This window comes from Allobosea sp., from assembly GCF_036675845.1.
In the GTDB taxonomy this organism is placed as follows: Bacteria; Pseudomonadota; Alphaproteobacteria; order Rhizobiales; family Beijerinckiaceae; genus Allobosea.
This window is the reverse complement of sequence record NZ_JAKFED010000110.1, coordinates 1-53531: the sequence shown is the minus strand read 5'-3', so window position 1 is coordinate 53531 and position 53531 is coordinate 1. Positions and strand designations below refer to the sequence as shown.

Annotated in this window: 51 protein-coding genes, 1 tRNA gene and 1 pseudogene; 22 read left to right on the top strand and 31 right to left on the bottom strand. The window is 68.6% G+C overall.

All coding sequences use genetic code 11. The features are described 5' to 3' along the window. Positions 1 to 74: 74 nt before the first annotated feature. Positions 75 to 2210, top strand: a complete 2136-nt coding sequence (locus V6M56_RS12095) for a S9 family peptidase (RefSeq protein ID WP_332684002.1) — start codon at positions 75 to 77, stop codon at positions 2208 to 2210. A gap of 211 nt (positions 2211 to 2421) precedes the next feature. Here the strand turns inward: V6M56_RS12095 and V6M56_RS12090 are convergent, their stop codons facing one another. Further along, positions 2422 to 3711, bottom strand: a complete 1290-nt coding sequence (locus V6M56_RS12090) for a hypothetical protein (RefSeq protein ID WP_332684001.1) — start codon at positions 3709 to 3711, stop codon at positions 2422 to 2424. Positions 3712 to 4205: 494 nt separating this feature from the next. Between V6M56_RS12090 and V6M56_RS12085 the strand changes: the two genes are divergently transcribed. Beyond that, complete coding sequence (locus tag V6M56_RS12085) at positions 4206 to 4805, top strand: superoxide dismutase (protein WP_332684000.1); 600 nt, start codon at positions 4206 to 4208, stop codon at positions 4803 to 4805. Between the two features lie 71 nt (positions 4806 to 4876). On the opposite strand, the gene V6M56_RS12080 is transcribed toward V6M56_RS12085, so the two are convergent. Then, on the bottom strand, positions 4877 to 6574 hold the full coding sequence (locus tag V6M56_RS12080; protein WP_332683997.1) for a methyl-accepting chemotaxis protein: 1698 nt from the start codon (positions 6572 to 6574) through the stop codon (positions 4877 to 4879). 151 nt (positions 6575 to 6725) lie between these two features. Further along, the gene (locus V6M56_RS12075) at positions 6726 to 7556 is read right to left on the bottom strand and encodes a ChbG/HpnK family deacetylase (RefSeq protein WP_332683995.1); all 831 of its coding nucleotides are present in this window, start codon (positions 7554 to 7556) and stop codon (positions 6726 to 6728) included. 129 nt (positions 7557 to 7685) lie between these two features. On the opposite strand from V6M56_RS12075, the gene V6M56_RS12070 reads away from it, so the two are divergent. Both V6M56_RS12070 and murJ read left to right on the top strand, forming a co-directional pair. After that, positions 7686 to 8720, top strand: coding sequence for a glycosyltransferase family 2 protein (locus V6M56_RS12070; RefSeq protein ID WP_332683994.1), 1035 nt, complete (start codon positions 7686 to 7688; stop codon positions 8718 to 8720). A gap of 187 nt (positions 8721 to 8907) precedes the next feature. Then, positions 8908 to 10434, top strand: coding sequence for a murein biosynthesis integral membrane protein MurJ (murJ, locus tag V6M56_RS12065; protein WP_332683993.1), 1527 nt, complete (start codon positions 8908 to 8910; stop codon positions 10432 to 10434). Between the two features lie 165 nt (positions 10435 to 10599). Here murJ and V6M56_RS12060 read toward each other — a convergent pair whose 3' ends face one another. The 4 genes from V6M56_RS12060 to V6M56_RS12045 all read right to left on the bottom strand — a co-directional run bounded on the left by V6M56_RS12060 (position 10600) and on the right by V6M56_RS12045 (position 13673). Further along, positions 10600 to 11580, bottom strand: a complete 981-nt coding sequence (locus V6M56_RS12060; RefSeq protein WP_332683991.1) for an NAD(P)H-dependent flavin oxidoreductase — start codon at positions 11578 to 11580, stop codon at positions 10600 to 10602. A gap of 9 nt (positions 11581 to 11589) precedes the next feature. Next, complete coding sequence (locus V6M56_RS12055) at positions 11590 to 12456, bottom strand: branched-chain amino acid aminotransferase (RefSeq protein WP_332683990.1); 867 nt, start codon at positions 12454 to 12456, stop codon at positions 11590 to 11592. A gap of 181 nt (positions 12457 to 12637) precedes the next feature. Then, positions 12638 to 12955, bottom strand: coding sequence for an AzlD family protein (locus tag V6M56_RS12050; protein WP_332683988.1), 318 nt, complete (start codon positions 12953 to 12955; stop codon positions 12638 to 12640). Next, a complete protein-coding gene (locus V6M56_RS12045) occupies positions 12942 to 13673 on the bottom strand; it encodes an AzlC family ABC transporter permease (protein ID WP_332683987.1) in 732 nt (243 codons plus the stop codon). Before V6M56_RS12045 ends, V6M56_RS12050 begins: the two co-directional genes overlap by 14 nt. Positions 13674 to 13802: 129 nt before the next feature. Between V6M56_RS12045 and V6M56_RS12040 the strand changes: the two genes are divergently transcribed. Continuing rightward, a complete protein-coding gene (locus tag V6M56_RS12040) occupies positions 13803 to 14414 on the top strand; it encodes a 4'-phosphopantetheinyl transferase family protein (protein WP_332683985.1) in 612 nt (203 codons plus the stop codon). 7 nt (positions 14415 to 14421) lie between these two features. Here the strand turns inward: V6M56_RS12040 and V6M56_RS12035 are convergent, their stop codons facing one another. The 6 genes from V6M56_RS12035 to pheS all read right to left on the bottom strand — a co-directional run bounded on the left by V6M56_RS12035 (position 14422) and on the right by pheS (position 22202). Continuing rightward, entirely contained in the window at positions 14422 to 15162 is a 741-nt protein-coding gene (locus tag V6M56_RS12035) for a TerC family protein (RefSeq protein ID WP_332683983.1), read from the bottom strand. A gap of 115 nt (positions 15163 to 15277) precedes the next feature. After that, positions 15278 to 16357: a tartrate dehydrogenase gene (locus V6M56_RS12030; RefSeq protein WP_332683980.1), complete on the bottom strand. Its 1080-nt coding sequence runs from the start codon at positions 16355 to 16357 to the stop codon at positions 15278 to 15280. After that, positions 16354 to 17265 (bottom strand): alpha/beta fold hydrolase, encoded by a 912-nt coding sequence (locus V6M56_RS12025; protein ID WP_332683979.1) that lies wholly within the window; start codon positions 17263 to 17265, stop codon positions 16354 to 16356. Before V6M56_RS12025 ends, V6M56_RS12030 begins: the two co-directional genes overlap by 4 nt. A 218-nt stretch (positions 17266 to 17483) precedes the next feature. After that, positions 17484 to 19907, bottom strand: coding sequence for a phenylalanine--tRNA ligase subunit beta (gene pheT, locus V6M56_RS12020; RefSeq protein WP_332683976.1), 2424 nt, complete (start codon positions 19905 to 19907; stop codon positions 17484 to 17486). Continuing rightward, complete coding sequence (locus V6M56_RS12015) at positions 19904 to 21091, bottom strand: glycosyltransferase (RefSeq protein WP_332683975.1); 1188 nt, start codon at positions 21089 to 21091, stop codon at positions 19904 to 19906. Before V6M56_RS12015 ends, pheT begins: the two co-directional genes overlap by 4 nt. Before the next feature lie 28 nt (positions 21092 to 21119). Beyond that, positions 21120 to 22202: a phenylalanine--tRNA ligase subunit alpha gene (pheS, locus tag V6M56_RS12010; protein WP_332683973.1), complete on the bottom strand. Its 1083-nt coding sequence runs from the start codon at positions 22200 to 22202 to the stop codon at positions 21120 to 21122. 292 nt (positions 22203 to 22494) lie between these two features. Here pheS and V6M56_RS12005 point away from each other — a divergent pair, with 292 nt between their 5' ends. Then, the gene (locus V6M56_RS12005; RefSeq protein ID WP_332683972.1) at positions 22495 to 23256 is read left to right on the top strand and encodes an LOG family protein; all 762 of its coding nucleotides are present in this window, start codon (positions 22495 to 22497) and stop codon (positions 23254 to 23256) included. A 177-nt stretch (positions 23257 to 23433) separates the two neighbouring features. Here the strand turns inward: V6M56_RS12005 and rplT are convergent, their stop codons facing one another. The 3 genes from rplT to V6M56_RS11990 all read right to left on the bottom strand — a co-directional run bounded on the left by rplT (position 23434) and on the right by V6M56_RS11990 (position 25412). Continuing rightward, a complete protein-coding gene (rplT, locus tag V6M56_RS12000) occupies positions 23434 to 23817 on the bottom strand; it encodes a 50S ribosomal protein L20 (protein ID WP_332683970.1) in 384 nt (127 codons plus the stop codon). A 28-nt stretch (positions 23818 to 23845) separates the two neighbouring features. Beyond that, a complete protein-coding gene (gene rpmI, locus V6M56_RS11995) occupies positions 23846 to 24046 on the bottom strand; it encodes a 50S ribosomal protein L35 (protein WP_332683968.1) in 201 nt (66 codons plus the stop codon). A 160-nt stretch (positions 24047 to 24206) separates the two neighbouring features. Then, positions 24207 to 25412: an MFS transporter gene (locus tag V6M56_RS11990; protein WP_332683967.1), complete on the bottom strand. Its 1206-nt coding sequence runs from the start codon at positions 25410 to 25412 to the stop codon at positions 24207 to 24209. 113 nt (positions 25413 to 25525) lie between these two features. Between V6M56_RS11990 and V6M56_RS11985 the strand changes: the two genes are divergently transcribed. The 5 genes from V6M56_RS11985 (at position 25526) to V6M56_RS11965 (ending at position 30192) form a co-directional block, all read left to right on the top strand. Then, positions 25526 to 26119: a TetR/AcrR family transcriptional regulator gene (locus tag V6M56_RS11985; protein WP_332683966.1), complete on the top strand. Its 594-nt coding sequence runs from the start codon at positions 25526 to 25528 to the stop codon at positions 26117 to 26119. Positions 26120 to 26206: 87 nt separating this feature from the next. After that, positions 26207 to 27100 carry a MurR/RpiR family transcriptional regulator gene (locus tag V6M56_RS11980; protein WP_332683963.1) on the top strand — a complete coding sequence of 298 codons (894 nt, stop codon included), beginning with the start codon at positions 26207 to 26209 and terminating at the stop codon, positions 27098 to 27100. Next, complete coding sequence (locus V6M56_RS11975) at positions 27097 to 28434, top strand: aspartate aminotransferase family protein (protein ID WP_332683962.1); 1338 nt, start codon at positions 27097 to 27099, stop codon at positions 28432 to 28434. The genes V6M56_RS11980 and V6M56_RS11975 overlap by 4 nt, the downstream gene beginning before the upstream one ends. 53 nt (positions 28435 to 28487) lie before the next feature. Further along, complete coding sequence (locus V6M56_RS11970; protein ID WP_332683960.1) at positions 28488 to 29510, top strand: amino acid ABC transporter substrate-binding protein; 1023 nt, start codon at positions 28488 to 28490, stop codon at positions 29508 to 29510. Between the two features lie 52 nt (positions 29511 to 29562). Continuing rightward, positions 29563 to 30192, top strand: a complete 630-nt coding sequence (locus tag V6M56_RS11965; protein ID WP_332683957.1) for an aspartate/glutamate racemase family protein — start codon at positions 29563 to 29565, stop codon at positions 30190 to 30192. A gap of 7 nt (positions 30193 to 30199) precedes the next feature. Here the strand turns inward: V6M56_RS11965 and V6M56_RS11960 are convergent, their stop codons facing one another. The 3 genes from V6M56_RS11960 to V6M56_RS11950 form a co-directional block, all read right to left on the bottom strand. Next, positions 30200 to 30940 carry an aldolase gene (locus V6M56_RS11960; RefSeq protein WP_332684007.1) on the bottom strand — a complete coding sequence of 247 codons (741 nt, stop codon included), beginning with the start codon at positions 30938 to 30940 and terminating at the stop codon, positions 30200 to 30202. Between the two features lie 137 nt (positions 30941 to 31077). Next, positions 31078 to 31620, bottom strand: coding sequence for a translation initiation factor IF-3 (gene infC, locus V6M56_RS11955; protein WP_332684005.1), 543 nt, complete (start codon positions 31618 to 31620; stop codon positions 31078 to 31080). 166 nt (positions 31621 to 31786) lie between these two features. Then, complete coding sequence (locus V6M56_RS11950; protein WP_332683955.1) at positions 31787 to 33010, bottom strand: glycosyltransferase family 4 protein; 1224 nt, start codon at positions 33008 to 33010, stop codon at positions 31787 to 31789. A gap of 127 nt (positions 33011 to 33137) precedes the next feature. Here V6M56_RS11950 and V6M56_RS11945 point away from each other — a divergent pair, with 127 nt between their 5' ends. Further along, positions 33138 to 33917: an alpha/beta hydrolase gene (locus V6M56_RS11945; protein ID WP_332684003.1), complete on the top strand. Its 780-nt coding sequence runs from the start codon at positions 33138 to 33140 to the stop codon at positions 33915 to 33917. 115 nt (positions 33918 to 34032) lie between these two features. On the opposite strand, the gene V6M56_RS11940 is transcribed toward V6M56_RS11945, so the two are convergent. From V6M56_RS11940 to V6M56_RS11915, 6 genes are all read right to left on the bottom strand, one after another. After that, the gene (locus V6M56_RS11940; protein ID WP_332683953.1) at positions 34033 to 34287 is read right to left on the bottom strand and encodes a BQ00720 family protein; all 255 of its coding nucleotides are present in this window, start codon (positions 34285 to 34287) and stop codon (positions 34033 to 34035) included. Positions 34288 to 34381: 94 nt separating this feature from the next. Beyond that, positions 34382 to 34810, bottom strand: coding sequence for an Hsp20 family protein (locus V6M56_RS11935; protein ID WP_332683951.1), 429 nt, complete (start codon positions 34808 to 34810; stop codon positions 34382 to 34384). A 139-nt stretch (positions 34811 to 34949) separates the two neighbouring features. Then, positions 34950 to 35354 (bottom strand): RidA family protein, encoded by a 405-nt coding sequence (locus V6M56_RS11930; RefSeq protein ID WP_332683949.1) that lies wholly within the window; start codon positions 35352 to 35354, stop codon positions 34950 to 34952. Positions 35355 to 35494: 140 nt separating this feature from the next. Then, a tRNA-His gene (locus V6M56_RS11925) sits at positions 35495 to 35571 on the bottom strand. Between the two features lie 160 nt (positions 35572 to 35731). Then, positions 35732 to 36715, bottom strand: coding sequence for a hypothetical protein (locus V6M56_RS11920; protein ID WP_332683947.1), 984 nt, complete (start codon positions 36713 to 36715; stop codon positions 35732 to 35734). A gap of 150 nt (positions 36716 to 36865) precedes the next feature. Continuing rightward, on the bottom strand, positions 36866 to 37261 hold the full coding sequence (locus V6M56_RS11915; RefSeq protein WP_332683946.1) for a phasin: 396 nt from the start codon (positions 37259 to 37261) through the stop codon (positions 36866 to 36868). Positions 37262 to 37544: 283 nt separating this feature from the next. On the opposite strand from V6M56_RS11915, the gene V6M56_RS11910 reads away from it, so the two are divergent. Next, entirely contained in the window at positions 37545 to 40445 is a 2901-nt protein-coding gene (locus V6M56_RS11910; RefSeq protein ID WP_332683945.1) for a PAS domain-containing sensor histidine kinase, read from the top strand. A 2-nt stretch (positions 40446 to 40447) separates the two neighbouring features. Here V6M56_RS11910 and V6M56_RS11905 read toward each other — a convergent pair whose 3' ends face one another. After that, complete coding sequence (locus V6M56_RS11905) at positions 40448 to 40945, bottom strand: GNAT family N-acetyltransferase (protein WP_332683944.1); 498 nt, start codon at positions 40943 to 40945, stop codon at positions 40448 to 40450. A 215-nt stretch (positions 40946 to 41160) separates the two neighbouring features. Between V6M56_RS11905 and V6M56_RS11900 the strand changes: the two genes are divergently transcribed. The 9 genes from V6M56_RS11900 to V6M56_RS11860 all read left to right on the top strand — a co-directional run bounded on the left by V6M56_RS11900 (position 41161) and on the right by V6M56_RS11860 (position 49736). Beyond that, positions 41161 to 42318 (top strand): acyl-CoA dehydrogenase family protein, encoded by a 1158-nt coding sequence (locus V6M56_RS11900; protein WP_332683943.1) that lies wholly within the window; start codon positions 41161 to 41163, stop codon positions 42316 to 42318. Between the two features lie 126 nt (positions 42319 to 42444). Beyond that, complete coding sequence (locus V6M56_RS11895; protein ID WP_332683942.1) at positions 42445 to 43107, top strand: glutathione S-transferase family protein; 663 nt, start codon at positions 42445 to 42447, stop codon at positions 43105 to 43107. Between the two features lie 84 nt (positions 43108 to 43191). Beyond that, positions 43192 to 44133, top strand: coding sequence for a DMT family transporter (locus V6M56_RS11890; protein ID WP_332683940.1), 942 nt, complete (start codon positions 43192 to 43194; stop codon positions 44131 to 44133). Positions 44134 to 44367: 234 nt separating this feature from the next. Next, positions 44368 to 45357: a LysR family transcriptional regulator gene (locus V6M56_RS11885; RefSeq protein WP_332683938.1), complete on the top strand. Its 990-nt coding sequence runs from the start codon at positions 44368 to 44370 to the stop codon at positions 45355 to 45357. Beyond that, on the top strand, positions 45357 to 45875 hold the full coding sequence (locus tag V6M56_RS11880) for a tripartite tricarboxylate transporter TctB family protein (protein WP_332683935.1): 519 nt from the start codon (positions 45357 to 45359) through the stop codon (positions 45873 to 45875). Before V6M56_RS11885 ends, V6M56_RS11880 begins: the two co-directional genes overlap by 1 nt. Positions 45876 to 45879: 4 nt before the next feature. Then, positions 45880 to 47391, top strand: coding sequence for a tripartite tricarboxylate transporter permease (locus V6M56_RS11875; protein WP_332683933.1), 1512 nt, complete (start codon positions 45880 to 45882; stop codon positions 47389 to 47391). Positions 47392 to 47455: 64 nt separating this feature from the next. Next, complete coding sequence (locus tag V6M56_RS11870) at positions 47456 to 48424, top strand: tripartite tricarboxylate transporter substrate-binding protein (RefSeq protein ID WP_332683932.1); 969 nt, start codon at positions 47456 to 47458, stop codon at positions 48422 to 48424. Positions 48425 to 48666: 242 nt separating this feature from the next. Then, on the top strand, positions 48667 to 49215 hold the full coding sequence (locus tag V6M56_RS11865; RefSeq protein ID WP_332683931.1) for an ureidoglycolate lyase: 549 nt from the start codon (positions 48667 to 48669) through the stop codon (positions 49213 to 49215). A gap of 101 nt (positions 49216 to 49316) precedes the next feature. Next, positions 49317 to 49736 carry a DUF1236 domain-containing protein gene (locus tag V6M56_RS11860; RefSeq protein ID WP_332683930.1) on the top strand — a complete coding sequence of 140 codons (420 nt, stop codon included), beginning with the start codon at positions 49317 to 49319 and terminating at the stop codon, positions 49734 to 49736. A gap of 114 nt (positions 49737 to 49850) precedes the next feature. Here V6M56_RS11860 and V6M56_RS11855 read toward each other — a convergent pair whose 3' ends face one another. From V6M56_RS11855 to V6M56_RS11835, 5 genes and pseudogenes are all read right to left on the bottom strand, one after another. Further along, positions 49851 to 50297: an RES family NAD+ phosphorylase gene (locus V6M56_RS11855; protein WP_332683929.1), complete on the bottom strand. Its 447-nt coding sequence runs from the start codon at positions 50295 to 50297 to the stop codon at positions 49851 to 49853. Beyond that, positions 50297 to 50725: a type II RES/Xre toxin-antitoxin system antitoxin gene (gene parS, locus V6M56_RS11850; RefSeq protein WP_332683927.1), complete on the bottom strand. Its 429-nt coding sequence runs from the start codon at positions 50723 to 50725 to the stop codon at positions 50297 to 50299. Before parS ends, V6M56_RS11855 begins: the two co-directional genes overlap by 1 nt. A 167-nt stretch (positions 50726 to 50892) precedes the next feature. Beyond that, positions 50893 to 51534 (bottom strand): uracil phosphoribosyltransferase, encoded by a 642-nt coding sequence (upp, locus tag V6M56_RS11845; protein WP_332683925.1) that lies wholly within the window; start codon positions 51532 to 51534, stop codon positions 50893 to 50895. A gap of 184 nt (positions 51535 to 51718) precedes the next feature. After that, entirely contained in the window at positions 51719 to 52936 is a 1218-nt protein-coding gene (locus tag V6M56_RS11840; RefSeq protein ID WP_332683923.1) for a URC4/urg3 family protein, read from the bottom strand. A gap of 163 nt (positions 52937 to 53099) precedes the next feature. Then, a pseudogene (locus tag V6M56_RS11835) lies at positions 53100 to 53531 on the bottom strand (GTP cyclohydrolase II); the annotation flags it as partial.

Below are 53531 nucleotides of genomic sequence, written 5' to 3'. Positions count from 1 at the left end.
GCGCCTGCGGCAACGTCGTGAAGTCGAGAAGAGACGCGACTAATGATCGCGGCGCCGCGAACCCGAGTCGAGACATGCCTCAGAAGACCTCCGCCGCGCCGCCCCTCGCCGAGGCCCGTCCGCAGCGCCGCACCATCCATGGCGTGCCCCTGGTCGACGACTACGCCTGGCTGCGGGCGGAGAACTGGAAGGAGGTGCTGCGCGAACCGGCAGCCCTGCCGGCCGACATCCGCGCCTATATCGAGGCCGAGAACGCCTGGTGCGAGCGGCTGATGAAACCGACCCGGGCGCTGCAGCGCGAGCTCGTCAAGGAGATGCGCGGGCGCATCAAGGAGGACGACAGCGAGTTGCCCCAGCCCGACGGCCCCTTCCTCTATTATCAGCGCTACCGGCGCGGCGGCGAACACCCGCTGATCTGCCGCAAGCCCCGCCAGAGCAAGGCCACAGGCAAGTCTGCAGGCAAGCCCGGCCGCGAGCAGGTCATGCTCGACGCCGACGCGCTCTCCGACGGCAAGGAGTTCTTCGATCTCGGCGATGCCACGCACAGCCCCGACCACCGGCTGCTTGCCTGGAGCGCCGACGAGGCCGGCTCGGAACTCTATTTGATCCGCGTGCGCGACCTCGCGGCCCGCAAGGAACTGGCCGACGAGATCCGCGACACCAGCGGCGAGATGATCTGGACGCAGGATGCCGGTGCCTTCGTCTATGTGGCGCTCGATGCCGATCACCGACCTTCGCGCGTGCTGCGCCATCGGCTCGGCACGCCGCAGAGCGAGGACGAATTGCTCTACGAGGAAACCGATCCCGGCCTTTTCGTCGACATCGACGAGACGCAGTCGCACCGCTTCCTGCTGATCTCGAGCAGCGACCACGAGACCACGGAGGTCCGCATCGTCGACCTTTCCCTTCCCGCGGACCGGCCGCGCATCATCGCGGCGCGCCAGGCCGGGCGGCAATATGCCGTCGAGCACCATGGCGACGAGCTCCTGATCCTGACCAATGCCGACGACGCCGAGGACTTCAAGATCGTGCGCGCGCCGCTGGACGACCCCTCGCCGGAGCGCTGGGTCGATCTCGTACCCCACAAGCCGGGCCGGCTGATCCTCAACCATCTTTGCCTGCGCGGCCGCCTGATCCGCCTGGAGCGCGAGGACGGCCTGCCGCGCCTGGTGATCCGCGACCTCGCGAGCGGGGCGGAAAGCAGCATCGCCTTCGCCGAGGAGGCGTATGGGCTCGGCATCGATGCCGGCTACGAGTTCGACACCGACCATGTCCGCTTCATCTATGCTTCGATGGCGCGCCCGGCCGAGACCTTCGACTACGACATGACAAGCGGCGAGCGGACCCTGCTGAAGCGGCAGGAGGTGCCGTCCGGCCACGATCCGGAGGCCTATGTCGTGCGCCGCATCTTCGCGACGGCTCCGGACGGCGCGAAGGTACCGGTCTCGCTGCTGCATCGGCGCGATCTTGTGCTCGACGGTTCGGCGCCCTGCCTGCTCTATGGCTACGGCTCCTATGGCGCGGCGATGTCGGCCTCGTTCCGCACCCGCCCCTTAAGCCTGGTCGACCGTGGCTTCGTCTACGCGATCGCCCATATCCGCGGCGGCACCGACAAGGGCTGGCGCTGGTATCTCGACGGCAAGCGCGAGAACAAGCCGAACAGCTTCACCGATTTCATCGCGGCCGGCGAGATGCTGGCCGCCGAAGGCTATACCGCGCGCGGCCGCATCGTCGCCGAGGGCGGCAGCGCCGGCGGCATGCTGATGGGCGCCGTCGCCAATCTCGCGCCGGAGCTGTTCGCCGGCATCGTCGCCGAGGTGCCCTTCGTCGACGTGCTCAACACCATCCTCGACGAGAGCCTGCCGCTGACGCCGATGGAATGGCCGGAATGGGGCGACCCCATCCGCGACGAAGCCGCCTTCCATTCGATCCGCGCCTATTCGCCCTATGACAATGTCCGCGCCCAGGCCTATCCGCCGATCCTGGCGATGGGCGGCCTGACCGATCCGCGCGTGACCTATTGGGAGCCGGCGAAATGGGTGGCGCGCCTGCGCGCGACCATGACCGGCGGCGGCCCGGTGCTGCTGCACACCAATATGGAGGCCGGGCATGCCGGCTCGGCCGGCCGCTTCGATTCGCTGAAGGAGACGGCGCTGGCCTACGCCTTCGCCATCACCGCGGTCGGCGGCGGCTGGGGCCGGCAGGCTTAAAGTCTGTTGTTTTCACTCGGAACCACCGCCGTCATCCTAGGCGAGCGAAGCTCGGCCCGGGATCCATCATAAGGCTCCGGCGCCCTACGATGGATCCCGGATCTACGCCGCTTCGCGGCTTGTCCAGGATGACGGCGGGGGTTCCGCCGAAAGAGCGGCACGCCCTAACTCTTCAATGAGAATCCGGCGATGGTTTCGCCGGAGAACAGGTTCAACCCGAACCCGACTCCAGCCGGCTCTTCTCGCTGGCGAGATAGGCCTTGAGCTCGTCCATCGAGGCGAAGACATAGTCGCCATCGGGGGTGCGCGCCTGGATCGAGCCGTCGGCGTAGATGGTGAAATGCGTCTCGCCGACCTGATAGGCGCCGACGATGCCTTCGTCGGAGGCCGGCGGGAGGTCCGCCCCGCGGGCAGTGGTCGCAGCCGGTTCTTCTTCCGGTTCTTGCGCCTCTTCCTCCGCCTGCGGCGGCGCTTCCGGCACGATCTCGCCCGTTGCGGACTCCGGGGGCGGGGCAGGCTCGCCCTCCTCCGACCGGCTCGACGCCGGCGCTTCCAGCGTCTCCTCCGCCATCTCCTCGGGCACGGCTTCGGCAGGCACGGCTCCGGCAGGCTCCTCTGCGACCTCGGGCACCGCGCCTGAAGCGGCAGCCGGCTCTTCGAGATCGTCGAGCGCATCGCTGCTGCGCGGCTGCGTCACCGGAGGCCAGGGGCGCGGTGCCATCCAATCGCCGGCCACGTCGAGGGAGCGCCGCGGCGGCTCGACGTCCGGAGCGGCGCCGGGTTTCCCCAGGGCATCGGTCAACTGCTCGCGCAGGGCGCTGAAATCATCGGGATCGGAGGCGGGCTTTTCGGCACGCCCCCCCCCCTCCTCCTCGCCGATGCGATCGAGCCGCGGCCACCAGCTCCGCTCGGCCTCGGTCGATGCTTCCTCGGGCCCGGCCTCGGCTTCCGGCTCGAATTCGAGTTCCGACTGGTTTTCGGAAACCGGTTCGGCTTCGGGCGCGCCCTCGCTCTCCGGCGCCTGAGTGCCGTCCGCCGGCCCGGGGGCAATGTCCCGCGCCTGCTCCACCGCGGGCGTCGGCAGCAGCGCAGCCTCGAAGAAATCCGGCTCGATCCTGTCGGCACGCTCGGCCTGCATCGCCGGATCGGAGCCCAGCCGGGCGGCAGGCGGCAACAGCCAGTCGTCATGATCGAGATCGGCTTCGGGTTTCGCCGGATCGTCGGCCAACGGCGCGGCCGCTTCGACGTCCTCGACCGGCGCAGTCGGTGGCGCCGCGACCGGGGCCGGCGCGTCGGCCGCCTCCTCGCCGCGATCGGCGGGCTGACCGGGCTGCGCCAAGCCGGCCAGTCCGCCGCCAAGCGCGATCGCACCGGCACCGGCCGCCACCGCGGCAGTACCAAAATCCGGTTCCGGCGCAGGGGTTTCATTGCGCGGTACGACCGGCCCCCGCGCCAGGGCGGGCTCGTCATACCGCTCGGCGCCCAGCGACACCGCCGCCATGGCACCGGCAACCATCGTCTTCAGCCGGCGAATTTCGGCCAGGATCGCCGCAGCAGCCAGCAGCAGCAGCCCGGCCGCCGCCGAAAGCGCGCCGAGAATGACCTCTGTGAAGCCCCGCTCCAGAACCCGATAGGGCCAGCCATCGAAGATGGCGTAGGCGCCGCCTGCCAGCAGGGCGAGCCCGAGAACCACGAATACCTTGACCAAACGCTCGCTCCTTGGAGGCGGTACAGTCCTGCGACAGCTTGCCGCCTCAAGGTTAAACTACCGATACGCCCGGGTGTTGCCAACCAAGTGCCCGGCACGAACCTCGTGAACCGAAGTCGAGCCGAGCCGGTGCCGTTGCGATCTCTTCGCTTGGCGGTTGCCGCTGCCGCCTTCGCGGCTTAACTAACGGAAGGATGGCGGGACGTTCCGCCGGGCCTCGCGGCCCACGCGATTCATCATTGCAGCCATTCTCACGTCGCGATTTCGACAGCCCAAGGAGAGGCCCTATGTCCTTTACCCTGCCCGATCTGCCCTATCCCCATGATGCACTGCAGCCCTTCATGTCGAAGGAGACGCTCGAATATCATCATGACAAGCACCACCAGGCCTATGTGACCAACGGCAACAACGCGATCAAGGGCACCGAGTTCGAGGGCAAGTCGCTCGAGGAGATCGTCAAGAGCTCGCACGGCAAGAACCCGGCCGTGTTCAACAATGCCGGCCAGCACTACAACCACCTGCACTTCTGGAAGTGGATGAAGCCCAATGGCGGCGGCAAGCTGCCGGGCGCGCTGGAGAAGGCGGTGGTCGACTCCTTCGGCTCGGTCGACAAGTTCAAGGAAGATTTCGTCGCCGCCGGCGTCGGCCAGTTCGGCTCGGGCTGGGCCTGGCTCGAGGTCAAGGGCGGCAAGCTCGCCGTCAGCAAGACGCCGAACGGCGAGAGCCCGCTGATCCATGGCGCGACCCCGATCCTCGGCGTCGACGTCTGGGAGCACTCCTACTATATCGACTACCGCAACCGCCGGCCCGACTATCTCAAGGCCTTCCTCGAGAGCCTGGTGAACTGGGACTACGTCGCCGAGCTCTATGACGGCGCCAAGGCCTGAACCGGCCAGCGGCAATCAAGACGAAGCGGGGCCCTCACGGGCCCCGTTTTCGTTTCGGGAGTTTGCCTGGCTCAGGCCGAGACGCGCTTGAGGAACTGGTCCACGGTCGAATCGAGCCGCATCGCCTGGGCGGAGACCTCGCCGGCGGCATGACGGACCTGCTCGGCCGAGCGCCCGGTCTCCTCGACGCTGTCGGCGAGCACGCTGAGATCGCTCGACACCGACAGGGCCGAGGAGCTCGCCATGGCGACGCCGCTGGCGATCTCGCCGGTGGCGATGGCCTGCTGCTCGATCGAGGTCGCGACCGAATTGGCGAAGCTCTCGATCGCGCCCATGCGGCTGGCGATGTTCTGGATGGCGCCGACGACCTCGCCGGTCGCGCCCTGGATGGCGCTCACCTGCGAGACGATACGGTCGGTCGCATCGGCGGTCTGGGAGGCGAGGCTCTTGACCTCGGCGGCGACGACGGCGAAGCCGCGCCCGGCCTCGCCGGCGCGGGCCGCCTCGATCGTGGCGTTGAGCGCGAGCAGATTGGTCTGGGCGGCGATGTCGCGGATCAGGTTGACCACCTCGCCGATGGCGCGGGCGGTCTCGTCGAGCGCGTGCACGGAGCTCGCCGTGTCGCGCGAGGCCGAGGCCGCCTCGACGATCTCGGTGCGGACGCGCCGGACCTGGAACTCGACCTCGCGAATGGCGGCGCCCATTTCCTCGGCGGCCTGGGCGGCGCTCTCGACATTGGCGGAAGCGCCGTGCGAGTTCTGCGCCGCGCGGGCGGCGCGCTGCGAGGATTCGGCGGCGACCCGGGCGAGCCCGTCGGAGGCCTCGCCCATCCGGTCGGCATTGCTCTTGAACGCCTCGAGCGCGACGCCGACCTCGGCGCGGAACATGGCGATGGCCTCGTCGACGCGCTGCTGCTGCCGGCGGCGCTCGGCCTCGGTCGAGAACTGCTGCTCCTGCAGGGTGGCGCGCTCGCCGAGACGGAGCTTGAGGATGCCGAGCGCGCGGGCGATGGAGCCGATCTCGTCGCGGCGCCCGGTGGCGTCGATCGGCGTGTCGAGCTTGCCGTCGGAGATGCTGACGATCGCCCTGGTCATGCTCTTCAGCGGCTTCATCGTGCGCGACAGCGAGAACCAGAGCAGCGGCCCGAGCACGATCAGCACGCCGAGCCCGAGGCCGATCGTCACGAACTGCTCCCAGGCCGCCCGGGCGATGAGGCGGGTCTTGTCGAAGCGGATGGCGACATAGCCGATCTGCTTCTGATGGCCGCCGACCCGCACGACGAGAAGCTGCGTGATAAAGGTTTTGTCCTCGAGCTGCAGCGGGCTCTGCTTCGCGAGCGCCGCCCAGGGTTCGCGGCCGATCATCTGGGCGAGGTTCTTCGGCGTCAGCGAAAGCCGCGCCTCCTCGGTGCGGCCGGCGCTGGCCAGCGCAGAGACGTCGTCCGCCACGATGCCGGAATCGAAATCCGGGTCGCGCTTCAGCGATTCGAGGATATAGCCGAGCGTGGTGGTGTCGCGCGCCAGGATCAGCGCTGGCGAGGCGTTGACGACCATGGTGGTCAGCGCGGTCATCTTCTGCTCGAGATCGCCGCGCGTCTTGCCGTCATTGTAGCGGGCGGCCGCGATGACGACGAAGATGATGGCGACCGCGACGATCGCGACCGCCGCCCCGGCGATCTGGCTGCTGAGGGAGCCCGAGCCTTCCTCGGTCTGGTCCGCGGCGGGTTGCGTGGCCCGGGGTCGCTTCGCCCACAGCTTGAACCAGGTCATCGTGCTCATTTCCTTGCGGGCGCAGATGGCACGATCAGCTTGGAAATGCCTGGACCGCCCGGAAGCCAAGGTGCCGCAGCAGGGTAAATTTTCGATTGCCGTGCCCATGCGGAATTGCGCAATTTTTTGCGTACCGCCTCAGGCGGGCGCGTCAGGCGAGCTCCGAAAAGCGGGCGAGGCGCAGGCCCGGCGGCGGCGCGAAGGCGAGCAAAGCGGCATGCTCCAGCGGCCGCGTCGCGACCACCGGATCGAGCGCGACCAATTCGGCGTCGACATGCCCGGGATGGCACATCACCAGATGCGCCGGCCCTGGCCTTTCCAGGAAGCAGGCGAGATCGGTGGTGAAATCGCGCGCCGGATCGAAGGGCGACACGCCGGAAAAGCCGCGATTGAGCGGGATGCCGCGCCGCGCTGCGGCCGGGCGCAGGCCGGCGGCGAGGCCGGCGATGACCAGCGCCTTGCCGACGGCGACACCCCGCGCCCGGATCGCCGCAATGGAATCGGCGGGATCGCGCAGATAGACCGAGCCCGGCGGGTAGCGCCTGGCGACGGCCTCGAGCACGGCGCGCCGGATGCCGGGCAGGACATGGACGTGCTGGTGGCCGTCGACGAAATCGGGCGCCCGCCCGAGGCCATCCTCGAAGGCGTCGAGCTGGCGGGCGAGCTCGGCCGCGATCTCGCGCCGTGCTGCGGCCGAGCCCAGCGCCAGCCGCGCCAGCTCGCCCAGCTTCGGCAGCTCGCCTCCCGGCGCCAGCGCCGACATGGCCGAGAGCGGCGCGGCGCAGGTCAGGTTGAAGTGGAGGCCGAGATCGGCCTTGCCGGAGAAGGTCCCGAGCTCGCCGGCGAGCCCGCGCCAATGCGGCCGGCTCGTCATCGCGCCGGTGGCGGAAAGCTTGCCGCGCGCCAGCAATTCGAGGATCGAGCGGCTGACGCCGGCGGTCATGGCGAAATCATCGGCGCAGAGCACGAAACCGCGGGTCATTCCGGCCTGTTGTCCCTCGTTCATCGAGCGTGCTGTATGTAGCCGCCGGCGGAACCGGTGCGCGTCCCGGCCCGCGGGCTGCGCCATCGCGCCGCCACCCCTATCCTACACGCTGAGGTCGTCAAAGCCTTGCCTGCCACGCCAGCCCTCGCCGCTTCGGCCAATCTCGTCTCGCCGCCGCCACGGCCGGAGCTTTCGGTGGTGGTGCCGGTCCATGACGAGGCCGACAACCTGCCGCTCCTGGTCGAAAGGCTCAAGGGCGTGCTCGACGCCTGCGTCTCCTCCTGGGAGATCGTCTGCGTCGACGATGGCAGCCGCGACGGCACGCTTGCGGTGCTGCGCCTGATGCACGCCGCCGACCCGCGCATCAATGCCATCTCGTTCAGCCGGAATTTCGGCAAGGAGATCGCCATCGCCGCCGGCCTCGACCATGCCAGCGGCGACGCCGTGGTGATCATGGATGCCGACCTGCAGCATCCGCCCGAGGTCATCCCGGTCTTCCTGGCGAAATGGCGCGAGGGCTTCCTCAACATCTATGCCCAGCGCACCGACCGCGAAGGCGAGGGCCGGCTGAAGCGCGGCTTCGCCAAGGCCTTCTACAAGCTCTTCGCCAGTTTCGGCGAGACCGAGCTGCCCGAGGGCGCCGGCGATTTCCGGCTTCTCGACCGCAAGGTGGTCGAGGCGCTGCGGGCGCTGCCGGAGCGGGCGCGCTTCTCGAAGGGGCTTTATGCCTGGGTCGGCTTCCCCGCCACCGGCGTGCCCTTCGAGGTCGCCGAACGCGCCCATGGCCAGACCAAGTTCCGCTTCCGCAAGCTGTTCAGCTTCGCCTTCGACGGACTATCCTCGTTCTCGACTGTGCCGCTGAAGATCGCGACCTGGCTCGGCGTCATGATCGCCATCGGGGCGGCACTGACCGGTCTGTTCTTCCTGGTCCGCACCCTGCTCGTCGGCACCGACCTGCCCGGCTTCCCGTCGCTGATCGTCTCGATCATGTTCTTCTCGGGCATCCAGCTGATCTCGCTCGGGCTGATCGGCGAATATGTCGGGCGCATCTTCGCCGAGGTGAAGCGGCGGCCGCTCTATCTGGTCGGCGAGCGCATCGGCTTCGAGAAGCTCGACAGCGTCCACCCGCGCGGCGACGCCCTGCCGCCACTGATCCGGTAGCCGGCGGGCTGGACAATCGCCGCAAGCGACGGCATCGCTTGCCGCATGATCTCGACGTCATTCCGGCCGAAGCGCAGCGAAGTGCCGGAATCCATCGCAGCGCGCTGCGCTCTTCGATGGATTCCGGAGCTGCGCCGCTTCGCGGCTTGTCCGGAATGACGGGGCGGGTGACGCGAGCCGCCACGCGATGCTGAGAAAAATCCTTTCGGTCAGCGGTTTCACGCTGCTCTCGCGGGTCTCCGGCTTCGTCCGCGACATCGTGCTGGCGGCCACGCTCGGCGCCGGGCCGCTGATGGACGCCTTCTCGGTCGCGCTGCGCCTGCCGAACCATTTCCGCGCCATCTTCGGCGAAGGCGCCTTCAACCAGGCCTATATCCCCGCCTTCAGCCGCATCCGGGAGGGCTCGGGCGCTGCCGCCTCGTCGCAATTCTCGAACCGCGTCTTCACGCTGAACCTGATCGTCCAGCTCGCGCTGCTCGGGCTCGCCTTGCCCTTCATGCCGGAGCTGGTGCGCCTGCTGGCGCCGGGCTTCGCCGATGATCCCCTGCGCTTCGACCTCGCCGTGGCGCTGACGCGGATCACCTTCCCCTATCTGATGTTCATCACGCTGGTGACGCTGCTTTCCGGCAATCTCAACGCGGTCGACCGTTTCGCGGCCGCCGCCGCGGCGCCGATCCTGCTCAATCTCAGTCTAATCAGCGCCCTCGCCATCGCCTTCCTGTTCCCGAGCGCGGCGCATGCCGCCGCCTGGGGCGTCGCAGTGGCCGGCGTGCTGGAATGGCTGCTGCTCTGGCTGGCGGCGCGGCAGGCCGGGGTCTCGGCGGCGCTGACCCGGCCGCGCCTCGATGGCGAGGTGAAGCGCTTCCTCAAGGCGCTGGGACCGGCGGTGATCGGCTCGGCCGGCGTCCAGATCGCGATCTTCGCCGACACCATCATCGCCTCGCTGCTGCCGGCCGGCGCCTATGCGGCGCTCTACTATGCCGAGCGGCTCTACCAGTTGCCGCTCGGCGTCATCGCCATCGGCGTCGGCACGGTGCTGCTGCCGACGATGAGCCGCGCCATCGCCGCCGGCGACGAGGCCGGGGCAGACAAGGCGCAGAACCGGGCCGTGGCGCTGACCCTGGTCGCCGCCGCCCCGTTCGCCGCCGCCTTCCTCGCCATTCCCGAGCTCGTCGTCTCAGCCCTGTTCGAGCGCGGCCGCTTCGACGCCGCCGCGAGCCAGGCGGCGGGCGCCGTGCTCTTCGCCTATGCGATCGGCCTGCCGGCGATCGTGCTGCTGCGCTCGCAGGTCTCGGCCTTCCAGGCGCGCGGCGACACGACGACGCCGATGCTGGTCTCGCTTTGCGCCATCGCCGCCAATGTCGCGCTGAAGCTGCTGCTCTGGCGCGATTTCGGCGCGCCGGGCCTGGCGCTCGCCACCGCCGCCGGCGCCTGGATCAATGTCGGAGCGCTGTTCGTGCTGGCGCTGCGGCGCGGCTGGACCAGGCCCGAGCGCGGCCTGTCCTTGCTGATCCTGATCGTCGCGGTCGCGGCCGGCTGCGCCGGGCTCGCCGCACGGCTGCTGGCGCCGCCGCTCTATGCCAGCCTCGCCGGCTTCGCCTTCGAGCCGAGGCTGGTGGCGCTGGCCGTCCTCGGCCTGCTCGCGGCCATGCTCTATGGGGCCCTTGCCGCCGGCGGGCTGAAAGCGGCGGGGCTGCTGCGCCTGCTGCGATAGAGACGGATTCACCGATCAGATTGAATCAATCTGATCGGTGAATCCGTCTCTAAACTTGAGATGAGAGCCCGTCATGCTCGGGCTTGGCCCGAGCATCTCCTGCAAGGGATTCTCGGGTCTACGCTGCGCTTCGCCCGAGAATGACGGCGCCGTCGGCGCCTCGCCTCAGTCCGCTACGAGACTTGCACCGCGGCGCAGATGTTCGGCTGCCTCCGTCGCCATCCGCGCGACGATCTCGCCGGCTGGCGGCACGTCGGCGATCAGCCCGGCCGCCTCGCCATAGATCACCGCCGCCCTGTCCGGATCGCCGGCCATGAAGGCTTCGCGATAGGCCGGAATCTCGACCTCGCTCGCCGCGCGCAGGTCAGCATCGCGGCCGCGCCATCTGGCGATGAAGGCGTTGTCGGCGACGCGGATGTCGAAGGGCTTCGGCCAGTCGAGCCCGCGGGCGATGTCGGGCAGGGAGGAACGCACCGTCCCGTCGCCGGTCGCGGCGATCGCGGCGGCGTGGTGGTTCTGGTGGACCAGCGCCTCGCGGCTCGCCCAGAAACGAGTGCCGACCAGCACGCCGTCGGCGCCCAGCATCAGCGCGGCGGCGAGCCCGCGGCCATCGGCGATGCCGCCGGCCGCCAGCAGCAGGGTATCGGGGCTCTCGCGGGCGAGCAGATCGGCGACCTCGGGGACGAAGGGCAAGGTTGCGCGCGTTTGGCCATGGCCGCCGGCCTCGCTGCCCTGCGCGACGATGACGGAGGCGCCGGCTTCGAGCGCCTGCCTGACATGCGCGACGCTCTGGCACTGGCAGATCAGCGGAATGCCGGCAGCTTCGATCTCGCCGGCGAAGGGCGCCGGATCGCCGAAGGAGAGCATCAGCGCCGCCGGGCGATGCGCCAGCACCTCGCCGAGCAGCTGCGGCTGCTTGGCCAGCGACCAGGTGATGAAGCCGCAGCCGGTGCGGGTATTGCCGGCGGCGGCATATTGCGTCCTGAGCCAGTCGCTATCGCCATAGCCGCCGCCGATCAGGCCGAGGCCGCCGGCCCGGGTCACCGCCGCCGCCAGCGCCCCGCCCGCCGCCAGCGCCATCGGCGCCGAGAGGATCGGGTGCTCGATGCCGAGACGCTCGGTGAGGCGGGTGACGAGGCGGGCCATGCGGAGACCTCAGGCTGGCTTGGAGTGGGCGAAATCCATGTAGAGCTCGCGCGCCTTGCGGAACATCGGGCCGGGCTGGAGCTCGCGGTCGTCGATACGGTAGATCGGCATGACCTTCGAGTAGTTGCCCGAGGAGAAGATCTCGTCGGCCTGCTCGAAATCGGCATAGCTCAGGCTGGTCTCCTCGACCGGGACGCCGGCGCCGCGCAGCAGCGAGATCACGCGCTGGCGGGTGATGCCGTTGAGGAAGGTGCCGTTCGGGGCCGGCGTCTTCACCACGCCGTCCGTGGCGAGGAAGATGTTGGAGGTGCCGGTCTCGGCGACATTGCCGAGCATGTCGAGCACCAGCGCGTTGTCGAAGCCCCGGCCCTTGGCCTCGCGCAGGATGCGGGCATTGTTGGGATAGAGGCAGCCGGCCTTGGCGTCGGTCGGCATGGTCTCCATGGTCGGGCGGCGATAGGCGCCCTTGGTCACCGAGAAACCCTTGCCCGGATCGCCCATCGCGGCCTCGAACAGGCAGAGGCAGAACCGGGTCGAGTCCTCGTCCGGCATGATCGTCGACGGGCCGTCGGCTTCGCCCCAATACATCGGCTTGACGTAGAGCGCCGTGCCCTTGGCGAACTTCCTGGCGCCCTCATGCGTCTTTTCGACGATGAACTCCGGCGTCACGGTCGGCTTCAGGCCGAGCGCCCTGGCCGAGCGGTTGACGCGGGCGGCATGGGCCGCGAGATCGGGCGCCACATCATCGAAATAGCGCGCGCCATCGAACACCGACGAGCTCTGCCAGAGCACGTGGCTGCGCGGGCCGACGAGGCCGGGATTGCCCTCATGCCAGTCCCCCTCGAACCAGCTCCAGGTTTGCGAATACCAGGCCATGAGGCGCTCCCGATCTGTCCATTCTGCGGAGCCGCACCGTCTGCCGCCGCCCCGGCGGCGTCAACTCGCTGCCGGGGGGCCGGCGAACGATTGATGTGATGGCTGCGATCGTAACCGGTGATGGATCGCGGCGCCTCGCGCAAAAGCGCGAAACCGCTTCGGCATCACGCCCGGCGAAGGATCAAAGCCCGAAGGCGCGGGCCAGCGAGACGGTGGCCATGCCGACGAGCAGCGCCAGCAGCTCGCTGCGCCGCAGCACCATGCTGGCGATCGCGGCCAGCAGCGCCAGCCCGGCAGCCAGGCCGAGGCGCTCGATCAGCGGCAGCACGGTGGCGAAGACGATCGAGCCGGGAAGCGCCGCAAGCCCGCGCCGGACCCGCGGCGTCAGCGGCACGAAGCCCATCAGCACGACGCCGGAGATGCGGCACAGATAGGTCGCCAGCGCCATCGCCAGGATGGCGAGATAGGGCCCCCAGGCGCCGGGTTCAGGCAGCGTCATCGAGGAAGGCTCCGACAAGGGCGCCGGAGAGCGCGCCGATGATGATGAAGGCATAGCCGTCGACCAGCTTGGAGACGACGAGGGCGACCACGCCGGCGACGATCCAGGGCAGCGCCGCCCGGCGGCCGCGCCAGAGCGGCACGATCATCGCCGCAAAGAAGATCGGCATCACCAGGTCGATGCCGTATTGGCGCGGATCGGCGACGAGCGAGCCAAGCAGGTAGCCCGGGATGGTGGCGATGAGCCAGACCGTCCACAGGCAGAGGCCGGCCCCGACGACGACGCCGAGATCGCGGCCGCCCTCGGCCCGATAGCGCGTGCCGATCAGCCAGTTGGCATCGGTGAAGACGAAGAGCTGGAGCGCATTGACCAGGCGCGGATAGCGGGCGAACCAGGGCTGCAGCGAGGCGCCCTGCAGGATCGAGCGAGCGTTGACCGTCGCAGTCACGAAGGCGAGCCCGGCAATCGCGCCCCAGGTCCATTCGGGGCGCCAGAGTTCCATGGCGACGAGCTGGGCGACGCCGGCATAGACCAGCGCGCTCATCAGCAGCGCTTCGACCAGGCTCAGCCCCTTGGCGGACGCGGCAGCGCCGAAGGCGACGGCAAAGACGACGATGCCCGGCAGGAGCATGGAAACCCGGCGCAGGCCGAGCGCCATTCCCGCGAGGGTCAGTTGCGGCGGGAGGACGGGCTCGGAATGGCTTTCCGGATGGGGCATGCGCTGTTCGAAGCGGGTCGGCGGGCCGCCGTCAATGGTCGCAGCGCGGCCGGCGCATGAGTGCAGCGCAAAGCGGCGGCGAACCGCGCGCCGGCGCGACAGGCCGGCGGATCGCGGCTAGAACGACTCATGCTCTGGCTTTCCTCCCCGGGCGCGCGCGCCGCGACGCTCCCGGCCATCTGGCTGATAGCGACAGACCGGCGCCCGGCGACGCTGCCGGAACGCTCGGCCCTGCGGCGCGGACTGGCGCGGAGCATCCTCGCCAACCAGTTCAACCTGGATCCGGAGGCCGTGACGCTCGACCATGAGCCTGCGGGGCGCCCCCTGATCGCGAACCCGCATGGCTCGGGGCTGCACCTGTCGCTGGCGACGCGCGCCGGCCTCGTCGCGGTCGCGCTCTCCCACCAGCCCGCAGGCGTCGATGTCGAAGGCGTCGAACTCACTGCGGAGCCGCCTTTGGCCGCCCTGCATCCCGGCGAGCGCGCCATGCTGCAGGCCCTGCCGCCGCCAGCCCGGCCGCTGGCCTTCGCCCAGCTCTGGAGCGCCAAGGAGGCCTATGTGAAAGCGCTGGGAACCGGCTTCCGGCGCGCGCCCGAGAGCTTCCTGGTCCGGCTCGCGGGGCTCGACCTCTTCGAGGTCGACGACCCGGAGCGGCCGGGCGCCGCCCTCGCCGGCGCCAGCCGCATCATGAAAAACGGCGGCCATGGGACCATGGCCGCCGCCTTTATCGAGCTCGCTTGAGAGCCTCTCAGCCCGGCTGGTCGACGGGCTTCTTCTTCAGGGCATAGGCGACGACGCAGACGACGATCGCGCCCAGGGCCGAGCTGACATAATGCGGCATGCTGGCCGGCTTGATGCCGATCGGGCTCTGGTCCAGGGGAACGTTGACGACCCAGCTCGGCCAATTGACCTGGAGCCATTGCAGGACGGCGATATCGCCGATCAGCATTTCCGCAGCGATCCAGCCGAGCAGCGCCGCGCCGAGCCAGATCAGGATCGGGTAGCGGGTGATGATCGAGGTCAGGAACTGCGCGCCCATGATGATCAGCGGGATCGAGAGCAGCAGGCCGAAGATGAAGAGCTCGGGATGTCCGCGCGAGGCGGCCGCGATGGCGATGACGTTGTCCAGGCTCATCACCGCGTCCGCGATGGCGATCGTCCGCACCGCCTTCCACAGGCTGTCGCTGGCGGCGATGTCGCTGTGCTCCTCCTCCTCGCCCATGGCGAGCTTGATCGCGATCCAGAACAGCAGCAGGCCGCCGATGACCTTCAGATAGGGGACGGCCAGCAGATAGGTGACGACCAGCGCGAAGATGATGCGCAGGCCGATCGCGGCGGAGGCGCCGAGCCAGATGCCGACCTTGCGCTGTTTCTCGGGCAGGGAGCGGCAGGCGAGCGCGATCACGACCGCGTTGTCGCCGGAGAGCAGGAGGTCGATCCAGATGATCTGGAGCAGCGACACCCAGAAGGTTGACGTTGAGAAATCCATAACGCGGTCGTTCCCTCACTCTCGGGGCCGTCAGCCCCCCTGTGGCCCCATCGGCCGTTTTAGGCAAGCACCGGCGCCGAGAAAGCGCCGCCGGTGCCTCGATTGCTGCCCGGCCTCAGCCGAGCTGTTGTTCCACCGCCTTGCCGGCGGCCTCCGTGCCGAGCTTGCCGCCGAGATCGCGGGTCCGGGTCCGCTCGTCGCCGAGCGCCCGCTCGATCGCGGCCTCGATCGCCTTCGCCGCTTCGGTCTCGCCGAGATGGTCGAGCATCATCGCGCCCGACCAGATCATGCCGACCGGGTTGGCGATGCCTTGGCCGAAAATGTCCGGCGCCGAGCCGTGCACCGGCTCGAACAGCGAAGGATGGTCGCCGGTCGGGTTGATGTTGCCGGAAGGCGCGATGCCGATCGTGCCGGTGCAGGCCGGGCCGAGATCCGAGAGGATGTCGCCAAACAGGTTGGAGGCGACGACGACGTCGAAGCGGTCCGGATTCAGCACGAAATGCGCGGTCAGGATGTCGATATGGTACTGGTCGACGGCAACGCCCGGATAATTCTTCGCCATCTCCTTCACCCGCTCATCCCAGTAGGGCATGGTGATCGAGATGCCGTTGGATTTGGTGGCGGAAGTCAGCTTCTTGCGCGGCCGGCGCTGCGCCAACTCGAAGGCATATTTCAGCACGCGGTCGACGCCGACGCGGCTCATCACCGTCTCCTGGATGACGATCTCGCGCTCGGTGCCGGCATACATCCGCCCGCCGACCGAGGAATACTCGCCCTCGGTGTTCTCGCGCACCACGAAGAAGTCGATGTCGCCGGGCTTGCGACCGACCAGCGGGCCGGGCACGCCGGGCATCAGCCGCACCGGCCGCAGGTTGACGTACTGGTCGAATTCGCGCCGGAACAGCAGCAGCGAGCCCCAGAGCGAGATATGGTCCGGCACCTGCTCCGGCATGCCGACGGCACCGAAATAGATCGCGTCATGGCCGCCGATCTTCTCCTTCCAGTCGTCCGGCAGCATCTTGCCGTGCTTCGCGTAGTAGTCGCAGGAGGAGAAGTCGAACTGGTCGAGGCGCAGCTCGAAGCCGTATTTCTTCGACGCCGCCTCGAGCACGCGCAGGCCCTCGGGCATGACCTCCTTGCCGATGCCATCGCCGGCAATGACGGCGATGCGGTAGACGCGATTGGTGCGGCTCATGCGGGTTCTCCAAAGAAGGCAGCAAATTCGGCGGCGACGAGATCGGGGATCTCTTCCGCCAGATAATGGCCGCCCGGCAATGCCTTGCCGCGCACATCGGCCGCGCGCAGGCGCCAGAGCGCCAGCGGATCGAAGCAGCGGCCGATGACGCCGTTCTCGCCCCAGAGCGCCAGCAGCGGCTGGGCGAGCTTGCGCCCGCCATCCTCGTCGTCATGGCGGATGTCGATGGTCGCGGCGGCGCGGTAATCCTCGCAGCTGGCGTGGACGGCCGCCGGATCGGCAAAGCAGCGCAGGTAATGCTCCAGCGCCTCCGGCGCGAAGGGCGACAGCCCGGCCGAGCCCGAGCCGCATTTCTTCAGCCAGTAGGCCTTCGGGTCGGCGCCGATCATGCGCTCGGGAAAGGGCGCCGGCTGGATCAGGAAGAACCAGTGCCAATAGGCGCGGGCGAAGGCCTCGCCGGTGCCCGCATACATCTCGCGCGTCGGCGCGATGTCGAGCGTGGCGAGACGGATGACGCGCTCCTCATGGTCGAGCGCGAGCCGATGGGCGACGCGCGCGCCGCGATCATGGGCGCCGACGAAGAAGCGCCGATGGCCGAGCACGGTCATGACCTCAGCCATGTCCTGCGCCATGGCGCGTTTCGAATAGGGAAAATGCTCGGCGTCGGTCGGCGGCTTCGAACTGTCGCCATAGCCGCGCAGATCGGCGCAGACGAGCGTGAACCGGTCCTTCAGCAGGGCTGCGACCCTGTGCCAGAGCGCATGGGTCTGCGGATAGCCGTGCAGGAGCAGGAGCGGCGGCCCCTCCCCGCCGGTGCGGACGCGGATGCGCGCACCGGAAGCCTCGACGTCGAGCAGCCTGAAGCCGGGAAAGAGACTGTCTTCGACGGGGACCTCGGTGACGGACATCCAGCCTCACGATTTGCAACAATGAGCAGGCGATACCCGGATTTCCGGGCGATTTCGCCTGCCGATTATTTCATAATCCTGATCAATAACGGTGGGCAGTGGTCAGCCCGGCCGTCATTGCGAGGAGGCTTCTGCCGACGAAGCAACCCAGGGGCCGCAGTGCGAACCCCGCTGGATTGCTTCGCTTGCGCTCGCAATGACGGCAATCGCCGCCCGGCCTACCCCCGCAGCGCCGCGCCGTAGCGCTTGGCCATCTCGGCGACGATCCTGGCCGCGACGGCCTCGATCTCGGCTTCGGTCAGCGTCTTCTCGACCGGCTGCAGCGTCACCGCCAGCGCCACCGACTTCTTGCCCGGCTCGACGCCGGCGCCCTCGTAGAGGTCGAAGACGCCGACCTCGGCGATCAGCGCCCGGTCGGCATTCTGGGCCGTCCGCGCCATGTCGCCGGCAGCGACGGCCTGGTCGACGATGAAGGCGAAATCGCGGGTCAGCGGCTGGAAATCGGAGAGGGCGAGCTTCGGCTTGACCTTGGTCGGCTTGTATTTCGGCAAAGGCAGCGCATCGAGATGGATCTCGAAGGCGACCAGCGGCCCCTTGACGTCGAGCGCCTTGAGCACCCGCGGATGGACCTCGCCGAAGGCGCCGATGACGCCCTTGGGGCCGAATTGCAGCGTGGCCGAGCGGCCGGGATGGGCCCAGGCCGGACCGCCCGCGACGATCTGCAGGCCGCCGACCGCCACGCCGAGCCCGGCGAGCAGGTTCATGACGTCGGCCTTGGCGTCGAAGGCGTCGACCGCCCTCGCTGCCCCGTCCCAATGACGGCCGGTGCCTTCGAGCCGGGCGGTGCCGCGACGCAGGCCGGCGGCGGCGATCAGTTGCCCCTCCGGCTCGTCGCTCTGGAAGACCTGGCCGACCTCGAACAGCGCGACATCGCCGAGCCCGCGGTCGACATTGGCCTGCGCCGAACGGATCAGCCCCGGCAGCAGCGAGGGCCGCATGTCGGAAAGGTCGGCCGCGATCGGATTGGCGAGGACGAGCTTGCGCGAGCCGCCGCCGAATAGCTTGGCCGCCTCATGCGAGATGAAGGACCAGGTCACGGCCTCGACCAGGCCGCGGCTGGCGAGCAGGCGCTTGGCCTGGCGCGTGCGCTTCTGCAGCACGGTCAGCACCGGCTTGACGACCTCGCCCTTGATCCGCGGCAGCGGCGCGGAAGCGACCCGGTCGAGCCCTGCGATGCGCAGGATCTCCTCGACCAGATCGGCCTTGCCCTCGACATCGCCGCGCCAGGAGGGAGCCGCGACCTTGACCCGGTCGCCGGCGCCCGAAACGTGGAAGCCGAGCGAGGTCAGGGCCAGCTTCATCTCGACCTGCGGCAGGTCGAGCCCGGTCAGGCGCTTGACCTCGGACCAGGGGAAATCGATGGCGCGGGCGCTCTCGGGCAGTTCGCCGGCGAAGACCATCTCGGAGGGTTCGCCGCCGCAGAGCTCGACGATCATCTGCGTCGCGAGATCGAGGCCCGGCCGGCAGAAATCCGGGTCGACGCCGCGCTCGAAACGGTAGCGCGCATCGGAGGTGATGCCCATGGCGCGGCCCGAGCGGGCGATGTTGAGCGGATCCCAGAGGGCGCTTTCGACCAGCACGTCGACGGTGCTCTCATCGCAGCCCGACGCCTCGCCGCCCATGATGCCGGCGAAGGATTCGACGCCCTTCTCGTCGGCGATCACGACCTGCTCGTCGGTCAGCGTATAGGTCTTGCCGTCGAGCGCCAGGATCTGCTCGCCGGCCCTGGCCCGGCGCACCGTCAGGTTGCCATGGACCTTGGCCGCGTCGAAGACGTGCAGCGGCCGGCTGCGGTCATAGGTCATGAAATTGGTGATATCGACCAGCGCGTTGATGGGCCGCAGGCCGATGGCACGCAGGCGCGCCTGCAGCCAGTCCGGCGACGGACCGTTCTTCACGCCGCGCACCAGCCGCAGCGCGAAGGCCGGGCAAAGCCGCTTGTCCTGCGGGGCGAAGTCGAGCTTGACGTCGACCGGGCAAGGGAAGCTGCCACGGACCGGCTGCACCGGCTGCGTCTTCAGCGTGCCGAGCCCGGCGGCGGCGAGGTCACGGGCCACACCGGCGACGCCGAGCGCATCGGCGCGGTTCGGCGTCACCGCGATCTCGATCATCGCATCGTCGAGGCCGGCATAGATGGCGTAGGGCTGGCCGAGCGGCGCATCGTCGGGCAGGTCGATGATGCCGTCATGGTCCTCGGAAAGCTGGAGCTCGGCCTCGGAGACCAGCATGCCGTTCGACTCGACGCCGCGGATCACGCCCTTGCCGAGCGTGATGTCCTTGCCGGGAATGTAGGTACCGGGCGGCGAGAACACGCTCTTCATGCCGGTGCGGGCATTGGGCGCGCCGCAGACGACCTGCACCGGCTCGCCCGAGCCGGTATCGACCAGGCAGACCCGCAGCCGGTCGGCATTGGGATGCGGCTTTGCCTCGACGACATAGGCGATGGTGAAGGCCGACAGCGCCTTGGCCTTGTCCTCGACCGCCTCGACCTCGAGACCGACGCGGGTCAGCGTCTCGGTGATGGTGTCGAGCGAATCCGTGGTGTCGAGATGGTCTTTGAGCCAGGAGAGGGTGAATTTCATGATCTTCCGTCGCTACGCAAATTGGCCGTCGAAAGCGCCGACCCGGTCTCGTTCAGCCGGTCGTCGCCATCGGTTCTGATCTTCATCTCGTTACCGCGCCAGCTGACCTCGCCGGCGAGGAAGGCATAGGCCCAGATGCCGGGGAAAACGAGGTCGCGGGCGAGATAGGCCGCCGGCGTGCGCCAGTTCAGGAACCAGCCGACACCTTTCGCCAGCGCCATCTCGCCGGCATACCAGATCGCGAGCACGAGCAGCCCGGCCTGCCAGCCCGCGAGGCCGAAGGCGGGCGCGGCGAAGCCGGCCAGCAGCGCCGGCACCAGCGGCCCGGAGAGAATCTCCGGCGCGAAGAAGGGCAGGAAGGTGACGCGGCGCAGCCGGGCCCAGCGGAACTGGCGCTGGACCACGTCGCGCAGGCTGCGGCGGCCGAGCGGTTGCTCGAAGGGCTGGCCGACCAGATGGACATGCTTGCCGGCCCGGCGCACCAGCTTGGTCGCCGCCGCATCCTCGGCGATCTCGGCGGCGAGCGCCGCGATGCCGCCATTGGCGTCGAGGAAGGGCTTGTTCCAGAGCATCGACTTACCCTGGGCGAAGCCGAGGCCGAGCGCCTCGGCGGCATATTGCCAGCGCGCCTGGAAGGTGTTGAGGAAGGCGCATTCCACCTCGGCGCCGAAGCATAGCGGGCGCGAGCCGACCGGCGTCGAGCAGACGAGGCCGCTATCGTCGCGCCACGCCGCCATCAGGCGCTGCAGATAATCCTTCGGCATCAGCACGTTGGAATCGGCGAGCACGACCCAGTCATGCCGCGCCGCCTGCCAGCCCTTGACGCAGTTGTTGAGCTTGGGATTGGCGCTGACCGCGACATCGCCGACGATCAGGCGCGCACGGCCCGGGGCATGGCTCGCGATCAGTTCCTCGACCAGCGGCAGGATCGGATCCTCCGCATCGGCGACGCAGAAGATGGTCTCGTAGTCGGGATGGTCGAGGACGAGGCCGGAGGTCAGCGTCTCGTGGCTGAAGGCCTCGAGGCCGCGCAGCGGCCGGATGATCGTCACCGGCGGGCACTGGCGCAAAAGCGCGGATTCGACCGGCTTGCGACGCAGGCGCAGGAAAGCGATGGCCAGGCACACAAGGTTGGCCGCCACCATCAGTGCCGCGATCAGGCCAGCCCAATGCGCCGCGCTCATGCGCCTTTCCTCTCCTAAAGCCCGGAGCTCACGACGACAGCCCGCCCGTCAGGGTCGGCAGATCGAGCGGGCGGAAACCGTAATGCGAGAGCCAGCGGATATCGGCCTCGAAGAAGGGCCGCAGATCCGTCATGCCGTATTTCAGCATGGCGATGCGGTCGATGCCCATGCCCCAGGCGAAGCCCTGATAGACGTCCGGATCGAGCCCGCAATTCTTCAGCACGTTCGGGTGGACCATGCCGCAGCCGAGGATCTCGAGCCAGTCCTCGCCCTCGCCGAAGCGGATCTCGCCGCCCTTGCGCGAGCACTGGATGTCGACCTCGGCCGAAGGCTCGGTGAAGGGGAAGAAGGACGGGCGGAAGCGCATCTTGACGCTCTCGACCTCGAAGAACGCCTTGCAGAACTCCTCCAGCACCCATTTCATGTGGCCGAAATGGGTCTTCTTGTCGATGACGAGGCCCTCGACCTGATGGAACATCGGCGTGTGGGTCTGGTCGGAATCCATGCGGTAGGTCCGGCCCGGGCAGATCACGCGGATCGGCGGCTCCTGCGCCAGCATGGTACGCACCTGCACCGGCGAGGTATGGGTGCGCAGGAGCTTGCGCTCGCCATTGGCGTCGGGCGCGAAGAAGAAGGTGTCGTGCATCTCCCGCGCCGGGTGGCCGACGGGGAAGTTGAGCTTGGTGAAATTGAGGTCGTCGGTCTCGACATCCGGCCCCTCGGCGACCGAAAAGCCCATATCGCCGAAGATCGCGGTGATCTCGTCGATGACCTGGCTGATCGGGTGGATGCGCCCGCGCGCCTCCGGCCCCTCGCGCACCGGCAGCGAGATGTCGAGCCGCTCGGCCGCAAGCCGCGCCCCCAGCGCCGCTTCGCCCAGCGCCTCCTTGCGGGCACCGAGTGCCTGCTGGACGCCGTCGCGCAGGCCGTTGATCAGCGGCCCCTTCTCCTTGCGCTCGTCCGGCGTCATCGCGCCGAGCGTCTTCAGCAGGCCGGAAACCGAGCCGGCCTTGCCGAGCGCCGCGATGCGCAATTGTTCGAGCGCCGCCTCGTCCTGCGCCGCGGCGATCTCGCCGAGAAGGGTATCGCGAAGGGTGTTGATGTCGTTCATGCCTGATCTGGTCCGTTAGCGCGTTGTTCCGCCCGGCCGGAGCCGGCTGGCGGACGGGAACTCGCGCCACATCGAAATGCCGGAGCATGCTCCGGCGAGGCATCTTCTAGGGTGTCGGCCATGCGGATGCCAGCCCGAATTGCGCTGGCAAAGCGAGGAGATCACGCGGTTTTTCGCTCCGGCCGGCGCTGCCCGGCCCGCTTCATGACAGAACCGTCGCAGTCGCGCCCTGCCGGGGGCGACAGGGGCGACCCGGCCCGGCTATGCAAAGGATCAGCACGGAGATGCCGAGATGCCTGACAACACCGCCCAGAAGAATTCGCCGTCCTACCGCCTCGCCGCCCTCGACCGGGACTTCATCCTGGGCGATTCGAACCGCGGCGTGCGCTTCATGCTCGAATACCAGAAGGCGGAGGACAATCTCCGGGCGCGCGGCATCCTCTCGACCATCGTCGTCTTCGGCTCGGCGCGGGTGCGCGAGGGCGAGCGCTGGTACGAAGCCGCAAGGCAATTCGCCCGCATCGCCTCGGAGCGCGGCGGGGCGCTCGAGCCCGGCGCCAGCGGGCGCCACCATGTCATCGCTACCGGCGGCGGCCCCGGCATCATGGAGGCCGCCAACCGCGGCGCCGGCGAAGCCGGCGCGGTCTCGATCGGCTTCAACATCACCCTGCCGCACGAGCAGGAGCCCAACGCCTTCTCGACGCCGGACCTGACCTTCCGCTTCCACTATTTCGCGATTCGCAAGATGCATCTGGCCATGCGGGCGGCGGCGCTGGTCGCCTTCCCCGGCGGCTTCGGCACGCTCGACGAATTGTTCGAGATCATGACGCTGACGCAGACCGGCAAGATGCCGCCGGTGCCGATCGTGCTCTATGACAGCGGCTTCTGGAAAGGGCTGCTCGATCTCAAGCGCATGGCCGAGGCCGGTTTCATCCGGAAGGAGGACCTCGCCCTGTTCTGCTATGCCGACACGCCGGAGGAGGCCTATGCCCGGATCGTCGCGGGAGCCGGCGATGGCTGGACACCGGCGGCGGCGGACAGCGTTCAGACCTGAGCACCAGCGTCATTGCGAGGCGCGAAGCGGCGAAGCAATCCAGGAGGGCTCGCTCGATGCCCCTGGATTGCTTCGCTGCGCTCGCAATGACGGGGAAGCCGCAAGCCGACCGAAAGCAAGCCAAAGAAAAAGGCCGGCATCGCTGCCGGCCTTTTCGCATTCTCGAAACCCGAAGGATCAGGCCGCCTGGCGGGCGCCTTCATCCTTGGCGAGCGTCGCCTTGACCGTCTCGACGACGGCGCCGAAGGCCACTGCGTCGTCGATCGCCAGCGCCGACAGGGTCTTGCGGTCGAGCTCGAGGCCCGACTTGGTGAGCCCGTTGATGAAGGCCGAATAGGTCAGGCCGTGCTCGCGCACCGCAGCGTTGAGGCGCTGGATCCAGAGCGCGCGGAACGAGCGCTTCCGGTTCTTGCGGTCGCGATAGGCATACTGCATCGACCGATCGACGGCCGCCTTGGCGGCGCGGATCGTATTCTTGCGGCGGCCATAGAAACCCTTGGCGGCCTTCAGTGTCTTCTTGTGCTTGGCGTGGGACGTAACGCCCCGTTTCACGCGAGCCATGTTTGATCTCCGGAAAGGTTGTCAGGCGTCAGCCGTTGGGAAGGAAGAATTTCTTCACGTTGGCAGCGTCGCCCTCGAACAGGGTCGTCGTGCCGCGCTGGTTGCGGATCTGCTTGTTGGTCCGCTTGATCATCCCGTGACGCTTGCCGGCCTGGGCAGCGAGCACCTTGCCGGTTCCGGTGATTTTGAAGCGCTTCTTGGCGCTCGCCTTCGTCTTCATCTTGGGCATTTCAGCTCCTCATAGGTCGCGAGCGCGCGAGGTGCGCCGCTTCAATTTTGCTTTGGGAAGCAAAGAACGATCGCCACGGCAGCCCTTATCAGCCGGGCGATCGAAGGCCGCGCGTATGACAGAAAAGCCGCGCCCTGGCAAGCGCGGCCTTCCTTTGCGCTCAGGCGAGCGCCGGTTCGCGCTCTCGCCGCGGCTCGGCGATCAGGCAGAACCCGACCGCGACGATCGCCAGCGCCGAGAAGCCGCCGGCGACCGACATATAGAAACCGCTGCTCGCGCCATAGAGATCGATCAGCCAGCCCGAGGCGGCCGACCCCGCCGCCATGCCGATGCCCATACCGGTCATCACCCAGGTGATACCCTCGGTCAGCTTCGCGGCCGGCGCGTGCCGCTCGACCAGCGCCATGGCGACGATGACGGTCGGCGAGATCGAGGCGCCGGCGATGAAGAGCACGGTGCCGAGCATCCAGAGCGAGGAGACGATCAGCAGCGGCAAGGTCGTTGCCGCGGCAAGCGCGATCGCGAGCAGCAATTGCGTGGCGAGCGGCAGGCGCAGGCGCAGCGTACCGAAGACGAGACCGGTGATGAAGGAACCGGCGGCGTAGGCCGCGAGCGCCAGGCTCGCCGCCGCCTTGTTACCCTGCGCCTCGGCGAAAGCCACCGCCGTGACCTCGGCGGTGCCAAAGACCACGCCGAGCGCGACCATGACCAGGGCGATGATCTGCACCGGGACGAGCCGGATGGCCGAACCGCCCTCGCTGACGCCCTGCGGGTGCACGGGCGGTTCGGTTACGCGCTGGACCACGAACAAGGCCATGCCGACGGCGAGCAGGATCGTCGCCGCGAGCGGCCCGGCCTCCGGGAACCAGATGACGCTGAGGCCGATCGAGATCACAGGGCCGATCATGAAGATGACCTCGTCGACGACCGACTCGAAGGCGAAGGCGGTGCGCAAATGTGGCGTGTCCCTGTAGATCTCGATCCAGCGGGCGCGCACCATCGCCATCATGCTCGGCTCCAGCCCGGCGAGACCGGCAAAGAGGAAGAGCACCCAGATCGGCGCATTGAGGCGGGTGGCCACCATCAAGCCGACCAGCGCGACGATGGTCGCGAGCGTTGCGGGAATCAGCACCTTGCTCTGGCCATGCCGGTCGACCAGCCGCGAGATCTGCGGCGCGATCAGCGCATTGGCGAGCGCGAAGGTCGCGGCAACGCCGCCGGCGAGCCAGTACTCGCCGCGGGCCTGAGACAGCATGGTGACGATGCCGATGGTGAGCATCGAGAAAGGCATGCGGGCAATGAAGCCGGCGGCCGAGAAGCCGATCGAGCCGGGAGCCCGGAAAATCTCGCGATAGGGGTTGGGCATGGACGTCTCCGTCACATCGAAGCGTAATTGACATACGTTGCGTATGTGACATGAGTAATTATATACGCAACGCATGTCAATTCACATACGACGCGTATGCGAAAGGAAAATGGATGAGCCGCAGGCCGCGCCAGCAGATGATCGCCGAGACCCGCGCCAAGCTGATCGAGGCGGCGCGCGCCGCCTTCGGCACGGCCGGCTATGCCGCGACCTCGATGGACGATCTGACCGCCGCGGCCGGGCTGACACGCGGGGCGCTCTACCATCATTTCGGCGACAAGAAGGGCTTGCTCGCCGCGGTGATCGCGCAGATCGACGACGAGATGAACGAACGCCTGCGCGCCGTCACCGAGCGGGCCGAGGATCCCTGGACCGGCTTCCGCGACGAATGCACCGCCTATATCGAGATGGCGCTGGAGCCGGAGATCCAGCGCGTCGTGCTGCGCGACGGCCCCGCCGTCCTCGGCGATCCCTGGACCTGGCCGACGCAGAGCGCCTGCATCCGCTCGATGACGGACAGCCTGTCGAAGCTCGCGGCCGCCGGAACCATCCTCGCCGTCGACGCCGAGGCGGCAGCACGGCTGATCTCCGGCGCGACCCTGCACGCTGCGCAGTGGATCGCCCATGCGCCCGATGCGCCAGCGGCCTCGCGCAAGGCGATCGAGGCTTTCAACGCCCTGCTGGACGGGCTGCGCGCCCGGCGCTGACACAGAGGCGCGGTGAAACAAACGAATTTCTTTCTATGACATGAATTGGATGTTTCATCTCGACCGGTTGCCTGTTAGCCTTCGGCCGTGGACCAATCGCATCTGAGCACAGCCCTTGCCGACCGTTTCGAGCAGCTGCCGCAGCAATTGCAGGCGGCGGCGCGCTGGGTGCTCGACCATCCGGCCGATGTGGCGCTGCTGACGACGCGCGAGCAGGCCAAGCGCGCCGGGCTGTCGCCGGCGACCTTGACGCGCCTCGCCCAGCGCTTCGGCCTCGCCGGCTATGACGAATTGCGGGCGATCCATGCCGCCACGCTGCGGCAGCGTCCGGAGGGTTTTGCCGGCCGCGCCGGCGAATTGATGCAGCGCCATGGCGACGAGGGTGCCGGCGCGATCGCGCAGGACATGTTCGCGGCGCTGGCCGAGCATTTGCGGGCGCTGCGCGAGCCGGAGGCGCTGGCCCGGTTCGAGCACGCGGCCGCCCTGCTTGCAGAGGCGCAGACGGTGTTCTGCTTCGGGCTGCGCTCGTCCTTCCCGGCCGCCTATATGCTCGACTATATCCGCGACCTGATCGGCGCCGACTCGGTGCTGGCCGACGGCGCCGGCGGGCGCGGCATCGACGCACTGCGCCGGATCGGCCCCGGCGATGCGCTGTTCGCCGTCTCGGTGGCGCCCTATACGCGGCTGACGCTGCAGGCGGCAGCGCTGGCGAAAGCGAAGGGCGCGAAGCTGATCGCGCTGACCGACAGCCCGCTCTCGCCGCTCGCCGCCATCGCCGATGCGGCGCTGCTGGTGCGGACCGAGACGCCTTCCTTCTTCCACAGCATGACGCCGGCCTTCGCCGCGGTCGAATGCCTGGCGGCGCTGATGACGGCGCGCAAGGGCAGCGCGGCGCTGGCGGGAATCGCCCGTCACGAGGCGGAGCTCGAAGCCGCCGGCACCTTCCTGCAACCCAGAGCCGCCAAGCGAGGCCGCAAATGAGCCATGTCCTGCATCGCATGCTCGGCAAGACCTATCCCCTCGCCAATGGCGGCGAGGGCGTCGTGCTGCGCGACCGCGACGGCCGCGAGCATATCGACGCCTCGGGCGGCGCGGCGGTCTCCTGCCTCGGCCATGGCCATCCCGACGTGCTGGCGGCGATGCACGCGCAGATCGACAAGCTCGCCTATGCCCATACCAGCTTCTTCACCACCGATGCCGCCGAGGAGCTCGCCGACCATCTGATCGCGCGGGCGCCGGCCGGCATGGAAAGCGTCTATTTCTGCAGCTCGGGCTCGGAGGCGATCGAGGCCTGCCTGAAGATGGCGCGGCATTATTTCGTCGAGAAGGGCGAGCGCAAGCGCGTCAACTTCATCTCGCGGCTGCAGAGCTATCACGGCATCACGCTGGGGGCGCTCTCGGTCGGCGGCCGGATGAAGGACCGCGCCCCCTTCGCCGAGATGCTGATGCAGGGCCATCACATCTCGCCCTGCTTCGAATATCGCGGCCGGCGCGCCGACGAGACCAGCGAGCAATATGGCCTGCGCACCGCCGACGAGCTCGAGGCGAAGATCCTCGAGCTCGGCCCCGAGACGGTCTGCGCCTTCGTCGCCGAGACGGTGGTCGGGGCGACGCTCGGAGCGGCGCCGGCAGCGCCAGGCTATTTCAAGCGCATCCGCGAGATCTGCGACCGCCATGGCGTGCTGCTCATCCTCGACGAGGTGATGTGCGGCATGGGCCGCACCGGCACGCTGCACGCCTGCGAGCAGGAAGGCATCGCGCCGGACCTGATGGCGATCGCCAAGGGGCTGGGCGGCGGCTACGCGCCGATCGGCGCCATGCTGGCCTCGAAACGGATCGTCGAGGCGGTGCGCCAGGGCTCGGGCGCCTTCCCGCACAGCCAGACCTATGTCGGCCATCCGCTCGCCTGCGCTGCCGCGCTGGCGGTGCAGAAGGTAATCGAGCGCGACGACCTGCTCGTCAATGTCCGCCGCCAGGGCGCGCGGCTGGAGCAGCGGCTGCGCGAGCGCTTCGGCAACCACCATCATGTCGGCGACATTCGCGGCCGCGGCCATTTCTGGGGCGTCGAGATCGTCGCCGAGCGCTCGGGCAAGACGCCGTTCGATCCTGGGCTCAAGCTCAACGCCCGGATCAAGCAGGCGGCGCAGGAGCGCGGGCTCCTGGTCTATCCGATGGGCGGCACGGCCGATGGCAGCGCCGGCGACCATGTCCTGCTGGCGCCGCCCTTCATCGTCGACGCCGCCACCATAGACGCCATCGTCGAACGCCTGGGCGATGCGGTCGACGCCGCGCTAGGTTCGGTGCTACCGGCCTGAGAAGACCACCATGCGGGCCGCCAAAGAGCCTGCACCAACATAGGGGAACTGCCATGAAACGACTGAAACAGGCCGGCCTGACCGCGCTCGCACTGGCGGCACTCGCCGCTCCAGCAGCGGCGCAGAACGGGACGCTCGAACGCGTCAAGGCCCGCGGCGAACTGATCTGCGGCAACCATATCGCCCTGCCCGGCTTCGGCCTGCAGGGTTCAGACGGGCGCTGGGCCGGGCTCGACATCGATCTCTGCCGCGCCGTCGCCTCGGCGATCTTCAACGACCCGAACAAGATCAAGTTCGTGCCGACGACGCCGCAGATGCGCTTCCTCGTCGTGCAGAACGGCGAGGTCGACATGCTCGCCCGCAACGCCACCTACACGATGTCGCGCGACACCTCGGCGGGCATGTCCTGGCCGATCATCAACTATTACGATGGCCAGGGCTTCATGGTGAGGAAGGCGCTGGGCGTCACCGAGGCGAAGGGGCTGAGCGGCGCCTCGATCTGCGTGACGCAGGGCACCACCACCGAATTGAACCTCGCCGACTTCTTCCGCGCCAACAACCTGAAATACGAGATCATCGGCTTCGCCACCAATGAGGAGGGCGTCAAGGCGCTGGAAGCCGGCCGCTGCGACGCCTTCACCACCGATTCCTCGGGCCTCGCCGCCGAGCGGCTGAAGTTCTCCAAGCCCGACGAGTTCGTGATCCTGCCGACGCTGATCTCGCGCGAGCCGCTCGGCCCGGCGGTGAAGCGCGGCGACGAAAGCTGGTTCAACCTGGTCAAATGGGTGCACTACGCCATGCTCAATGCCGAGGAGTTCGGCGTGACCACGGCCAATGTCGACGAGATGCTGAAATCGTCGAACCCGGAAGTGAAGCGCCTGCTCGGCGTCGAAGGCAAGTTCGGCGAGGGGCTCGGCCTGACCAATGACTGGGCCTACCGGATCATCAAGCATGTCGGCAATTACGGCGAGAGCTTCGAGCGCAATGTCGGCATGGGCTCGAAGCTGCAGTTGAAGCGCGGGCTGAACGACCTCGCCTCGAGGGGTGGGCTGCAATACCCCTATCCGATCCGCTGAGCATGCTCGTCGACGCGATCATGCTCCCGCCGGCCGAACGGAAAGCGCGCCGGTGCGGATCGCGCTGATCCATGCGCTGCGCCATTCGCCGCCTCCGATCGAGGCGGCGTTTGCGCGCCTGTGGCCGCAGGCCACGCTGATGAACCTGCTCGACGACAGCCTCTCGGCCGACCTCGCCCGCGACGGCAAGATCACCGCGGCGATGACGCGGCGCTTCCTCGAACTCGCCCGCTATGCGAAGGCGACCGGCACCGAGGGCATCCTGTTCACCTGCTCGGCCTTCGGCCCCTGCATCGAGGCGGTGCAGCGCGAGTTTGCGCCGATGCCGGTGCTGAAGCCGAACGAGGCGATGATCGAGGAAGCGCAGGCGGCAGGCGCGCGCATCGGCCTGCTCGCCAGCTTCGCACCGACGCTCGCCTCGATGCCGGCGGAGTTTCCCGCCGCGCTTTCGGTCGTGCCGAGGCTAGCCGAGGGGGCGCTCGCGGCGCTCGATCGCGGCGATGGCGAGGCGCATGACCGGCTGGCGGCGGAGGCGGCACGCGACCTCGCCGATTGCGACGCGATCGCGCTGGCGCAGTTCAGTCTGGCGCGGGCCGCGCCGGCCGTTGCCGCCGCGACCGGCAGGCCGGTGCTGACGACGCCGGAGAGCGCCGTGCGGAAGCTCAGGCGGCTGCTGGCCTGAGCGCCGCTCAGAACCCTTCCATCCGGCGCAGCGCCTCGAAATGCTTGGTCGCCTGGTAGACCAGCACCTGGCGCCATTCGCGCGCCGTCGCCTCGATCTCCTCGGCCGGGATCAGCTTCAAGGGCCGGCCGGTCGACATCGCCAGCACCTGCTGGCGGCAGGCGCGTTCGAGGAAATAGAGATCGTCGAAGGCAACCGCGACCGAAGGCCCGCCGATGGTGACGCCGTGATGGGCGAGGAAGGTGATGTCGGCGTGGCCCTGCTCGCGATTGGCCGCGACGATCGCCTCGCCCTCGCCCTCGTCGAGCGCGAGCCCGCCGAAATGATCCTGGTAGAGCGTGCGGCCATGGAAGCGGCAGGCGGTCTGGTGCGCCATCTCGAGCCGGCCGCCCTCGACCATGGTCAGCGCCGTGGCATAGGGCATGTGGACATGCAGCACCGCGACATGGCGGTGATTGGCCTTGTGGGCGGCGACATGGATGTTGCGGGCGGTGGCCTCGACCTCGCCCTCCCCTTCCAGCACCTGGCCCTGCTCGTCGATCAGCAGCAGGTCGGACGGCCGCATCTCCGACCAGTGCACGCCATAGGGGTTGATCAGGTAGCGCGGCCGCCCGTCCGGGCCGTCGGGCAGCGCCACCGAGAAATGATTGCAGATGCCCTCGTTGAGCTCGAACCTGGCGGCGAGGCGCAAGGCGGCGGCGAGATCGCGGCGCTGCTCGGTGACGGTCGGTCTGGTCATGGCGGCGATGGCCTCACGCTGGCTGGCAATGGCTCAGCCAAGCATCGCACGCCCCGACATGACAAGGCCCGGCGCGAGGGCCGGGCCTGATCGGATTCGCATGGCGCAAGATTCACATGGCGCGAGCCGCGCCTGCCGGTGACGCCTCAGCGAGGCGCGAGAACCATCACCATCTGGCGGCCTTCGAGCTGCCAGTCGCTCTCGACCTTGGCGATCTCGGCGAGATCGGCCTTGACGCGCTCGAGCACCTTCACGCCGAGATCCTGGTGCGCCATCTCGCGGCCACGGAAGCGCAGGGTCACCTTGACCTTGTCGCCCTCGTCGAAGAAGCCGTGCATGGCCTTCATCTTCACCTCGTAATCGTGCTTGTCGATGCCGGGGCGGAGCTTGATTTCCTTGATCTCGATGGTGCGCTGCTTCTTGCGCGCCTCGGCCGCCTTCTTCTGCTCGAGGAAGCGGAAGCGGCCATAATCGAGAATCTTGCAGACGGGCGGCTCGGAATTGGGGGCGATCTCGACGAGGTCGAGTCCGGCATCCTCAGCAATCTTCAGCGCCTCGAAAAACGAGACCACGCCGCGATTGACGCCAGTGTCGTCGATGAGCTGGACGTCACGAACGCCGCGAATGTCGCGGTTGGAGCGGGGACCGTCCTTGGTCGGGGTGGGAGCTGCACGATATGGGCGGCGAATGGCTGTATTCTCCTGTGACTGGCGCGTTACGCACCGTTGATCAGACACATTGCACAACGCGTAGCGTTGTCAATGGACGGCAAAGTCAAATGCGCGTGGCAAGGCGGCAAATGCCGGCGACGCGAGCGGCACGCGGCCCCGCCCTCCACGCAGGTAGTCGGTCCTCTCAACGCCCCAGCAGGGCGCAGTAGACATCCAGCGTATCGTTGACCATCGAGGCCAGCGAGAAATGCCGTTCGACATGCAGGCGGGCCCGCCGCGCCAGGGCATCCCGGGCGGAGGGGCGCAGCGCCAGCGCGTCGCGCAGGGCCGCGGCCAGGGCCGGCGCATCGCCGGGCGGAACGCGCCAGCCGGTGCGCTCAGAGGGGCCGACCTGCGGCGGCGCCAGCACCGTCTCCGGCACGGCCCCGAGATCGGAGACCACGACGGGTACGCCCATCGCCTGCGCCTCGACGGCAACGCGGCCGAAGGCTTCGGGCTCGGTCGAAGGCACGGCGACGATCGCCGCCGACAGCATCGCGGCCGGCATGTCGCTGCAATGCCCGACCCGGCGCACGCGCTTCTCCAGCCCGGCCCGGGCGATGGCCTCGTCGAGCTCGCGGACATAGCCGTCGCGGCCCTGGGCGTCGCCGGCGAGGATGAAGGCGGTGTCCTCGTCGCCGGCCTCGCGCATCAGCCGCGCCGCCTCGATCAGCACCTTCTGGCCCTTCCAGCCGGTGAGCCGGCCGGGCAAGAGCACGATGCGCTGATGCGGCTCGACACCCCAGGCGCGGCGGAGCGCGCTGACCCGCTCGGGCCCGACCGCGGCCGGCGCGAAGGCCGAGAAATCGGTGCCGCGGTTGACGATGCGGATGCGGTCGCGCGCGAAGCCGTGCCGCGCCAGGATCAGGTCGGCGGTATAGGCCGAGTTGGCGATGACGACGTCACCACGCGCCATCACCGAATTGTAATGGTTCTTCACCACCGAGCGGCTGTTGTAGGAGCCGTGATAGGTGGTGACGAAGGGCAGCCGCAGCGCCCGCGTCGCCGCCAGCGCGACCCAGGCCGGGGCGCGCGAGCGGGCATGGACGAGGTCGACGCGCTCCTGCCGGCAGAGGCTTGCGAGCTTGCGCACGTTCAGGGCCATGGCGAACGGATTCTTGGATGCCGCCGGGAAAGGCAGCCAGATGCCGCCCTTGGCCTGGAGCTCGGCGACGAGCCGGCCGCCCTCGGTCGCGACCAGCGCGCGGGCGCCGGCCTCGGTCAAACCCTCGGCGATATCGACGGCGGTGCGCTCGGCCCCGCCCGCTTCGAGCTCGGGGATGATCTGCAGCACGGTGCGCCCGCTCAGCGGGTGCGTCTCGGTCGAGGGCAACGAGAGTGGTGCGCCGGAGCGCAAGGTGGTGCTCACCGTTCGAAAGGGCCTTCTTGCTGAAAGCGGGTTTGCCATCTGCGCCATGATGGGCATAGCGCTTACGCGAAGCACAGCGGCCCCGGCGCAGATTCCCGCGGTTCGTCACAGGAGAAATAGGGTGAATATGCCTCAACCGCAATTTCTGAGCGTCGGCGAGGGCGAACGCCGCCGGGAGATCGCCGTGCTGGCCCAGCCCGGCAGTGGTCCGGCCGTGGTCTGGCTCGGCGGTTTCCGCTCCGACATGCGCGCGACCAAGGCCGAGGCACTGGCGGCCTGGGCGCAGGCGAAGGGCCGCAGCTTCATCCGCTTCGACTATGCCGGCCACGGCGAATCGAGCGGCGATTTCGCGCGCTGGACCCTGTCCGACTGGCTCGACGACGCGCTCGCCGTGCTGGCCGCGCAGGTCGCGGGGCCGGCGGTGCTGGTCGGCTCGTCGATGGGTGGCTGGCTCGCCTTGCTGGCGGCGCGGCGGCTGCGCGAGCGGGCGCCGGGGCAGGCCCCGGCCGGCCTGGTGCTGATCGCGCCGGCCGTCGACTTCTCGGAAGAGCTGATGTGGGCGCAGATGCCGCAGGCGGTCCGCGAGACAATCCTGAACGACGGCGTCTGGCTGCGCCCCTCGGCCTATGCGCCGGAACCGACCCCGATCACGCGGGCGCTGATCGAGGACGGGCGCCGCCATCTCCTGTTCGGGCAGCCGATCGAGACCGGCTGCCCCGTCCATATCCTGCAGGGAATGAAGGACCCCGACGTGCCCTATGACCAGGCGCTCAGGCTGGTCGAGCACCTGCCGCACGATCCGGTGGTCCTGACCCTGGTCAAGGACGGCGACCACCGCCTGTCGACGCCGGAGGACATCGAGCGCCTCGTCGCGGCCGTGGAGGGCATCGCCCCCGCGGCCGGCTGAAGCCTCGGGTGCCTAGATCGCCGGGCGTCCATTCGGACGCAGAGATGGCGATCTAGCTCTTTGTTGTAGCATCGGATTCAACCGAAAGCCGGATTCCACTTTTCGGACCGATGCTCTAGTGCAGGCTGACCATCTTCAGGTCGTGCTCCCAGGCATTGGCGGTCGCGGCTTCGCGCGAATCGGTCACCAGGATCGGCGCGCCATCGGCCGAGAGCAAAGCGAAGAGCTGCAGGCCGGGCTCGATATGCGGCGCCTGCGGAAAGATCCGCACCAGCTCGTCGGAGGTCATCGGCTTGAGATAGGCGACCTGGCCGGCGCCGAGCGCGGCGAATTCGGCCGTGGTCAGGGGATTGTATCTGGTCTCGGTCATCGCGCCCTCCTTCAGAGCAGTGCGAGGCGGTTTGATTGTGAACCCGTGATCATGAACAGAAGGCAAACCGCGTGCCTCCCCATACCGACCTCCTTCAGTCGCGGCTCATGATATCGATACGCCGGACGAGCCGTTCCGGTTCCGGACGGGCGAGATCAATGGCGAGCAGCCCGTTGGAAAGATCGGCGCCCAGGACCTGCATGCCGTCGGCGAGCAGGAAGCAGCGCTGGAACTGCCGCGCGGCGATACCGCGATGCAGGAACTGGCGCGTCTTGTCGTCGATCTGGCGGCCGCGGATGGTGAGCTGGTTCTCTTCCAGCGTGATCTCGAGCTGTTCGCGCGAGAATCCTGCCACCGCAAGCGTGATCCGCAGCTTGTCGGGCTCGTTTTCGGTGCGCGGCATGCGCTCGATGTTATAGGGCGGATAGCCTTCGCCGGCGCCTTTGGCGACACGGTCGAGAGCCCGCTCGATATCGTCGAAGCCGAGCAGAAAAGGATGCGACAAGCTAGGCGGACGCGTCATTGCGAAGCCCTTGAAAAGGCGCCTCTTGAACTTGGCGGAGCCCGCTGGCGCAGCACCCCGCACGCGACGGGCGAACCCCACCGCGCAGCCACGATATGGCGACCCCTGGGCCGGGCTTCAAGTCCGCTGCGGCCCGGCTTCAATCCAGCGCCGCGACGAGCTCGATCTCGATCAGGAGGCGCGGATCGACCAAGGCGGTGACGCCGACCATGGTGCTCGCCGGATAGGGCCCCTCGCCGAGATATTTCGCGCGCACCTTGCGCACCGCCGCCACCTTCTCCGGCGTCAGCTCGACGACATAGGTCACCGTCTTGAAGACCTTCGAGAAATCGGCGCCGGCAGCGGCGAGCCCGGCCGCGAGATTGGCATAGACCTGCTCGGCCTGGGCGGCGACATCGCCCTCGCCCACGACCTTGCCCATCGCGTCGAGCGCGATCTGTCCGGAAACATGGACCTGCCGGCCGGCGCTGACGACCGCGACATGGCAATAGCCGGTCGGCGGCGCGAGCGAGGCGGGGTCGATGCGGTCGATCTTCATCGGCATGGCGAGTGTCCTGGCGCCTAGGGCGGGTGCGATGCGCGGCGCGACCGCAACAGGTCGACGCGGCGAAGGCCGATCCGACAGCCTAAGCCGCCGGCGCGGCCCGCCGCAATCTTCAGGACGATCTCTCTAGCGGAGGGAGATGGTACAGCCACCCCGGCTTGAACGGGGGACCTCTAGATCCACAATCTAGCGCTCTAACCAACTGAGCTATGGCTGCACGGCTTCGCGAAATCCGCGATCGCATATCCCTGCCGACATGGGCCGGCAACCGCCGGACCGGTGCCGATCCGGCGACGGCGCGGAACCTAGTGCCGCGCCGAGCCGAATGCAACGGTGAAATGCAGGGCCGACGCGCGGAAGCTGCGCCGGCCGCCCGATCAGGGGCGCGGCAGCTCCTTGCGGGCCGTCGCGGCGAGGTCGCCGAGATGGCTCGACAGCGATTCATAGCCGCGGCGGAAGGCCCTGGCCTGCAACGCCACCGCGTCGGCGGGGCTCTGCGTGCGGGCCAGCGTCTCGATCTCGCCCAGCTTCGCCTTCAGCTCGGCACAGGCATGGTCGAGCACCTTGGCCTGGATCGCCCCGAAGGTGCGGGTCAGCGCCAGCGTCTGGTTCAGCCAGGCGGTCGGCGCATAGGGGCCCAAGCCGGCAAGCCCGGCGGGAGCCGCCTTCGCCACGGCCACGAGCCTGGCCGGGGCGGAAGTCGCGGTCTCGACCGCCTTTTCGACGACGGCGGCAGCGGGCTTGATCGCAACGATTTTCGCCTTCGCCGGCTTGGCGGGCGCTGCCACGGTCTTGGCAGACGCAGCCACGGTCTTGGCGGCGCGTTTCGGCGACTCGGCCTTGGCGCGCGGGGCCGCGACCTTGGCAATGCGGCTGACGGCTACCATGCGCGCGGGCTCGGCCTTCGCCTGCGCCGGCTTGGCAGCAGGCTTGGCCACGGACTTGGCGACAGGAGCGGCAGCCTTCACGGGCTGCGCCGGCGCGCCCTGCACCACGGCCGGCCGAGGCTTGGGCGACTTCGCGGCGGGAGCGGTATTCGCGAGAACGGGCTTGGCGAGAACGGGCTTGGCGGGAACAGGCTTGGCGGGAGTGGGAGCCGGCTTCACTGCGACAGGGCTCGCCGGCACTGCGACAGGGCTCGCTGGCGCAGGCTTGGCCGGAACTGCGTCGACCACCGGCTTCTCGGTCGCCTTGGGAGCGGCGGGCGCCGCTTCGACCTTGACGGGCGCCGGCGCGGCCGGGACGGGGGCCGGCGGGATCGCCGCTGCGGTCACGGTCGCCGGGGTGGGCTGCAATTCGGTCATCGCCTTGACCGGCGCGAGGCTGATCGGAGCCTTGCCGGGGGTGGTTTGCTTCGCCATTGCGGTTTTCCTTCAGGTTTCGGGCAGGCGGACCTGCAGAGATGGAGGCCGGGCTGACACCCGGCCCGCTAGAGCACGCGCCGATCAGGTTGTTCCAACCTGATCGGATCCGGCTCGTCTGCGAGACCCGCTCCGCCCTGGCAGCAGGCGTTACTTCGTCTTCGTCGCCTTGGCGGCGGTCTCGGCCGTCTTGGCCGCAGCTTCCTGGACCGCCGAACCGAGTTCCTTGAGCTGAGCCTGGAACGAGGCCATCTGCGACTTCAGGAACTCGGACTGGTGCTGCAGCACCTCATTGACATCGCGCGCCCGGACCAGCTTCTGGGCGAGGTCGAAAGCGGCGGCGACATTGCTCTCGGCATAGCCGATCGCCTTGCGGGTCGCGTCCTGCGCGTTGACGCGGGCCGACTCGGCCGAGCCATGGGCGTTCTCGACGGCCTTCTGGGCGGCACCGATGAAACCGTCGAAAGCCTTGCGGGCCTGATCGACGCTCTTCTCGGCGAATTCGCGCATCTCGGTAGGCACCTCGTAGGGGGTCTTGCCGTCCATGATCGATCCTCCTGCTGGGTTGTGACCAGGGCCTGCGCCTGCACTGCCAAGCTTTATTGTGCACTGCAATATCATTATTGCAGTGCAATGACAACGTGCCGCGCGAATGGCGGCGCCGCCACATTAACGCTGTTTGGAAACGCCAGGGGAGAGGGCGGGTTCCCACATGGATTCCCAATCATTTGGGCGCTATTAAAGATTTGTTAGGCATAATCGCGCCGGGTTGCAGAGTTCGCCGGAAAAGCGGGACGGGATGAGCGGATCCGAACAGGATTGGACGGCCTTGGGCAGCGCACTGGCGCTGGACGGCGCGCTGGCGCCGTTCGCGGCGGGGGGCGCGCTGCTGCTCTGGTCGCTCGACGGCCGGGAGCTTCTGCACGCCAATCCGGCGGGCAAGGCGCTGCTCGCGCACGGTCCTGCGACCCTGCCGACGGCCGTGCACGATCGGCTGCGCCTTCTCGGCGGCGGCCTCGCCTCGACCGGTAATCTCCGACTCGAGCGCCTGCGGCTGGGCACGGGGCTTTCCGGCCTGGTCACCTGCGCCTGCAAGCTGGTCGAGAGCCCGGCCGGGCGGGCACTGGCGCTCGGCATCACCGGCGCGGAACTGCGGCGCCTCGGAATCAGCCTGCCGCCCGACATCGCCGCCGCGCCGGCAACGAGCCCGGCCGCCGAGCCGGACGATGCCGTCGCCACAAGCGCCGCCGAAGCGGAGCTGCCGGCGACCGCCGAACCCCGGCGCCGGACCAATCTGCGTTTCCTCTGGGAGAGCGACGCCGAAGGCCGCTTCGCCAGCGCCTCGCCGGAATTCGCCGAACTCGCCGGCACGGAGGCCGCAGCCGCCCTGCCCGGCCGCGCGTGGAGCCAGCTTCTCGGCCGCGAGGTCGTCGATCTCGATGGCGACCTCGCCGAGCGCCTCGCCGCACCGGGCACCTGGAGCGGCCGCGCCGTGCTGTGGCGGGTCGCGCCGGGCGAAGGCGCGCGCGTCGAGCTCTCCGGCTTCCCGCTGTTCGACAAGGACCGGGCGCCCGCCGGCTTCCGCGGCTTCGGTCTCGTCCGGCAGGGCGAGAACGAGCCCTTCCCCGAGCCCGAAGCTGTCGTCGAAGCAACGCAACAGGCAGAAACCGGCGAGGCCATAGCCATTGCCGAACCGGCCGAGGTTCCGGCTACTCCCGACACGGTCGAGGCGACCGCGGCCAGCCAGGATGCGGAAGCCGAAACGGCCGCACAGCCCGAGACCGGCAGCGAGCCGGCGACCGCCGATGAGGCGCCGGAGGCCGAGGCTCCGACAGCCGCCGCGGCCGATGAAGAGATTGCCGCGGCGGCCGCCGCGGACGAATCCGAGACACGCCCGGCCCCCGGCAATGTCGTGCCGCTGCGCAACGGCCATCTCGCCAGCGTGCGGCCGGTCCTCGAGCCGTCGAAGACCTTGCTCTCCTCGGCCGAACGCAACGCTTTCCGCGAGATCGCCAAGGCGCTCGGCGCCCGGATCGCCGGCGACGACGAGCCCGGTCCGCGCCTGCCGGCGGCGACCCCGCTCAAGCTGGACCATGACGAAAGCCGCGACGCGGCGCAGGCGGCCGCACCGGGCGAAGCCCGCCCGGCACAGGAAGCCGCCCCGGCCGCCGTCGAAGGCCGGCCGCGCCTCGCCAACGCCCATGCCGAGATCCTCGACCGCCTGCCGATCGCGGTGCTGGTCAACCGCGACGAGACGGCGCTCTACGCCAACCGCACCCTGCTCGACCTGCTCGACTATGCCGATCTCGACGACCTCACGGCGGCGGGCGGCATCAGCCGGCTGATCAAGGGCGCGGCCAAGAGTGGCGGCGGCGCCATGGTGCTGGTCGACCGCAAGGGCGGCCTGGTCAGCGTCGACGGCAGGCTCTCCAGCATCGGCTGGCAGGGCGAGCCGGCGACCCTGATGGCCTTCCGCAACAGCGTTCCCGGCGGCGACCTCAAGCTGCTCTCGCCGGAGGAGGCCGAGCAGCAGGAGCTCGCCGCCGAGTTCGAGGCCGAGGAGGAGGAGATCTCCTCGCGCCTCGCGGCGCTCCGGCTCGAGGGCGCGGCGAACCAGTCGCATGTCGCCGAGCTGACGGCGGTGCTCGACACCGCCACCGACGGCGTCGTCACCGTCGACGGGCGCGGCCGCATCCTCTCGCTCAACCGCAGCGCCGAGGCGTTGTTCGGCTACGACCAGCGCGAGGTCGCGGGCGAGCTGTTCACCCTGCTCTTCGCACCGGAAAGCCACTCGCCGGCGCTCGACTATCTCGACGGGCTGATCGGCGGCGGCGTCGCCTCGCTGATGAATGACGGCCGCGAGGTCGTCGGCCGCGAGCGCCAGGGCGGCCGCATCCCGCTGTTCATGACGATGGGCCGCATCGCCGAGGTCCCGGACAGCAAGTTCTGCGCGGTGCTGCGCGACATCACCGCCTGGAAGAAGACCGAGGGCGAGCTGGTCGAGGCGCGCAAGGCGGCCGAGAAGGCGAGCGCCCAGAAATCGGACGTGCTCGCCAAGATCAGCCATGAGATCCGGACGCCGCTCAACGCCATCATCGGCTTCGCCGAGGTCATGGCCGAGGAGCGCTTCGGGCCGATCGAGAACGAGCGCTACAAGGAATATCTGCGCGATATCCACCATTCGGGCGGCTATGTCATCAGCCTGGTCAACGACCTGCTCGACCTCGCCAAGATCGAGGCCGGCAAGCTCGATCTCGACTTCGTCAGCGTCAACCTGAACGAGATCGCACTGTCGGCAGTGAACCTGCTGCAGCCGGAGGCGCAGCGCGGCCGTGTCGTCCTGCGTTCGGGCCTGGCGCCGAAGCTGCCGCCGGTGGTCGCCGACGAGCGCTCGCTGCGCCAGATCGTGCTCAACCTGCTTTCCAATGCGGTGAAGTTCACCGATGCCGGCGGGCAGGTCATCGTCTCGACCGCGCTCGGCGACCAGGGCGAGGCGATCCTGCGGGTGCGCGACACCGGCATCGGCATGGACGATGACGAGATCGCGCTGGCGCTGGAGCCCTTCCGCCGGGTGCCGACGACCCGTAAGGCTGGCGGCACCGGCCTCGGCCTGCCGCTGACCAAGGCGCTGGTCGAGGCCAACCGGGCGGCCCTGACCATCACCAGCGTCAAGAAGGAAGGCACGCTGGTCGAGGTCACCTTCCCGCCGCAGCGGGTGCTGGCCGGCTGAGCTCAGCCCGCCAGCGCGTGCCGGTAGAGATAGCGCTCCAGTTCGGGAATATAGCGCAGGCGCTCGAAGCCCGCCTTCTCGAGGACCCGGCAGGAGCCGGCATTCTCCGGCCGGGCGAAGGCGTGCAGTTCCGGCAGCCGCAAATGGCCGCGGGCCTCGACGAGGCTGGCGCCGGCCAGTTCCGTCGCATAGCCCCTGCCCCAGGCCGCCGGTGAGAACCAGTAGCCGAGCTCGACGCCCCAGCCCGGATCGAACGGGTCCTCGAACAGCCCGCCCCAGCCGACGATCGCGCCATCGGCCCGGCTGCGGATCGTCCAGGGCGCATAGCCCAACCGGCGCCGCTGCCATTCATGGCCGGCGACATGGCGGCGACAGGCGCGCAAGGTCGCGAGGTGACGGGTGTGACGCATGGCGTCCGCGTCGCCGAGAAAGGCGAACAGCGCCGGCACATCGGAGGGCAGCGTCGGCCGCAGCGAGAGACGTCGGGTCAGGATTTCCATATGCGACGCCTTAAAGCCGGATCCGATCATATTGCACAGCAATCCGAGCGGCGCGCTCCAACCAGATGCGACAGTCATCGTTCGCCATCGTCGTCGAAGCCGAGGATCGCGAGCGCCTGCGGGCGCAAAGCGGGCGGGCAAAGCTGCGCGTTGGCGGCGGCGGTGGGGCGTTCTAAGCTCGCCCGGCATTTGTCCAGGCCAGCGAGCGCAACCGCATGCATTTTGCCCTCACCGACGAGGAAGAGCTGATTCGCGAGAGCGCCCGCAAGCTCGCCACTGAGCGGCTGGCGCCGCTGGCCGAGAAGCTCGACCGCGGCGAGGGACGCGCCGAGTTCCTCGCCAATCTGAAGCTGCTCGCGCAGAACGGCTTCATGGCGCTGAACGTCCAGGCCGGGTTCGGCGGCTCGGAAGCCGGCACCGTCGCCTTCGCGCTGGCGCTGGAGGAACTGGCGGCGGCCTGCGCCTCGACGGCGGTGACGACCTCGGTCACCAACATGGTGGGCGAGGTGATCCAGGCCGTCGGCAGCTCCCGGCAGCAGGCGGATCATCTGCCGAAGCTCGCCGACGGGAGCTATCCGGCCGGCGCCTTCTGCCTGACCGAGGCGGGCGCCGGCTCCGACCCGGCCGGCATGAAGCTGCGCGCCCGGCGCGACGGCGACGGCTATGTGCTCGACGGCGAGAAGATCTTCATCACCAGCGGCGAATATGCCGGGCTCTTCGTGGTCTGGGCGGTGACGGATTCGCAGGCGCCCAAGGGCAAGGGCATCTCGGTCTTCCTGGTGCCGGCCGACACGCAAGGCGTCAGCGTCGGCAAGGCCGAGAAGAAGATGGGCCAGACCGGCTCGGCCACCAACACGATCCGCTTCGAGGGCGCCCGCATTCCGGCCGGCGCCCTGATGGGCAAGGAGAATGACGGCTTTCGCGTCGCGGTCGGCGAGCTTGCCGGCGGGCGCATCGGCGTCGCCGCGGTTTCGCTCGGCATCGCCCGGGCCGCGATGGACGCAGCCAAGTCCTATGCCCGCGAGCGCAAGCAGTTCGGCCAGGCGCTGACCGAGTTCCAGGGCCTGCAATGGCTGATCGCCGACCGCGAGCTCGACCTGCACGCCTCGCGCCTCTTGATCCTCGACGCGGCGGCGAAGAAGGACCGCGGCGAGCCCTTTGCCAGGGAAGCCTCGATGGCCAAGCTGTTCGCCTCCGAGGCGGCGCATCGCTGCACCGACGCGGCGATCCAGATCCATGGCGGCGCCGGCTATTGCCGCGACTTCCCGGTCGAGCGCTATGCCCGCGACGCCCGGATCACCCGCATCTATGAAGGCACCTCCGAGATTCAGCGCCTGATCATCGCCCGCGAGACCTTGCGTCAGCTCGCCTAAGCCTTCATGCCGCTAGCGTCATTGCGAGCGAAGCGAAGCAATCCAGGAGATTGCGCGAGCCCTGGATTGCTTCGCTTCGCTCGCAATGACGGCCCATCGTTCGCAACCTCAACCGGAAACCCGCCCATGTCGCTGACCATCTATGGCTGCCACCGCTCTCGTGCGACGCGTAATGTCTGGCTCGCCAACGAACTCGGCCTGTCGTTCAAGCAGGTGCCGGTGGTGCAGGTCTATCGCCTCGCCGATCCCGACGCCGCCGACGCGCCGCTCCATACCCGCAGCCCGGAATTCCTGAAGGTCAATCCCAACGGGCATATCCCGTCGATCGAGGATGACGGCTTCGTCCTGCACGAATCGCTGGCGATCAATCTCTATCTCGCCCGCAAGCATGGCGGGCCGCTGGCGCCGAAGGACGTGCAGGAGGAGGGGCTCGCGGCGATGTGGGCGCTGTGGGCCGCGACCGAATGCGAGACGCATGCGCTGAACCTGACCTACCATCTTGGCGGCTTTCCGCCGGAGAAGCGGGACCCGGCGCTGGTCGCAGCCGCGCTCGCGGCCCTGCCGCACCCCTTCGCGGTGCTCGACAAGGCGCTGGCCGAGGGCGGCGGCCATGTCATGGGCGGGCGCTTCACCGTCGCCGACATCAACGTCGCCGAGATCATCCGCTACGCCAAGCCGGCGACGCAGCTCTTCGAGGCCGCGCCGAACGTCAAGGCCTGGCTCGACGCCTGCCATGCCCGGCCGGGCTTCAAGGCGATGTGGGCGGCGCGCGAGGCGGAACCCGCCTGAGCACCGGCAGGATACGGGTGGCCGGGCCCAGCCCCGGCTGCCTACTGACGCAGGATGACCCGCCCTGCGAGGACAGATTGCGCCATGACACAGCCAACCTCCGCTCCCACGCTGCGCATGAGCCCAACCGAGTGGCTCCTGCTCATCGTCCTCTCGGTCCTGTGGGGCGGCTCGTTCTTCTTCAACAAGCTCACCGTGGCGGAATGGCCGCCCTTCGCGGTGGTGCAGGTCCGCGTCGGTCTCGCCGCGCTGTCGCTGCTTCTGGTGGTGCGGATCACCGGGCAATCCATGGCAGTGGGGCGCAGCCTCTGGCTCGCCTTCTTTGGCATGGGCATCCTCAATAATCTGATCCCGTTCAGCCTGTTCCTTTGGGGCCAGCAGCAGATCGCCAGCGGCCTCGCCTCGATCCTGAACGCCACAACGCCGATCTTCGCCGTGTTGGTGATGCACTGCTTCGGCAATGAGAAGGCGACCGGGCTGAAGCTCGGCGGCGTTCTGGCCGGCCTCATCGGCGTCGGCATCCTGATGGGGCCCGATGCGCTCGGCGGCCTCGGCTCCAACCTCGCGGCGCAGCTCGCCTGCGTTCTCGCCGCGGTGTCCTACGCCTTCTCCGGCCTGTTCGGCCGGCGCTTCCGCGGTATGTCGCCGCTCGTCGCCGCCACGGGCCAATTGTCCGCCTCGACCATCATGATCGTTCCGATCGTCTTTTTCCTGCATCCGCCCTGGACGCTGCCGGCCCCCTCGCAACAGGCGATCCTCGCGGCGATCGGCCTGGCGCTGATCTCGACGGCGCTGGCCTACATCATCTTCTTCCGGATCATGCGCACTGCTGGACCGAGCAACGTCATGCTCGTGACCTTCCTTATCCCGGTCAGCGCCATCCTGCTCGGCTCCGGCCTGCTCGGCGAAGAGCTTTTGCCGCGCCATTTCGCCGGTATGGCCGCGATCTTTGTCGGGCTCGCACTGATCGACGGCCGGGTCGCCACCTCGTGGAGCGCCAGACGAGCGGGCGCCCCGACCACTTGACCGGCTTCGGCCGAGTGCGGACAAACTCCGAAGAATCAATCCATTACGGCATCGTCCGTTATGGGAGAGCGACGTTCACCCTGTGGATGCCGCCCCCGTGGCAATGAGCTTTATTGCCAATAAATTATGAATTGCTCTAGGGTCGCAAAACGAGCGGTTGGCGCTAAAGGGCATAACAGAACTAACTGGACGATATCACAAAAAGCGATACGCCAGAGGGGAGCGGCGACGACTATGGATCTGCGGCAACTGCGATGCTTCATCGCGGTGGCGGAGGAGCTTCATTTCGGCCGGGCGGCCGAGCGGCTCGGCCTCGCGCCACCCGCGCTCTCGCGCCAGATCAGCGCGCTGGAGGACGGACTCGGCGTCAGCCTGCTGACCCGCACGACAAGGCAGGTCGCGCTCACCCGCGCCGGGCTGATCATGCTCGAAGAGGCCAAGGCCATCCTGGTGCGGATGGAGCGCGCCTCGCGTTCGGTTCGCGCCGCCTCGCTGGCCTCGAGCAAGGTGCTGCGGGTCGGGGCGATCGACTCCGCCTCGTCGAGCTTCGTGCCCGAGGCGCTGGTCACCTTCCGCTCCCGCCATCCCGGCATCGAGATCAAGTTCGTCGAGGCGATGACGGCACCGCTGGTGCAGATGCTGGAGGCCGGCAAGCTCGATCTCGCGCTGCTGCGCCCGCCGCGCAAGCCGACCGACTGCGCCTTCGAAGTGCTGCGGGTCGAGCGCCCGATCGTGGTGCTGAACGAAGGGCATCCGCTCGCCGCTCGCGACAACCTGACGATGCAGGACCTCGTCGGCGAACCCTTCGTGGTGCCGTCGAAGCGGATCCGGCCCTTCGCCTACGACCTCGTCATGGCCTATTTCGAAAGCGTCGGCGCCGTCCCCAACGTCATCATCGAGGCGACGGAGAAGCCGGCGATGATGTCGGCCGTGGCCGCCGGGCTCGGCATGTCGCTGGCGCCGGACTGGGTCTCGCGGCTGAGCTTTCCCGGCGTGACGATGCGGCGGCTGCGCGGCGCGCTGCTCGACCCGCCGCCGCCCGGCGCCCTTGTCGGCGTCGCCTGGCGGCCGCACCAGAAGCTTTCCGCCCGCGACGACTTCCTCGCCATCCTGCGCGAGAGCGTCACCCTGATCGACGAACGCGCTATCCTGCCCTTCACCGTGCCGGTGCAAGCCAGAAGGCCCGCGATGCGCGCCGTCACGACCCAAGCCGGAGGACATTGATGAGTCTCAACAAAATCGAGGCGGCGCAGGGCCTGCGCATCCGCTCGACGCAGGATTTCGCCGGGGGCGTGTTCATGATCGCGCTGGCGGGGCTGGCGCTGTTCCTGGCGCGGGACCTCCCGATGGGCTCGCTGCGCCAGATCGGCCCCGGCATGCTGCCGAAGAGCTTCGCCGTGATCTGCGCCGGGCTCGGCGCGCTGCTCTGCCTCGCCTCGCTGCGCTACCACGGCGAAAAGCTGAGCGGCTGGTCCTGGCGCGGCACCATTCATGTCCTGGGCGGCACGATCCTGTTCGCGCTCGCCATTCGCGGTTTCGATCTCGGGCCGATCCACGTTCCCTCGCTCGGCCTCGTCGTTGCCGGACCGCTGGTCGTGCTGTTCTCCGGCCTGGCGGCGGACGACCGCAACCTCAAGGAGCTGGTGATCTTCGCCGTCGTGATGACAACCGCCTGCTCGCTGCTCTTCAAATACGCGCTGGGGCTGCCGATCCCGCTGGCGCCCTGGCTGCTTGGAATCTGATCTCATGATGGAAATGATCTCGCATCTGGCGCTCGGTTTCGGCGTCGCGCTCTCCGTCAAGAACATCCTGCTCTGCTTCACCGGCTGCCTGGTCGGCACCTTGATCGGCGTCCTGCCCGGCGTCGGACCGACCGCGACGATCGCCATGCTGCTGCCGATCACCTTCGGGCTCGATCCGGTCGGCGCGCTGATCATGCTCGCGGGCATCTATTACGGCGCGCAGTACGGCGGCTCGACCACCGCGATCCTGGTCAACATCCCGGGCGAGGCGACCGCGGTCGTGACCACGCTCGACGGCCACCAGATGGCCAAGCAGGGCCGGGCCGGCATCGCGCTGGGCACGGCGGCGCTGGGCTCGTTCTTCGCCGGCACGGTCGCGACGATGGTCATCGCGGCGCTCGGCGCGCCGCTGACGCGGCTCGCCTTGCTGTTCGGGCCGGCCGAGTATTTCTCGCTGATGGTGATGGGCCTGTGCTTCGCGGTCGTGCTGGCGCGCGGCTCGATCCTCAAGGCCTTCTGCATGATCATGCTCGGCCTGCTGCTCTCGACCGTCGGCACCGACCTCGAGACCGGCCAGGAACGCATGACCTTCGGCTTCCCGCCGCTCGCCGACGGCATCGACGTCGCGGTCCTCGGCATGGGCGTGTTCGGCTTCGCCGAGGTTCTGCGCAACCTGGAGACGCCGGAGGCGCGCGATGTGGTTCGCGCCAAGATCGGCCGCCTGCTGCCGAACTGGAGCGACATCAAGCAATGCATCAAGCCGGTGCTGCGCGGCACCGGCGTCGGCGCCATGCTCGGCATCCTGCCGGGCAACGGCGCGGTGCTCGGCCCGTTCGCGAGCTACACGATCGAGAAGAAGCTCGCCAAGGACCCGTCGCGCTTCGGCCGCGGCGCCATCGAGGGCGTCGCCGGCCCCGAATCGGCCAACAACGCCGGCGCCCAGACCGCCTTCATCCCGCTGCTGACGCTCGGCATCCCGCCCAATGCGGTGATGGCGCTGATGGTCGGCGCCATGACCATCCACGGCATCATCCCCGGCCCGCAGGTGATGACCAAGAACCCGGACCTGTTCTGGGGCATGATCGCCTCGATGTGGATCGGCAACCTGATGCTGCTGATCATCAACCTGCCGCTGGTCGGGCTCTGGGTGAAGCTGCTGCAGGTGCCCTACCGGCTGATGTTCCCGGCGATCCTGATCTTCTGCTGCATCGGCATCTATTCGGTGAACAACCAGCCGGTCGACGTCGCCTTCACCGCCCTGTTCGGCCTGTTCGGCTATGTCCTGATCAAGCTCGGCTTCGAGCCGGCGCCGATGCTGCTCGGCTTCGTGCTCGGCAAGCTGATGGAGGAGAAGCTGCGCCAGGCGCTGATCATCTCGCGCGGCTCGTTCTATACCTTCATCGACTACGAAAGCCGGCCGATCTCGCTGGCGCTCCTGATCGTCGCCGTCCTCATTCTCGTCGTCGCGCTGTTGCCGTCGATCTCGAAGAAGCGCGACGAGGTCTTCACCGAATGACGGGGTTGCCTCGCGGCGCCGCGCATCCCAACTCTTCAGACAACCGCAAATGGGAGGAATACGCATGAAGAAACTCGCCCTCGGCGTCGTAGCCGCGCTGGCGCTCGCCATCCCGGCACAGGCGCAAACCAAATATCCGGAACGGCCGATCACGATGATCGTGCCCTTCGCCGCCGGCGGCCCGACCGACATCATCGCCCGCCTCGTCGGCGAGAACATGTCGAAGACGCTGGGCCAGCAGGTCGTGGTCGAGAACGTCGCCGGCGCCGGCGGCACCACCGGCATCACCCGCGCGCTGACCTCGGCACCGGACGGCTACACCATCGCGATGGGCCATCTCGGCACCTTCTCGGCGGCACCGGCGACCTATCCCGGCCTGAAATACGACCCGATCAACGGCATGCAGCCGATCGGCCTGGCCGGCGGCACGCCGATCCTGATCGTCGCCAAGAAGGACCTGGCGCCGAAGAACCTCAAGGAGTTCGTCGCGTTCGTGAAGGCGAACCCGGACAAGCTCAACGAGGCCCATGCCGGCGTCGGCTCGGTGTCGTGGACGACCTGCACCCTGCTCAAGGGCCAGCTCGGCGTGCCGAAGCTCAACTCCGTCGCCTATCGCGGCACCGGCCCGGCGCTGAACGACCTGGTCTCGGGCCAGGTCGACTTCATGTGCGACCAGATCGTCAGCGTCTCGGAACAGATCAAGGCCGGAACGATCAAGGCCTATGCGATCGCCTCGGCCGAGCGCTCGCCGGCCCTGCCGGACATCCCGACCACCAAGGAAGCGGGGCTGCCGGAATACCAGATCGAGGCGTGGAACGGGCTGACCGCACCGAAGGGCACGCCGAAGGAGGCCATCGACAAGCTGGTCGACGCGCTCGACAAGGCGCTCAAGGACGAGACGGTCAAGAAGCGCCTGCTCGATCTCGGGGCCGTGATCCCCAGCGCCGAAGAGCGCACGCCGGCCGGTTTCGCGGCACTGATCAAGCGCGACGCCGACAAGCTCGCGCCCGTGCTGGCGGCCGCCACGAAGTAATTTGGGGCGACGCTCTCCGATCGTTACCGTCACGGCGGGCCGCAAGGCCCGCCGTTTCCTTTTGGGCGCTGCGGTTTGTGCCGGAGGTCATCCCGGGCGACCGGAGGGAGACCCGGGATCCATGCCTGAGCCTTGTCGATCGTGGTTCAGGCATGGATCCCGGCTCTGCGCCGCTGACGCGGCTTGTCCGGGACGACCAGACGAGCGATTCCATCCCGAAGCATCCGGCCCTAGGATACCGCATGAGCCGCACCATCCGCCTCCCTGTCGCACCGCTGACGCCCGAAGCCTTCGCGCCCTATGGCCGCATCCTGACGCCGTCGGGCCCGCGCGATGCCGGCCGCGAGGGCTACGACATCTGGATCCAGCCCTTCGGCGCCGAGACCCGGCCGCGCCTGCAGCTCGTGCGCTACCATGCCCGGCCCTTCATCGTGAAAGTGGTCGAGCGCCATCTTCATGTCACCGAGGCGCGCCTGCCGCTCGGCCGCCCGCCCGCGATCATCGTGGTGGCGGCGCCGAGCGAGCGGCCGCCCGCTCCCGAGGATCTGCGTGCCTTCCGCCTGGAGGGCGAGGGCGTGATGTTCCATCGCGGCACCTGGCACGCCATCGATGCCTATCCGGAAGGCGCCCCCCATGCCGATTTCCTCTTCCTCTCGGAGGAGGCGACGGTCGACGAGCTCTTCGCCAATGCCGGCAGGCCGCCGCAGCGGACGCAGGTTTTCGATTTCGCAGCCGCCGGCACTGAGATCGTGATCGACGGGAAGCTGCTGAACGACAAGGGAGATCGCTGAAATCGGTCACGATCGTTCACAGCTCGTGACCGCCCTTACGGAACCTTAGAGAGGGTTTTCCGTTCTTGCTGCCGAGGTTTCCCCTCAAAGGAGAACGGAAAATGTTCAAGAAGCTTGCTCTCGTAGCGGCCCTCGCCATCGTCCCGGCCACGGCCTTCGCCCAGCAGAACCCGTCGGGCGCCCAGGGTGGCGCGGTTGGCGGCGCCACGGCGGGCGCGGTCGGCGGTGCAGTGGTCGGCGGCCCGGTCGGTGCCGTGGTCGGCGGCGTCGGCGGCGCCGTGGTCGGCGCGATCCTCGGCGACAACACCCCGCGTTTCCGCCAGTATGTCGTCGAGCAGCGCGTGCCGTCCTACACCTATGCGGAACCGGTCGTCGTCGGCGCGACCCTGCCGCGCGAAGGCGTGCGCTATTACGACGTGCCGCGCGAATATGGCGAGACCAGCTATCGCTACACGGTCGTCAATGAACGCCCCGTGCTGGTCGACCCGCAGACGCGCCGCATCGTGCAGGTCATCGAATGATCCGCATTCGGTAGCTCTGGTCAGCGCTCGCGCCATCGCGGCCTGAGCGTCGACCGGCAGCGAAGGCCCGCCCCAGCGATGGGGCGGGCCTTTCGCATGGATAATCCATCGCGGTCATGGTGCGGCGGCAGGCAGCGGCAGCCAGAGCCGCCGGTCGAAGCTGAAGGCCTGCTGCCCGACCAGCCTGACCGCGGCCGCGCCGCCATGGGCCGGATTGATCAGGAGGTTCGAGCTCCGGGGGGCAATGAAGGACGGCACCTTCAGCACCGGCGTGCGGGCTGCGGCGAGCCAGGCATCGCCGATCTGCCTCGGATCCTCCGGCAGCGCCGCGACCTCGTCGCAGATAGCACCGGCAAGGTCGATCTCGACCAGGACATAGTCGTCCGGGATCAGGTCCGGCTCGAGATCGAGATGGACTCGGACCTCGAGGATGGCGAGGGCCGGATTCTCGGCAGTATAGACGAGCGCTCGCCTGGGCGAGTTCCAGCGGCCGCCATGGAGCCTCGCGCCCTCGCCGCCGAGATCGGCGAAGGCGGCGCGGCAGACGCGCCAGGCCCGCATCAGGCGGCGATGCCGTGCGCGATCCGGCCCAGCAGCGTCTCGACCTCGGCCGCCCCCTCGCTGGTGTCGAGCAGAGCGATCGGCTTTTCGCCGCCGAGCGCCTCCGTCGGCCGGCGCAGCCATCTGCCGGCCTTCTCCTGCGAGCCGAAGGTCTCCTCCGCCTCGGCGATGACGCGGGCGGCCCGGACCAGCCGGTCGGATTGCTCGCTCGTCAAGGTGCCGATCTTGCGCCGGTGGCTCAGGGTCTTGCGCGGCAGCACGACCTCGTCGATCTCGGCCAGCGTCATGCGGCCGCTGGCGATGACGTGCTCGACCGCCGCGACCGGGAAGCCGCGGCGGACCGCCGCGATGATCGCGCGCGCGCTGTCGAGCGGGGCTCCGATCACCTTCGGTCCACCGACCACGTCGAGAGCACTGACTGCCGTCATCATCGCCTCCTGGAGCATGTCCGCGTTTCTCCGAACCGCGGACATGCTCCAACTATATGTCTTGTCGCATTGTCTTCACGCGAACCGGTGTCCACTTCGCTCGACAATGCTCCGGGCAATATGCCTACAAGATAAGGGCATATCGCCAAGTTCACAAGGGCCGGCGCTCAGCGGGTTCCGAACATCCGGTCGCCGGCATCGCCGAGGCCGGGCACGATATAGCCATGGTCGTTGAGGCGCTCGTCGATCGCCGCGGTCCAGATCCGGACGTCAGGATGGGCGTCGCGCATCCGGGCGATGCCCTCGGGCGCGGCCAGCAGGCAGACGAAGCGCAGATCATGGGCGCCGCGTTCCTTCAGCCGGTCGACGGCGGCCACCGCGGAATTCGCCGTCGCCAGCATCGGGTCCATCACCACGATCATGCGGTCGGCGATGTCGGAGGGCGCCTTGAAATAATACTCGACCGCCTGCAGCGTCTCGGGGTCGCGATAGAGCCCGATATGGGCGACGCGGGCGGCGGGCACCAGTTCGAGCATGCCATCGAGGAAGCCGACGCCGGCCCGCAGGATCGGCGCGAAGACCAGTTTCTTGCCCGAGATCACGGGCTGCATCGTCTTCTGCAGCGGCGTCTCGACCTCGATCATCTCGGTCGGCAGGTCGCGTGTCACCTCATAGCAGAGCAGCATGCCGATCTCGTTGAGGAGCTGGCGGAAGCTCTTGGTCGAACGGTCCTTCTCGCGCATCAGCGTCAACTTGTGCTGCACCAGCGGGTGGTCGACGATGGTGACGCCGTCGGAGTGGATGGTCATTCTGCTAGCCCCCTTGTGGCGCCAATCGAGCGGGAAACCCTGCCCGAACCACCGCCGTCATCCCGGCTGCAGCGAAGCGGAGCGCCGGGATCCATCGGAGGGTTCTCCGCCCTTCGATGGATCCCGGAGCGACCTTCGGCCGTCCGGGATGACGGTGTGTTTCCGGATATCTGCCTCATCCGGCTCAAAATACCGTGCCGTCGCTGACGATGGTCAAGGGCGGCCCGCCGCCTTCGCGTCTCTCGGCGGCGATGCGCCGGCCGGCGGCCCAGCTGCCGCCTTCGAGAACCTTGGCGAGCGGCAATTGCTCGCGCGTCAGGCCGAGACGCTGGCGCATCAGTTCGCCGAGCCGATCGAGCAGGGCGACCGTCAGCGCCCGCCATTCGACGACGAGTTGCGAGCCAACTTCATGGGCGCGAGAAGCGTCCCCGGGATCCTTCAGCGCGATCACCCCGAGATCGAGGAAGAGGCCGCCATTGCGGTATTCCGGCAGGCCGGTGAGGTCGTCGATGTCGAGAACCTCGATACCGGCCCATTGCAGCGGCTCGATCAGCGAATAGCTCAGCCATTGCGAGAGCTTGTGGAAGGGGACGATGCCGGCGGTGACGCTGCCCTGCGCGATCAGCGGGTGCTTCCAGCTGTCGCCGAGCGGGATGCCGGCCAGCGTCAGGCGCGAGGGCCAGATGCCGCCGAGCACATCCAGCACCTGCGACAGGATATAGCCGGCGCGCAGCGAGCCGCCATCGGCCGCCGCGAAAAGTCTGTCGAACAGGCCGCCGGGCCGGTCGAGCCCGTGCTTCTCCAGCTCCTCGCCGAGCCGGTTGAGCAAGGCGGCGCGGCCTTCGAGGCTGACCAGCGGATTGGCCGGGCCGGCCTGGAAGCCGGCGGCGAGCGCCGCGGCATCGAGCCGCTTCAGCACCGCGCTGTCGACGCGCAGCGGCTGCGCCGGATCGCTCGAGAAGAGGCCGGCGGCGAACATGTCGAGCGAGGCCAAAGCGAGCCCCTCGGAGCGGCCGATAAGCTGGCCGGTCAGCCCGTCACGATAGCGCCATGCGGCACCGGCGCCGGCATCGAGCAGCACGCTGACGATGGCGAGGTCGTAGGCGGCGCGGCCGCGCGCGACGGCATCGGTGAAGCGGGCGGTGCCGTCGAGGCTGCGCCAGCGGTCGATGCCGGCGACGGAAAAATGCCGCCAGCGCGCATGGAAGGGAATGTCGAGCGTCGGATAGTTCTGGCGGATCGTCGCCAGCACATAATCGGCGCAGGAATCGAGCCGCTCCGGGTGCACGCTGAAATGCGTCAGCCGGCCGGCGAGGCCGTGCTGCAGCATCTCCTGCGCACGCTCGCGGATGACGGCCGGCTTGAGCAGCTGGCGGACGGCTTCGGGATTGGAGTCAGGCATGTCGGTTCGGTCTGTCGCGCCAGGAAAAGGGGCTTGTCATCCCGGGCGACCGAAGGGAGACCCGGGATCCATGCCGGAACGGTTCGGGCATGGATCCCGGCTCTGCGCGGCTGAAGCCGCTCCGGCCGGGATGACCTGTTTGTGGGTTGCGAACGGCCATCGCTCAGAACTTCTCGAGGTCGCGGCCGACGGTCGACTTCAGCGCATTATCGCCCGGCGCACCATCGGGCGAGTAGTAGCCCGCCGCCTTCTTGGCCTCGATCTCGACCGAGGCGTCGGGCGGGACCAGCTCCGGCGGGATCGCGACACGCTCGCCGATCTCGATGCCGCTCTCGACCATGGCATCATACTTCATGTTCGACATCGACATCAGCCGGTCGATCTTCGTGACGCCGAGCCAGTGCAGCACATCCGGCATCAATTGCTGGAAGCGGGCGTCCTGCACGCCGGCGACGCATTCGGTGCGCTCGAAATAGGTCGCGGCGGAATCGCCGCCCTCCTGACGCTTGCGGGCGTTGTAGACGAGGAACTTCGTCACCTCGCCGAGCGCCCTGCCCTCCTTGCGGTTGTAGACGATCAGCCCGACGCCGCCGCC

Excerpts from the sequence above, each read along its gene's own strand:
- V6M56_RS11895 (WP_332683942.1), top strand. The coding sequence starts at position 42,445 with ATGTCGCTGACCATCTATGGCTGCCACCGCTCTCGTGCGACGCGTAAT.
- rplT (WP_332683970.1), bottom strand. The coding sequence starts at position 23,817 with ATGGCTCGCGTGAAACGGGGCGTTACGTCCCACGCCAAGCACAAGAAG.
- V6M56_RS12050 (WP_332683988.1), bottom strand. The coding sequence starts at position 12,955 with ATGACGCTGCCTGAACCCGGCGCCTGGGGGCCCTATCTCGCCATCCTG.
- V6M56_RS12035 (WP_332683983.1), bottom strand. The coding sequence starts at position 15,162 with ATGGATTTCTCAACGTCAACCTTCTGGGTGTCGCTGCTCCAGATCATC.
- V6M56_RS11970 (WP_332683960.1), top strand. The coding sequence starts at position 28,488 with ATGAAACGACTGAAACAGGCCGGCCTGACCGCGCTCGCACTGGCGGCA.
- murJ (WP_332683993.1), top strand. The coding sequence starts at position 8,908 with ATGCTGAGAAAAATCCTTTCGGTCAGCGGTTTCACGCTGCTCTCGCGG.
- upp (WP_332683925.1), bottom strand. The coding sequence starts at position 51,534 with ATGACCATCCACTCCGACGGCGTCACCATCGTCGACCACCCGCTGGTG.
- V6M56_RS12085 (WP_332684000.1), top strand. The coding sequence starts at position 4,206 with ATGTCCTTTACCCTGCCCGATCTGCCCTATCCCCATGATGCACTGCAG.
- V6M56_RS11940 (WP_332683953.1), bottom strand. The coding sequence starts at position 34,287 with ATGACCGAGACCAGATACAATCCCCTGACCACGGCCGAATTCGCCGCG.
- V6M56_RS12075 (WP_332683995.1), bottom strand. The coding sequence starts at position 7,556 with ATGACCCGCGGTTTCGTGCTCTGCGCCGATGATTTCGCCATGACCGCC.
- V6M56_RS11875 (WP_332683933.1), top strand. The coding sequence starts at position 45,880 with ATGATGGAAATGATCTCGCATCTGGCGCTCGGTTTCGGCGTCGCGCTC.
- V6M56_RS11935 (WP_332683951.1), bottom strand. The coding sequence starts at position 34,810 with ATGACGCGTCCGCCTAGCTTGTCGCATCCTTTTCTGCTCGGCTTCGAC.
- V6M56_RS12045 (WP_332683987.1), bottom strand. The coding sequence starts at position 13,673 with ATGCCCCATCCGGAAAGCCATTCCGAGCCCGTCCTCCCGCCGCAACTG.
- V6M56_RS11900 (WP_332683943.1), top strand. The coding sequence starts at position 41,161 with ATGCATTTTGCCCTCACCGACGAGGAAGAGCTGATTCGCGAGAGCGCC.
- V6M56_RS12030 (WP_332683980.1), bottom strand. The coding sequence starts at position 16,357 with ATGAGCCGCACCAATCGCGTCTACCGCATCGCCGTCATTGCCGGCGAT.
- V6M56_RS11890 (WP_332683940.1), top strand. The coding sequence starts at position 43,192 with ATGACACAGCCAACCTCCGCTCCCACGCTGCGCATGAGCCCAACCGAG.
- V6M56_RS12080 (WP_332683997.1), bottom strand. The coding sequence starts at position 6,574 with ATGACCTGGTTCAAGCTGTGGGCGAAGCGACCCCGGGCCACGCAACCC.
- V6M56_RS12090 (WP_332684001.1), bottom strand. The coding sequence starts at position 3,711 with ATGGCGGCGGTGTCGCTGGGCGCCGAGCGGTATGACGAGCCCGCCCTG.
- V6M56_RS11945 (WP_332684003.1), top strand. The coding sequence starts at position 33,138 with ATGCCTCAACCGCAATTTCTGAGCGTCGGCGAGGGCGAACGCCGCCGG.
- V6M56_RS11860 (WP_332683930.1), top strand. The coding sequence starts at position 49,317 with ATGTTCAAGAAGCTTGCTCTCGTAGCGGCCCTCGCCATCGTCCCGGCC.
- V6M56_RS11855 (WP_332683929.1), bottom strand. The coding sequence starts at position 50,297 with ATGCGGGCCTGGCGCGTCTGCCGCGCCGCCTTCGCCGATCTCGGCGGC.
- V6M56_RS11870 (WP_332683932.1), top strand. The coding sequence starts at position 47,456 with ATGAAGAAACTCGCCCTCGGCGTCGTAGCCGCGCTGGCGCTCGCCATC.
- V6M56_RS11975 (WP_332683962.1), top strand. The coding sequence starts at position 27,097 with ATGAGCCATGTCCTGCATCGCATGCTCGGCAAGACCTATCCCCTCGCC.
- V6M56_RS11985 (WP_332683966.1), top strand. The coding sequence starts at position 25,526 with ATGAGCCGCAGGCCGCGCCAGCAGATGATCGCCGAGACCCGCGCCAAG.
- parS (WP_332683927.1), bottom strand. The coding sequence starts at position 50,725 with ATGACGGCAGTCAGTGCTCTCGACGTGGTCGGTGGACCGAAGGTGATC.
- V6M56_RS11880 (WP_332683935.1), top strand. The coding sequence starts at position 45,357 with ATGAGTCTCAACAAAATCGAGGCGGCGCAGGGCCTGCGCATCCGCTCG.
- V6M56_RS11930 (WP_332683949.1), bottom strand. The coding sequence starts at position 35,354 with ATGCCGATGAAGATCGACCGCATCGACCCCGCCTCGCTCGCGCCGCCG.
- V6M56_RS12015 (WP_332683975.1), bottom strand. The coding sequence starts at position 21,091 with ATGAGCGCGGCGCATTGGGCTGGCCTGATCGCGGCACTGATGGTGGCG.
- V6M56_RS11840 (WP_332683923.1), bottom strand. The coding sequence starts at position 52,936 with ATGCCTGACTCCAATCCCGAAGCCGTCCGCCAGCTGCTCAAGCCGGCC.
- V6M56_RS12055 (WP_332683990.1), bottom strand. The coding sequence starts at position 12,456 with ATGGCCTGGTATTCGCAAACCTGGAGCTGGTTCGAGGGGGACTGGCAT.
- V6M56_RS11915 (WP_332683946.1), bottom strand. The coding sequence starts at position 37,261 with ATGGACGGCAAGACCCCCTACGAGGTGCCTACCGAGATGCGCGAATTC.
- V6M56_RS12005 (WP_332683972.1), top strand. The coding sequence starts at position 22,495 with ATGCCTGACAACACCGCCCAGAAGAATTCGCCGTCCTACCGCCTCGCC.
- V6M56_RS11920 (WP_332683947.1), bottom strand. The coding sequence starts at position 36,715 with ATGGCGAAGCAAACCACCCCCGGCAAGGCTCCGATCAGCCTCGCGCCG.
- V6M56_RS11905 (WP_332683944.1), bottom strand. The coding sequence starts at position 40,945 with ATGGAAATCCTGACCCGACGTCTCTCGCTGCGGCCGACGCTGCCCTCC.
- V6M56_RS12060 (WP_332683991.1), bottom strand. The coding sequence starts at position 11,580 with ATGGCCCGCCTCGTCACCCGCCTCACCGAGCGTCTCGGCATCGAGCAC.
- V6M56_RS11990 (WP_332683967.1), bottom strand. The coding sequence starts at position 25,412 with ATGCCCAACCCCTATCGCGAGATTTTCCGGGCTCCCGGCTCGATCGGC.
- V6M56_RS12025 (WP_332683979.1), bottom strand. The coding sequence starts at position 17,265 with ATGTCCGTCACCGAGGTCCCCGTCGAAGACAGTCTCTTTCCCGGCTTC.
- V6M56_RS11885 (WP_332683938.1), top strand. The coding sequence starts at position 44,368 with ATGGATCTGCGGCAACTGCGATGCTTCATCGCGGTGGCGGAGGAGCTT.
- pheS (WP_332683973.1), bottom strand. The coding sequence starts at position 22,202 with ATGAACGACATCAACACCCTTCGCGATACCCTTCTCGGCGAGATCGCC.
- V6M56_RS11865 (WP_332683931.1), top strand. The coding sequence starts at position 48,667 with ATGAGCCGCACCATCCGCCTCCCTGTCGCACCGCTGACGCCCGAAGCC.
- V6M56_RS12095 (WP_332684002.1), top strand. The coding sequence starts at position 75 with ATGCCTCAGAAGACCTCCGCCGCGCCGCCCCTCGCCGAGGCCCGTCCG.
- pheT (WP_332683976.1), bottom strand. The coding sequence starts at position 19,907 with ATGAAATTCACCCTCTCCTGGCTCAAAGACCATCTCGACACCACGGAT.
- rpmI (WP_332683968.1), bottom strand. The coding sequence starts at position 24,046 with ATGCCCAAGATGAAGACGAAGGCGAGCGCCAAGAAGCGCTTCAAAATC.
- V6M56_RS12040 (WP_332683985.1), top strand. The coding sequence starts at position 13,803 with ATGCTCTGGCTTTCCTCCCCGGGCGCGCGCGCCGCGACGCTCCCGGCC.